This is a genomic window from Domibacillus epiphyticus, from assembly GCF_001975785.1.
GTDB classification, from domain to species: Bacteria; Bacillota; Bacilli; order Bacillales; family Domibacillaceae; genus Domibacillus; species Domibacillus epiphyticus.
In genome coordinates, this window is the sequence record NZ_MSFI01000019.1 from 56,605 (window position 1) to 114,275 (window position 57,671).

The 57,671-nt window shown below is 43.5% G+C and carries 54 protein-coding genes (2 of these 54 only partly in view); 48 read left to right on the forward strand and 6 right to left on the reverse strand.

Annotation, left to right across the window (positions count from 1 at the left end):
* The 19 genes from BTO28_RS11060 to spoIID all read left to right on the forward strand — a co-directional run.
* Positions 1 to 1,188 carry the 3' portion of a methyl-accepting chemotaxis protein gene (locus BTO28_RS11060; RefSeq protein ID WP_076766210.1) on the forward strand. It extends 102 nt beyond the left edge of the window, so only the last 1,188 of its 1,290 coding nucleotides appear in the window; its start codon lies off the left edge, out of view; its stop codon occupies positions 1,186 to 1,188.
* 52 nt (positions 1,189 to 1,240) lie between these two features.
* Positions 1,241 to 1,687: a ribose 5-phosphate isomerase B gene (gene rpiB, locus BTO28_RS11065; protein WP_076766214.1), complete on the forward strand. Its 447-nt coding sequence runs from the start codon at positions 1,241 to 1,243 to the stop codon at positions 1,685 to 1,687.
* A complete protein-coding gene (locus BTO28_RS11070) occupies positions 1,687 to 2,265 on the forward strand; it encodes a TIGR01440 family protein (RefSeq protein WP_076766216.1) in 579 nt (192 codons plus the stop codon). The genes rpiB and BTO28_RS11070 overlap by 1 nt, the downstream gene beginning before the upstream one ends.
* Before the next feature lie 168 nt (positions 2,266 to 2,433).
* Entirely contained in the window at positions 2,434 to 3,669 is a 1,236-nt protein-coding gene (gene glyA / locus BTO28_RS11075; protein ID WP_076766218.1) for a serine hydroxymethyltransferase, read from the forward strand.
* A 134-nt stretch (positions 3,670 to 3,803) separates the two neighbouring features.
* A complete protein-coding gene (gene upp / locus BTO28_RS11080; RefSeq protein WP_076766221.1) occupies positions 3,804 to 4,433 on the forward strand; it encodes a uracil phosphoribosyltransferase in 630 nt (209 codons plus the stop codon).
* 21 nt (positions 4,434 to 4,454) lie between these two features.
* Positions 4,455 to 5,597, forward strand: a complete 1,143-nt coding sequence (gene wecB / locus BTO28_RS11085; RefSeq protein WP_076766225.1) for a non-hydrolyzing UDP-N-acetylglucosamine 2-epimerase — start codon at positions 4,455 to 4,457, stop codon at positions 5,595 to 5,597.
* A gap of 316 nt (positions 5,598 to 5,913) precedes the next feature.
* On the forward strand, positions 5,914 to 6,138 hold the full coding sequence (locus tag BTO28_RS11090; RefSeq protein ID WP_076766227.1) for an AtpZ/AtpI family protein: 225 nt from the start codon (positions 5,914 to 5,916) through the stop codon (positions 6,136 to 6,138).
* Positions 6,139 to 6,144: 6 nt separating this feature from the next.
* Positions 6,145 to 6,534, forward strand: coding sequence for an ATP synthase subunit I (locus BTO28_RS11095; protein ID WP_076766229.1), 390 nt, complete (start codon positions 6,145 to 6,147; stop codon positions 6,532 to 6,534).
* A gap of 6 nt (positions 6,535 to 6,540) precedes the next feature.
* Positions 6,541 to 7,263, forward strand: a complete 723-nt coding sequence (gene atpB, locus BTO28_RS11100; protein ID WP_076766231.1) for a F0F1 ATP synthase subunit A — start codon at positions 6,541 to 6,543, stop codon at positions 7,261 to 7,263.
* 78 nt (positions 7,264 to 7,341) lie between these two features.
* Entirely contained in the window at positions 7,342 to 7,554 is a 213-nt protein-coding gene (gene atpE / locus BTO28_RS11105) for a F0F1 ATP synthase subunit C (protein WP_045852010.1), read from the forward strand.
* Positions 7,555 to 7,815: 261 nt separating this feature from the next.
* Complete coding sequence (gene atpF / locus BTO28_RS11110) at positions 7,816 to 8,340, forward strand: F0F1 ATP synthase subunit B (protein WP_198936763.1); 525 nt, start codon at positions 7,816 to 7,818, stop codon at positions 8,338 to 8,340.
* Complete coding sequence (locus BTO28_RS11115; RefSeq protein WP_076766233.1) at positions 8,337 to 8,876, forward strand: F0F1 ATP synthase subunit delta; 540 nt, start codon at positions 8,337 to 8,339, stop codon at positions 8,874 to 8,876. Before atpF ends, BTO28_RS11115 begins: the two co-directional genes overlap by 4 nt.
* Before the next feature lie 52 nt (positions 8,877 to 8,928).
* A complete protein-coding gene (atpA, locus tag BTO28_RS11120; protein ID WP_076766235.1) occupies positions 8,929 to 10,437 on the forward strand; it encodes a F0F1 ATP synthase subunit alpha in 1,509 nt (502 codons plus the stop codon).
* 80 nt (positions 10,438 to 10,517) lie between these two features.
* Positions 10,518 to 11,381 carry a F0F1 ATP synthase subunit gamma gene (locus BTO28_RS11125; RefSeq protein WP_076766237.1) on the forward strand — a complete coding sequence of 288 codons (864 nt, stop codon included), beginning with the start codon at positions 10,518 to 10,520 and terminating at the stop codon, positions 11,379 to 11,381.
* Positions 11,382 to 11,451: 70 nt separating this feature from the next.
* Positions 11,452 to 12,855, forward strand: coding sequence for a F0F1 ATP synthase subunit beta (atpD, locus tag BTO28_RS11130; RefSeq protein WP_076766239.1), 1,404 nt, complete (start codon positions 11,452 to 11,454; stop codon positions 12,853 to 12,855).
* A gap of 23 nt (positions 12,856 to 12,878) precedes the next feature.
* Entirely contained in the window at positions 12,879 to 13,289 is a 411-nt protein-coding gene (locus tag BTO28_RS11135; RefSeq protein ID WP_076766241.1) for a F0F1 ATP synthase subunit epsilon, read from the forward strand.
* Positions 13,290 to 13,386: 97 nt separating this feature from the next.
* Positions 13,387 to 13,623: a DUF1146 family protein gene (locus BTO28_RS11140; RefSeq protein WP_076766243.1), complete on the forward strand. Its 237-nt coding sequence runs from the start codon at positions 13,387 to 13,389 to the stop codon at positions 13,621 to 13,623.
* Positions 13,624 to 13,928: 305 nt separating this feature from the next.
* Positions 13,929 to 15,218: a UDP-N-acetylglucosamine 1-carboxyvinyltransferase gene (gene murA / locus BTO28_RS11145; protein WP_076766245.1), complete on the forward strand. Its 1,290-nt coding sequence runs from the start codon at positions 13,929 to 13,931 to the stop codon at positions 15,216 to 15,218.
* Positions 15,219 to 15,339: 121 nt separating this feature from the next.
* Entirely contained in the window at positions 15,340 to 16,269 is a 930-nt protein-coding gene (gene spoIID, locus BTO28_RS11150; RefSeq protein ID WP_076766248.1) for a stage II sporulation protein D, read from the forward strand.
* 17 nt (positions 16,270 to 16,286) lie between these two features.
* On the opposite strand, the gene BTO28_RS11155 is transcribed toward spoIID, so the two are convergent.
* A complete protein-coding gene (locus tag BTO28_RS11155; RefSeq protein WP_076766250.1) occupies positions 16,287 to 16,712 on the reverse strand; it encodes a VanZ family protein in 426 nt (141 codons plus the stop codon).
* Positions 16,713 to 16,930: 218 nt separating this feature from the next.
* On the opposite strand from BTO28_RS11155, the gene BTO28_RS11160 reads away from it, so the two are divergent.
* The 10 genes from BTO28_RS11160 (at position 16,931) to BTO28_RS17160 (ending at position 22,898) form a co-directional block, all read left to right on the forward strand.
* Entirely contained in the window at positions 16,931 to 17,554 is a 624-nt protein-coding gene (locus BTO28_RS11160) for a M23 family metallopeptidase (RefSeq protein ID WP_158068817.1), read from the forward strand.
* Positions 17,555 to 17,715: 161 nt separating this feature from the next.
* Positions 17,716 to 17,967, forward strand: coding sequence for a sporulation transcriptional regulator SpoIIID (gene spoIIID / locus BTO28_RS11165; RefSeq protein ID WP_076766491.1), 252 nt, complete (start codon positions 17,716 to 17,718; stop codon positions 17,965 to 17,967).
* A gap of 289 nt (positions 17,968 to 18,256) precedes the next feature.
* Complete coding sequence (mreB, locus tag BTO28_RS11170; protein ID WP_076766254.1) at positions 18,257 to 19,261, forward strand: rod shape-determining protein; 1,005 nt, start codon at positions 18,257 to 18,259, stop codon at positions 19,259 to 19,261.
* A 131-nt stretch (positions 19,262 to 19,392) separates the two neighbouring features.
* Entirely contained in the window at positions 19,393 to 20,193 is an 801-nt protein-coding gene (locus tag BTO28_RS11175; RefSeq protein ID WP_076766257.1) for a flagellar hook-basal body protein, read from the forward strand.
* Between the two features lie 13 nt (positions 20,194 to 20,206).
* On the forward strand, positions 20,207 to 20,995 hold the full coding sequence (locus BTO28_RS11180; protein ID WP_076766259.1) for a flagellar hook-basal body protein: 789 nt from the start codon (positions 20,207 to 20,209) through the stop codon (positions 20,993 to 20,995).
* 16 nt (positions 20,996 to 21,011) lie between these two features.
* Complete coding sequence (locus tag BTO28_RS11185) at positions 21,012 to 21,215, forward strand: DNA-directed RNA polymerase subunit beta (protein ID WP_076766261.1); 204 nt, start codon at positions 21,012 to 21,014, stop codon at positions 21,213 to 21,215.
* 20 nt (positions 21,216 to 21,235) lie between these two features.
* Positions 21,236 to 21,655: a 3-hydroxyacyl-ACP dehydratase FabZ gene (gene fabZ / locus BTO28_RS11190; protein WP_076766263.1), complete on the forward strand. Its 420-nt coding sequence runs from the start codon at positions 21,236 to 21,238 to the stop codon at positions 21,653 to 21,655.
* Positions 21,656 to 21,894: 239 nt separating this feature from the next.
* On the forward strand, positions 21,895 to 22,170 hold the full coding sequence (locus BTO28_RS11195; RefSeq protein ID WP_076766265.1) for a hypothetical protein: 276 nt from the start codon (positions 21,895 to 21,897) through the stop codon (positions 22,168 to 22,170).
* A gap of 156 nt (positions 22,171 to 22,326) precedes the next feature.
* Positions 22,327 to 22,725 carry a hypothetical protein gene (locus tag BTO28_RS11200; protein WP_076766493.1) on the forward strand — a complete coding sequence of 133 codons (399 nt, stop codon included), beginning with the start codon at positions 22,327 to 22,329 and terminating at the stop codon, positions 22,723 to 22,725.
* A gap of 26 nt (positions 22,726 to 22,751) precedes the next feature.
* Positions 22,752 to 22,898 carry a hypothetical protein gene (locus BTO28_RS17160; protein ID WP_158068818.1) on the forward strand — a complete coding sequence of 49 codons (147 nt, stop codon included), beginning with the start codon at positions 22,752 to 22,754 and terminating at the stop codon, positions 22,896 to 22,898.
* A gap of 47 nt (positions 22,899 to 22,945) precedes the next feature.
* On the opposite strand, the gene BTO28_RS11205 is transcribed toward BTO28_RS17160, so the two are convergent.
* The gene (locus BTO28_RS11205) at positions 22,946 to 23,272 is read right to left on the reverse strand and encodes a YwpF family protein (protein WP_076766267.1); all 327 of its coding nucleotides are present in this window, start codon (positions 23,270 to 23,272) and stop codon (positions 22,946 to 22,948) included.
* A gap of 245 nt (positions 23,273 to 23,517) precedes the next feature.
* Here BTO28_RS11205 and BTO28_RS11210 point away from each other — a divergent pair, with 245 nt between their 5' ends.
* A complete protein-coding gene (locus BTO28_RS11210; protein WP_076766495.1) occupies positions 23,518 to 23,889 on the forward strand; it encodes a single-stranded DNA-binding protein in 372 nt (123 codons plus the stop codon).
* Between the two features lie 221 nt (positions 23,890 to 24,110).
* Here the strand turns inward: BTO28_RS11210 and BTO28_RS11215 are convergent, their stop codons facing one another.
* Together BTO28_RS11215 and BTO28_RS11220 are read right to left on the reverse strand one after the other, a co-directional pair.
* On the reverse strand, positions 24,111 to 26,840 hold the full coding sequence (locus BTO28_RS11215; RefSeq protein WP_076766269.1) for a DEAD/DEAH box helicase: 2,730 nt from the start codon (positions 26,838 to 26,840) through the stop codon (positions 24,111 to 24,113).
* The gene (locus BTO28_RS11220; RefSeq protein ID WP_076766271.1) at positions 26,833 to 28,134 is read right to left on the reverse strand and encodes a hypothetical protein; all 1,302 of its coding nucleotides are present in this window, start codon (positions 28,132 to 28,134) and stop codon (positions 26,833 to 26,835) included. Before BTO28_RS11220 ends, BTO28_RS11215 begins: the two co-directional genes overlap by 8 nt.
* Positions 28,135 to 28,377: 243 nt before the next feature.
* On the opposite strand from BTO28_RS11220, the gene BTO28_RS11225 reads away from it, so the two are divergent.
* From BTO28_RS11225 to BTO28_RS11265, 8 genes are all read left to right on the forward strand, one after another.
* Complete coding sequence (locus BTO28_RS11225) at positions 28,378 to 29,793, forward strand: N-acetylmuramoyl-L-alanine amidase (protein WP_076766273.1); 1,416 nt, start codon at positions 28,378 to 28,380, stop codon at positions 29,791 to 29,793.
* Between the two features lie 97 nt (positions 29,794 to 29,890).
* Entirely contained in the window at positions 29,891 to 31,813 is a 1,923-nt protein-coding gene (locus BTO28_RS11230; RefSeq protein WP_076766275.1) for a S8 family serine peptidase, read from the forward strand.
* A gap of 293 nt (positions 31,814 to 32,106) precedes the next feature.
* Complete coding sequence (locus BTO28_RS11235) at positions 32,107 to 33,114, forward strand: C40 family peptidase (RefSeq protein ID WP_076766277.1); 1,008 nt, start codon at positions 32,107 to 32,109, stop codon at positions 33,112 to 33,114.
* Positions 33,115 to 33,215: 101 nt separating this feature from the next.
* Positions 33,216 to 35,177: an S-layer homology domain-containing protein gene (locus BTO28_RS11240; RefSeq protein WP_076766279.1), complete on the forward strand. Its 1,962-nt coding sequence runs from the start codon at positions 33,216 to 33,218 to the stop codon at positions 35,175 to 35,177.
* Between the two features lie 171 nt (positions 35,178 to 35,348).
* Positions 35,349 to 36,866, forward strand: a complete 1,518-nt coding sequence (murJ, locus tag BTO28_RS11245; RefSeq protein ID WP_076766281.1) for a murein biosynthesis integral membrane protein MurJ — start codon at positions 35,349 to 35,351, stop codon at positions 36,864 to 36,866.
* Positions 36,863 to 38,365, forward strand: coding sequence for a hypothetical protein (locus BTO28_RS11250; RefSeq protein ID WP_076766283.1), 1,503 nt, complete (start codon positions 36,863 to 36,865; stop codon positions 38,363 to 38,365). Before murJ ends, BTO28_RS11250 begins: the two co-directional genes overlap by 4 nt.
* A 52-nt stretch (positions 38,366 to 38,417) precedes the next feature.
* On the forward strand, positions 38,418 to 39,830 hold the full coding sequence (gndA, locus tag BTO28_RS11255; RefSeq protein ID WP_076766285.1) for an NADP-dependent phosphogluconate dehydrogenase: 1,413 nt from the start codon (positions 38,418 to 38,420) through the stop codon (positions 39,828 to 39,830).
* A 239-nt stretch (positions 39,831 to 40,069) separates the two neighbouring features.
* Complete coding sequence (locus BTO28_RS11265; RefSeq protein ID WP_076766289.1) at positions 40,070 to 40,999, forward strand: nuclease-related domain-containing protein; 930 nt, start codon at positions 40,070 to 40,072, stop codon at positions 40,997 to 40,999.
* Between the two features lie 181 nt (positions 41,000 to 41,180).
* On the opposite strand, the gene BTO28_RS11270 is transcribed toward BTO28_RS11265, so the two are convergent.
* Together BTO28_RS11270 and csaB are read right to left on the reverse strand one after the other, a co-directional pair.
* Positions 41,181 to 42,347 carry a glycosyltransferase family 4 protein gene (locus tag BTO28_RS11270; protein WP_076766291.1) on the reverse strand — a complete coding sequence of 389 codons (1,167 nt, stop codon included), beginning with the start codon at positions 42,345 to 42,347 and terminating at the stop codon, positions 41,181 to 41,183.
* Between the two features lie 12 nt (positions 42,348 to 42,359).
* Complete coding sequence (gene csaB / locus BTO28_RS11275; protein WP_076766293.1) at positions 42,360 to 43,466, reverse strand: polysaccharide pyruvyl transferase CsaB; 1,107 nt, start codon at positions 43,464 to 43,466, stop codon at positions 42,360 to 42,362.
* 124 nt (positions 43,467 to 43,590) lie between these two features.
* On the opposite strand from csaB, the gene BTO28_RS11280 reads away from it, so the two are divergent.
* The 10 genes from BTO28_RS11280 to BTO28_RS11340 all read left to right on the forward strand — a co-directional run.
* Positions 43,591 to 44,859 carry a nucleotide sugar dehydrogenase gene (locus BTO28_RS11280; protein WP_076766295.1) on the forward strand — a complete coding sequence of 423 codons (1,269 nt, stop codon included), beginning with the start codon at positions 43,591 to 43,593 and terminating at the stop codon, positions 44,857 to 44,859.
* A gap of 23 nt (positions 44,860 to 44,882) precedes the next feature.
* Complete coding sequence (locus BTO28_RS11285; RefSeq protein WP_076766297.1) at positions 44,883 to 45,611, forward strand: WecB/TagA/CpsF family glycosyltransferase; 729 nt, start codon at positions 44,883 to 44,885, stop codon at positions 45,609 to 45,611.
* Positions 45,608 to 46,678: a glycosyltransferase family 4 protein gene (locus tag BTO28_RS11290; protein ID WP_076766299.1), complete on the forward strand. Its 1,071-nt coding sequence runs from the start codon at positions 45,608 to 45,610 to the stop codon at positions 46,676 to 46,678. Before BTO28_RS11285 ends, BTO28_RS11290 begins: the two co-directional genes overlap by 4 nt.
* Positions 46,679 to 47,314: 636 nt before the next feature.
* Positions 47,315 to 49,858 (forward strand): S-layer homology domain-containing protein, encoded by a 2,544-nt coding sequence (locus tag BTO28_RS11310; RefSeq protein ID WP_083711508.1) that lies wholly within the window; start codon positions 47,315 to 47,317, stop codon positions 49,856 to 49,858.
* Between the two features lie 321 nt (positions 49,859 to 50,179).
* Complete coding sequence (locus BTO28_RS11315) at positions 50,180 to 50,674, forward strand: tetratricopeptide repeat protein (RefSeq protein ID WP_076766301.1); 495 nt, start codon at positions 50,180 to 50,182, stop codon at positions 50,672 to 50,674.
* Positions 50,675 to 50,690: 16 nt separating this feature from the next.
* Positions 50,691 to 52,259: an O-antigen ligase family protein gene (locus tag BTO28_RS11320; RefSeq protein ID WP_076766303.1), complete on the forward strand. Its 1,569-nt coding sequence runs from the start codon at positions 50,691 to 50,693 to the stop codon at positions 52,257 to 52,259.
* A complete protein-coding gene (locus tag BTO28_RS11325) occupies positions 52,243 to 53,196 on the forward strand; it encodes a Wzz/FepE/Etk N-terminal domain-containing protein (RefSeq protein ID WP_076766305.1) in 954 nt (317 codons plus the stop codon). Before BTO28_RS11320 ends, BTO28_RS11325 begins: the two co-directional genes overlap by 17 nt.
* A 343-nt stretch (positions 53,197 to 53,539) precedes the next feature.
* Positions 53,540 to 55,372 (forward strand): polysaccharide biosynthesis protein, encoded by a 1,833-nt coding sequence (locus BTO28_RS11330; protein WP_076766307.1) that lies wholly within the window; start codon positions 53,540 to 53,542, stop codon positions 55,370 to 55,372.
* 19 nt (positions 55,373 to 55,391) lie between these two features.
* The gene (locus BTO28_RS11335; RefSeq protein ID WP_076766309.1) at positions 55,392 to 56,420 is read left to right on the forward strand and encodes a Gfo/Idh/MocA family protein; all 1,029 of its coding nucleotides are present in this window, start codon (positions 55,392 to 55,394) and stop codon (positions 56,418 to 56,420) included.
* Between the two features lie 2 nt (positions 56,421 to 56,422).
* On the forward strand, positions 56,423 to 57,671 hold the 5' portion of the coding sequence (locus tag BTO28_RS11340; protein WP_076766499.1) for a nucleotide sugar dehydrogenase. The gene runs 71 nt beyond the window's last position; the window shows 1,249 of its 1,320 coding nt (coding positions 1-1,249); the start codon lies at positions 56,423 to 56,425; its stop codon lies beyond the right edge, outside the window.

Here is a 57,671-nt window from a genome sequence, read left to right on the forward strand (position 1 = left end):
TATTACTTGTATCCGCTCTATTTTTCACATATGAACGAAACATTGTTTACGTTTTTAACACTTGTGCTGGGTATTCTCTGGTCAGGAATTCTATCTTATTTTGCTGCGTCTTATTTTGTGAACCCGATTGTCCGGCTGGAAGCAGCGTCGAGGGAAGCGGCAAATGGTTATATTGACAAAGAAGTTGAATTGCCTAAAGGTGATGATGAAATTCGTGCTCTCGCACTTGCGTTTAACGAGATGCTTTCGAATTTGAGGACGATGGTCAGCAGTATCGAAAGCAATTTTACCGCGACAAATGAAAGTGTTGGCCACATTGCTGGCATAAGTGGACAAGCAGCCAAGAAAGCGGCTGAAATGACCCGGACGGCAGCTGATATTTCAACAGGCGCCGAAAGTTCTGCACTTGCGGTTCAGGCAGCGGTAGAAGCGATGGAAGAAGTAGCTGGTATTGCAGGGAACGTACAACGGAAAGCGAAAGACTCAGCCCGCCAGGCAGAAGGAATGGTACATGACCTTGATTTGAGCAGACAAGCATTCGAGTTATTAATTACTGGCATGGACACCCTTGCGGCAGATAATACGGAATCGCTTGAGGCCGTTCGTTCATTGGAAGAAAATGCACGAAAAGTCGGCAAAGTAATTGGACTTGTCGGTGATATCGCTGCACAGACGAATTTGCTGGCATTAAATGCATCAATTGAAGCGGCACGCGCTGGTGAACATGGCAAAGGGTTTGCTGTAGTAGCGGAAGAAGTAAGAAAGCTGGCTGATGAAAGTGCAGAAGCTGTTCAAAGTATCTCAGACCTTGTAAAACAAATTCAGCAGGAAGTGGACCATGTTGTACACAAAATTACCATTCAGGCAGAAGCGGCCAGTGAAGGTGTCGAAAAGGGAGCCTCTGCGAAGGAAGCTGTAGGACAAATGAGCAGTAAAATAACTGACATGGCCCAAGCCGTTGAAGAAATTTCTGGCCTCGTTGACAGGCAGATGGAAAAAATTGAGCAAACGACATTGCAGTCTCAAGAAGTAGCGGCGATTGCAGAAGAAACATCTGCCGGTGCGAATGAAGTGACACGGTCAGCGGCTGATCAGTCTGATGTCATCGGTGAAATTGGCGATGTCAGCAAGAATTTACAGGAGCAGGCGGCTGAATTGAAATCGGTTATTACGCGTTTTAAATTGTAATTATAAATGAGAATATGAGAAAATAATAAGGAAGTTGAAAGGAGCGGTACACATGAAAGTAGCAATTGCATCAGATCACGGCGGCGTGAATATCCGGGAAGAATTAAAAAACCTGCTCGAAGAAATTGGGATTGAATATGAAGACTTCGGCTGTGAATGCGGAGTTTCTGTCGATTATCCGGACTATGCTCTTCCGGTCGCAAAAAAAGTGGCAGCAGGTGAATTTGACCGCGGAATTCTTGTGTGCGGAACAGGAATTGGTATGTCGATTGCAGCAAATAAAGTAAACGGAATCCGATGTGCACTTGTCCATGATGTATTTAGTGCAAAAGCGACTCGCCAGCATAACGACAGTAATATGCTCGCGATGGGTGAACGTGTAATCGGGGCAGGTCTTGCCCGTGAAATTGCTAAAACGTGGCTGACGACTGAATATGAAGCGGGGCGTCATGCAAATCGGGTCGAAAAAATTACCGAGTATGAAAAGAGCGGGCAATAATGGAAGTGGCCGCTAAGTGGAAAGAGGAGCTTTTTGTCCTTTTGAACGAACTCCAAGAACAGGCGCAGTTTAAAGCGGGTCAACTGTTTGTCGTAGGCTGTTCAACATCAGAAGTGGCTGGCGGCCGGATTGGGACAGCGGGAACGGATGAAACGGCTGCAGCTCTATATGAAGCGGTGGATTCGTTTGCATGTGAGACAGGAGTTCACCTTGCATTTCAATGCTGCGAGCATTTAAACCGGGCCATTGTGATGGAGCGGAGAGTGGCGGAGCAATATGGATATGATGAAGTAGCGGCAGTACCAGTACGAACAGCAGGCGGTGCAATGGCATCTTACGCTTATAAGCAAAAAGATTGTGTGCTGGTCGAGTTTGTAAAAGCAGATGGCGGCATTGACATTGGGGACACGTTTATTGGAATGCATTTGAAGCACGTTGCCGTTCCGGTCCGTGCGTCAAGAAATTCGGTTGGATCGGCGCATGTCACAATGGCAAAAACGAGGCCGAAGCTGATTGGCGGTCCGCGTGCTGTTTATGAAAAAACGAATGTAAGCGATTCGGGTGATGATGAATGTTAAGGATTTGCTGTCTTTTTCGTGAAAGACAGCTATTTTTTATTAAAAAAAGACGTAAAAACCATAAAATCCAGTTGAAAGATTCGAAAAACATGTTAGAATGAAAGAGAATTTTTTAATGGGTATCGGTTAATACTATTTTGATTTAATAGATTGGAAAGGGGAACAACGATGAGTAAAATTCAAACGCAAGATCCGGCTGTATTTGCAGCGATTAAGGATGAATTGAAACGCCAGCAAACGAAAATTGAACTGATTGCTTCCGAAAACTTTGTATCTGAAGCAGTAATGGAAGCGCAAGGGTCTGTCCTAACGAATAAGTATGCAGAAGGCTACCCGGGCAAACGCTACTACGGCGGATGTGAGCACGTTGACGTCGTAGAAGACTTGGCGCGCGACCGCGCAAAAGAAATTTTCGGTGCAGAATATGTAAATGTTCAGCCGCATTCAGGTGCACAGGCGAACATGGCTGTTTACTTCACAATTTTGGAAACTGGCGATACGGTTCTTGGTATGAATTTATCTCATGGCGGTCACTTAACGCACGGAAGCCCGGTTAACTTTAGCGGTGTGCAGTACAACTTCATCGAATATGGGGTCACAAAAGATGAGCAAGTGATCGATTATGAAGATGTTCGCCAAAAAGCGCTTGAGCATAAACCTAAATTAATTGTTGCAGGAGCAAGTGCGTATCCTCGTGCAATTGACTTTGCCAAATTCCGTGAAATCGCGGACGAAGTAGGGGCTTATTTGATGGTTGATATGGCACACATTGCTGGTCTTGTGGCAGCAGGCCTTCACCAAAATCCAGTTCCTTACGCTCATTTCGTTACAACAACGACACATAAAACATTGCGCGGTCCACGCGGCGGTATGATCTTATCTAGCGAAGAGTTCGGTAAAAAGCTCGATAAATCTATCTTCCCTGGCATTCAGGGCGGTCCGCTTATGCACGTTATCGCGGCTAAAGCAGTCGCATTTGGAGAAGTTCTTCAGGAAGATTTCAAAACGTATGCACAAAACGTCATCGATAATGCAAGCAGATTAGCTGCCGGCCTTTCAAAAGAGGGGATTGATATCGTTTCTGGCGGAACAGACAACCATCTATTGTTGATCGATCTTCGTTCACTCAGCCTGACTGGTAAAGTAGCAGAAGCCGTTCTTGATGAAGTCGGTATTACAGTAAACAAAAATACGATTCCATTCGATCCGGAAAGCCCTTTTGTTACTAGCGGCATCCGTATCGGTACAGCGGCTGTTACATCACGCGGGTTCGATGGAGCGGCAATGGATGAAGTAGCTTCAATTATTGCAAAAACATTGAAAAACCATGAAGATACAGACGTATTAAAAGAATCAGCTGAGCGCGTAGCAGCATTGACTTCTAAATATGATCTTTATCAATAATCATAAATTAGAATAGGACTGCCGGCATTATGCCGGCAGTTTTTTGTGTATTGTTGCCCGCCCCACTCTTTTCAAGTAAAATAGGAAAGAACTTTGACAAGCTATTTGTGAATGTAACATTGAGGAGTGAAGTAATGGGAAAAGTATATGTGTTTGATCATCCGTTAATTCAGCATAAGCTGACGATGATCCGTGATAAAGAAACAGGAACGAAAGAGTTCCGTGAATTAACAGATGAAGTAGCGACATTGATGGCGTTTGAAATTACACGCGATCTGCCGCTTGAAGAAGTAACGGTTCAAACTCCTGTATGTGATGCAAAAGCGAAGGTGCTTGCCGGTAAAAAGCTTGGCATTGTGCCAATTTTACGTGCAGGCATTGGGATGGTTGACGGTGTATTAAAACTGATTCCCGCTGCGAAAGTGGGACATGTTGGTTTATATCGTGATCCGGAAACATTACAGCCGGTTGAATATTACGTAAAGCTGCCTACAGATGTAGAAGAACGCGATTTTATTGTTGTCGATCCAATGCTTGCAACGGGCGGATCTGCAGTTGAAGCAATCAACTCGCTAAAAAAACGCGGAGCAAAAAATATTAAATTCATGTGTTTAATTGCGGCACCTGAAGGCGTCGAGGCGATTAAGGAAGCTCATCCGGACGTGGATATTTACATTGCGGCTCTTGATGAAAAATTAAACGAAAAAGGCTACATCGTTCCAGGTCTTGGCGATGCTGGCGACCGTTTATTTGGAACAAAATAAAGAAAAGCAGGTGGAGAGATAATGGATCGCCCGATTAAAGTAATGACGATTTTCGGCACACGGCCGGAAGCGATTAAAATGGCCCCGCTCGTTCTGGAACTTAAAAGCCGTCCGGAATTTGAAGCCATTGTGACTGTAACTGCGCAGCACCGTCAAATGCTTGACCAGGTGCTCGACATTTTCAATATTACACCGGATTATGACTTGAACATTATGAAGGACCGCCAAACACTTATCGATGTAACAACACGCGGGTTAGAGGGGCTTGATGATATCATGAAAGAAGTAAAGCCGGATATCGTGCTTGTTCATGGTGACACAACGACAACCTTTGTTGCAGGTCTTGCCGCGTTTTATAACCAGATTGCAATCGGCCACGTAGAAGCGGGGCTTCGTACATGGAATAAATATTCTCCATTCCCAGAAGAGATGAACCGCCAGCTTACAGGTGTCATGGCGGACCTTCATTTTTCACCGACAGAACAATCTGAACAAAATTTACTTAATGAAAATAAAGACGAACGGTCAATTTTCGTAACCGGCAATACAGCAATCGATGCGCTAAAAACAACGGTGAAAGAAGACTACTCACATGATGTGCTGGAACGTCTTGGAACAGACCGCCTTGTACTTATGACGGCTCACCGCCGTGAAAATCTTGGCGAACCGATGAAAAATATGTTCCGTGCGATTAAACGTCTCGTTACCGATCACGATGATATACAAGTTGTTTATCCTGTGCATTTAAACCCGGCCGTTCGAGAAACAGCGGATTCCATTCTCGGGAATGACCCGCGCATTCATTTAATTGAACCGCTTGATGTAATCGACTTCCATAACTTTGCTGATCGTGCGCATCTTATCTTGACAGATTCCGGCGGCGTACAAGAAGAAGCACCATCACTTGGCGTGCCCGTTCTTGTTTTGCGTGATACAACTGAACGTCCAGAAGGAATTGAGGCAGGAACATTGAAACTTGCTGGTACGGAGGAAGAAACCATTTATTCGCTTGCTTCAGAATTATTAACAGATGCTGCGGCCTATGAGAAAATGGCGAAAGCGTCCAATCCGTATGGCGACGGTCAAGCATCGCGCAGAATTTGTGATGCGATCCGCTATTACTTTAAAGATGCGGTCGATGCACCGGAGCGTTTTAAAGGATAATAAAGCATGGTCGTCTGTTACTTACGGACGACCTTCTATAATATTGAAAAAATGTTCGGGAAAACAGAAGAAAATTTGAGCATTTTGTGAATAATTCTGTTGCCTCTTGAGGTTTTCTCGCACAACACATTGACATTAAAAAAGGGCTATTGTATGCTAACAAAGGGTAAGGCGAAGAGATTTTATACATAGTGTAACCGTTTTTTTCCACTGCTATTTATCATATTCAAGCATGCTGAAGGGTCTACAGGATGTAGGTCACAGAAGCGTTGCGGCAGGACGCCGTGATGAGCTTTTGCCTCTTGGGAGGTGTGTGATGAACCGGGATCAAGAAAACCGACCTTTTAGGGCCATGGCGCTATATAGCACTGTTTTAGCCCAGCTCGCCGGCTCCATGATCGCCGGTATTTTTGCAGGCCTGGCGCTTGACAAATGGTTGAATACAGTGCCCCTTTTTTTAATCATCGGACTGCTGGGAGGACTCTCGGCAGGAGTTTACGCAATGCTGCGTACAATTCAACATTTCAATTCAGGAGATTAGCACTCTATGCCCGAACTCCAGCATTCCATTAAACGACAGCGGAAATATTTGATTTATCTACTTGCCATCTTTGTACTCGGCTGGGGATTCACATCAGCACAATCCATTTATGCAGGTCTTATTCTAGGGACGACACTTAGTCTTTACAATCACTGGATCATTTCAAGACGAATTGAACGTTTCCGTAAAGCAGTCGAAGAAGGACGAAAGATACCTTCTCTTGGAACGATTTTGCGAATGGGGTCAGCAGCGCTTGCAGCGATGATCGCTCTCCAATACCCAGATCAATTCAATTTGGTCAGCACAGTTTGTGGATTAATGACTGCATATGTAGTCATTATGATAGATTTTGGAATCCAACATTTTATAAAACGTACGAACGGGAAAGAGAGGTGAAATAATTTGGGTCACGAGTCTCCGTTACGTCACGTTGATCTTTTCGGGGTCACACTGACGTTCAACCTGTCCAACATTTTAATGATTACCGTTGCAAGTTTAATTGTCTTTTTAATTGCGATAGCAGCAACACGTAATTTGGCAATGAAACCGACAGGTATGCAAAACTTATTTGAATGGGTCATGGACTTTGTTAAAGGAATTGTTAAAAGCAACATGGACTGGAAAACCGGTGGTCGCTTTCACATTCTTGGCATCACATTAATTATGTACATTTTCGTATCGAACATGCTGGGTCTTCCGTTCGCAGTTGTTTACGATAACGAACTATGGTGGAAATCACCAACAGCCGATCCGGTCATTACGTTGACGCTAGCAGTGATGGTTGTAGGATTGTCTCATTATTATGGCATCCGCATGAAAGGTTTTTCCGAATACGGAAAAGACTACTTCCGTCCAATGTGGTTTATGTTCCCGCTAAAGTTGATTGAGGAGTTTGCAAATACGCTGACACTCGGTCTGCGGCTTTACGGTAACATCTTCGCAGGTGAAATCCTGCTTACCCTCCTTGCTGGGTCACTGGCAACAGGAGTTGGCGGACATCTTGCAGCGATTATTCCAACGCTTGCATGGATGGGATTCTCAGTTTTTATTGGTGCCATTCAGGCATTCATTTTCACAATGTTAACGATGGTTTACATTGCCCACAAAGTGAGCAGCGACCATTAATATATTTACCTGTTCAGTCTCTGGACAAACATTTTTGTTAGTAAATCATGCTTTTCAAAATAAGGAGGAAAAATTAACATGGGTCTTTTAGCAGCAGCAATTGCAATTGGTTTAGCGGCCGTTGGTGCCGGTGTAGGTAACGGTTTGATCGTATCTAAAACTGTCGAAGGTATGGCTCGTCAGCCAGAAGCACGTGGTATGCTTCAAACAACAATGTTCATCGGGGTAGCACTAGTTGAGGCGATTCCTATCATCGCCGTAGTTATCGCGTTCATGGTACAAGGTCAATAAGAAAGAAAAGTGGAGGGCGTTCGTACAGAGGTGAAGTGCATAAGACGGACAGGCGGAATGGCGTTTTGTGCTATGCAGCCTGGCTGACTTATGACGCGAGCCTCTAACGCCCGGAACTAGACATAGAACCATTTTATGGCGAAGATCACATTCCAATGCGAACCTTCGCCATTCCTTTATGTTTAAACCGCAGAAATGCTTATTTATGAATGAATTTCTTTCCCTGCGGGGGAAGAGTGGGAACCTCTTGAAGGGAGTGAAATGATCGTGACGACAAACGCATACGTACTTGGAGCCGGTGCTGGTTTTAACGGCGGCGATATCTTGTTCCAGCTTGCTATGTTCATCATCTTGCTTGCATTGCTGAAGAAGTATGCCTGGGGTCCGCTTATGGGCATCATGCAACAGCGTGAAGAGCACATCGCATCAGAAATCGAAGCGGCAGAAAAAAGCCGTGTCGAAGCGAATCAATTATTGGAAGAAACGCGTGCCGAGCTAAAAGCAGCTCGTCTTGAAGCGCAAACGACAATTGAAAATGCCAAAAAACTTGGCGAAGAACAAAAAGCTGAGATTGTCGCGGCTGCCCGTGCTGAATCTGAGCGTTTGAAAGAATCTGCAAAACTTGAAATTGCGCAGGAAAAAGACCAGGCGATGGCTGCCTTGCGTGAGCAAGTTGCTGCATTGTCTGTAATGATTGCATCGAAAGTGATTGAAAAAGAACTTTCAGCTGCGGATCAAGAACAGTTAATTAATGAGTACATTAAAGAGGCAGGCGAAGAGCGATGAGTAAATCCGGAGCGGCAAAACGCTACGCGATCGCGCTTTTTGAACTGGCAAAAGAACAGAACAAACTCGCTGAGATAGAACAGGAACTGCGCGTTGTGAAACAAGTTTTCAGTGAAAATAAAGAACTGTTAACCATTCTTAAATCACCGAAGCTTTCAATTGCGAACAAACAGGCATTGATTCAAAACGCTTTTTCAACAGCTTCAGCTCCTGTTGTCAACACGCTTAAACTGCTTGTTCAGCGCCATCGTACAAATGAAGTTCAAGCTGTATGTGACGCATATATTGAACTGGCGAATGAAGATCGCAGTACAGCGGATGCACTTGTATATTCAGTACGTCCTTTGACACCGGCTGAAGAAACAGCAGTATCATCTGCGTTTTCCCGGAAAGTTGGAAAGCAGACACTTAACATCGAAAATATTGTGGATTCCCAATTGCTGGGCGGCTTAAAAGTCCGCATTGGAAACCGCATTTTTGACGGCAGTTTGCGCGGCAAGCTGAACCGTCTTGAAAAACAATTAACGACGAATTAATAAACTAGACAGGAGCTTTATTGCTTCTTGAAGAAACTGAGGGGTGACATGCATGAGCATCAAAGCTGAAGAAATCAGTGCGCTGATAAAAAAGCAAATTGAAAACTTCCAGTCCGATATTACAGTTAGCGACGTCGGTACTGTCATCCAGGTTGGGGACGGTATCGCACGTGCTCATGGCCTCGACAACGTCATGGCGGGAGAGCTTCTTGAGTTCTCAAACGGCGTCATGGGTATGGCTCAAAACCTGGAAGAAAACAACGTTGGTATTATCATTCTTGGTCCTTATAAGGATATCAAGGAAGGCGATGAAGTGCGCCGCACAGGCCGCATCATGGAAGTTCCGGTTGGCGAAGAGCTAATCGGCCGCGTTGTAAACTCTCTTGGTCAGCCAGTCGATGGTCTTGGTCCAATTAATACAACGAAAACACGTCCTATCGAAAGCCCTGCAACAGGTGTAATGGATCGTAAATCAGTTCATGAGCCATTGCAAACAGGGATTAAAGCGATTGACGCTCTTGTGCCAATCGGCCGCGGACAGCGTGAATTGATCATCGGTGACCGTCAGACAGGTAAAACAACTGTTGCGATCGATACAATCTTGAACCAGCGCGACCAAGATATGGTATGTATTTATGTTGCGATTGGTCAAAAAGAATCAACAGTACGTAACGCAGTTGAAACCCTTCGTAAACACGGTGCACTTGATTATACAATCGTTGTGACGGCTTCTGCATCACAACCGGCGCCAATGTTGTTCCTTGCACCATACACAGGCGTTTCAATGGCAGAAGACTTCATGTTTAACGGCAAGCATGTTCTCATCGTATATGATGATTTATCTAAACAAGCTGCCGCTTACCGTGAACTTTCCCTTCTTCTTCGCCGTCCTCCAGGTCGTGAAGCATACCCTGGTGACGTATTCTACTTGCATTCTCGTTTGTTAGAGCGTGCAGCGAAGTTGAACGATACACTTGGAGCGGGTTCAATTACAGCTCTTCCATTCGTTGAAACGCAAGCAGGCGATATCTCTGCTTACATTCCAACAAACGTTATTTCCATCACAGATGGACAGATCTTCCTTCAATCTGACTTGTTCTTCTCTGGCGTACGTCCGGCGATTAATGCGGGTCTTTCTGTATCACGTGTTGGTGGTTCAGCGCAAATTAAAGCGATGAAAAAAGTAGCAGGTACACTTCGTCTAGACCTTGCTGCCTACCGTGAGCTTGAGGCATTCGCGCAGTTCGGTTCGGATCTTGACGCGATCACGCAAGCAAAATTGAATCGTGGTGCACGTACAGTTGAAGTGTTGAAACAGGATTTGAATAAACCGCTTAAAGTTGAGCGCCAGGTTGTTATTCTTTATGCATTGACACGTGGCCACCTTGATGATATTCCGGTTTCTGATATTACTCGTTTCGAAGATGAACTGTTACACTGGCTCGATAAAAACCACACAAATGTGTACGATCATATTCGCACAACGAAAGAACTTCCGTCTGATGATGAATTGAAGTCAGCGATCAACGAGTTTAAAAAGTCGTTTGTGAAATCCGAATAATGGCAGATTAAGGGCGGTACCGTCTACCGGACGTCCGCCCATGTCTGCGTGATCTAACATAAAAAGGGTGGTGAGAGAAAGTGGCATCGTTACGCGACATACAAACACGTATTACATCGACAAAAAAGACGAGTCAGATTACAAAAGCTATGCAAATGGTATCTGCTTCTAAATTGAATCGTGCGGAAACAAATGCGAAAAGCTTTGTTCCATACATGGAGAAAATTCAAGAAGTGGTGGCGTCAATCGCACTCGGCAGCAAAGATGTAACACATCCGATGCTCGTCTCCCGCCCCGTTAAAAAAACCGGGTACCTTGTCATCACATCGGACCGCGGTTTGGCGGGAGCCTATAACAGCAGCATTTTGCGCTATGTATATAAGCAAATTCAAGAACGTCATAAGTCAAACGATGAGTATGTTGTCATCGCTGTCGGCCGTGTTGGACGGGATTTCTTCCGTATGCGCGGAATAGAGGCGATCGAAAGCATTACGGGTCTTCCTGATCAGCCATCTTTTGCAGACGTGAAAGAGATCGTTCGTAAAACGGTCGATCTATTTTCAGAAGGTACATATGATGAGCTTTATATGTACTACAGTCACTTCGTCAACGCTATTCAACAGGACGTGACGGAGAAGAAAGTATTGCCTTTGACTGATATTGAAACATCAGGCGGCCGTCTTTCATCATATGAGTTTGAACCATCCCCAGAAGAAATTCTCGAAGTTTTGCTTCCTCAGTATGCAGAAAGCTTAATTTACGGAGCACTTCTCGATGGAAAAGCAAGTGAGCATGCGGCGCGTATGACGGCAATGCAAAATGCAACCGACAACGCGAAAGAGCTCATTCGCACACTTACATTGCAATACAATCGTGCACGCCAGGCGGCAATTACCCAGGAAATTACGGAAATTGTCGGCGGAGCAGCCGCACTCGAATCGTAACAACCAGTGGGGGTTCTTTGTCCCGCTTTCATAATCGACTATGCAATTGACCAAAACAGGAGGGAAAAAGATGAACAAAGGACGCGTTCTTCAAGTTATGGGTCCGGTCGTTGACGTTAAGTTTGAAAACGGTCAGCTTCCTGCCATTTATAACGCTTTAAAAGTTCAGATCGGTACATCTGGCACTGAACTGACACTCGAAGTCGCTACACACCTTGGTGATGACTCTGTCCGCACCATTGCGATGGCATCTACAGACGGCCTTCAGCGTAACCAGGAAGTACTTGATACAGGAAAAGCGATTTCCGTTCCAGTCGGAGATGTAACGCTTGGCCGTGTATTCAACGTTCTTGGAGAGCCAATCGATGAAAAGCCAATCGAGGAAGGAGCACGCCGTGATGGGATTCACCGCGCTGCACCATCATTTGAACAGCTTTCAACAGAAGTTGAAATTTTGGAAACAGGCATTAAAGTAGTTGACCTTCTTGCTCCTTATATTAAAGGTGGTAAAATCGGTCTCTTCGGCGGTGCCGGTGTAGGTAAAACTGTACTTATCCAAGAATTGATCAACAACATCGCACAGGAGCACGGTGGTATTTCCGTATTCGCCGGTGTTGGTGAGCGTACTCGTGAAGGAAATGACCTTTTCCACGAAATGAGCGATTCTGGTGTTATTTCAAAAACAGCAATGGTATTCGGACAAATGAACGAGCCTCCTGGTGCGCGTATGCGCGTTGCCTTGACGGGTCTTACAATGGCTGAATATTTCCGTGATGATCAAGGACAGGACGTACTGTTCTTCATCGATAATATTTTCCGTTTCACGCAAGCAGGTTCGGAAGTATCTGCCCTACTTGGCCGTCTGCCATCTGCGGTAGGTTATCAGCCGACTCTTGCAACTGAAATGGGTCAGCTTCAAGAGCGTATCACATCTACTAACGTTGGTTCCGTTACATCTATCCAGGCTATTTATGTACCTGCCGATGACTACACGGATCCGGCTCCGGCGACAACATTCGCCCATTTGGATGCGACAACAAACCTTGAGCGTAAACTTTCTGAGATGGGTATTTATCCTGCGGTTGATCCGCTCGCATCTACATCTCGTGCCCTTTCACCGGAAATCGTAGGCGAAGAGCATTACAATGTTGCACGTTCGGTTCAGCAAACATTGCAGCGTTATAAAGAATTGCAGGATATTATCGCGATTCTTGGCATGGATGAGTTGTCAGAGGATGATAAATTGACAGTTGCGCGCGCCCGCCGCATTCAATTCTTCCTTTCTCAAAACTTCCACGTAGCCGAGCAGTTTACAGGCCAAAAAGGATCTTACGTGGCTGTTAAAGATACAGTTCGTGGATTCAAGGAAATTTTAGATGGCAAATACGATAATCTTCCTGAAGATGCGTTCCGTCTTGTGGGCGGCATTGAAGAAGTTGTGGCAAAAGCACAAGAGATGGGTGCACAAGTTTAATATAGGGATCAGGAGGTTTAGCTATGAAGACATTTAACGTCAATATCGTCACTCCTGACGGCCCGGTAGTGGATACGAACGTGGAACTCGTTAGTGCCAAAGCGCAAAGCGGCGAGCTCGGCATCATGGCCGGCCACGTGCCGATGGTCGCTCCCTTACAAATCGGTGCTGTCCGTCTTGTTTCGGACGGAAACAAATCCGAATTGGTCGCTATCAGCGGTGGCTTTCTCGAAGTTCGTCCTGATCAGGTAACGATATTAGCGCAAGCTGCTGAAAAAGCGGAAAACATCGACGTTGCCCGTGCAAAAGAAGCGCAAATGCGTGCAGAACGCCGTTTGCAGGATAATAAGCAGGATAACGTTGATTTCAAACGCGCCGAACTAGCATTGAAACGGGCTATTAACCGTGTCAGTGTGTACGAAGGCAAACTATAAGAAAAATAGAAAGCTGTCCATCGTTCTTAAACGATGGGACAGCTTTTTTCTAGTGAGCTTGAAAGAAGGTCACCATTTAAAATAAGGAGCATTCAATATGATTGAGTCATTCGGCCAAGAAGCGCTTGTCAGCATGCTGATGAGCTTACTATTCATTGGATTATCGTTCTGGGCGCTGCAGGCAATCCGTTTTGAAAAATTACTGCGGAAAAACCAAGTAGTAAGAGCACGTCTCCTATATGTTTTGCTATCAACCGCCATTGGTTCCGCCGTCAGCAATTTTTTTCTTGACTACATGCTATGGTCCAGACAGCTTCCAATGCTTTTGCCATAATAAAATCAGTGTGTTGACGTACTTGCCTTTTTTTGAAAAATAATATAAATTGGATAGGGATATCTTGTGAAAAAGTAATCATAATGTTTTTTTATTCATTTATATGGAAAAACAAAACTCCCTTTTTCCTGAGTAGTTTCACAAATTCTCTACAATATGTGCTTATTTTCACTTGTTAGAAACGGGAATATGATGGTAAACTTTAAGAAGTTTTGTCGAAGTATGAAATAGACATTGGAAAGGGCTGGCACGTCAGTCCACTGATTTGAATATGTATAATAGAAAAGGACGCGGAGGGGAACAGTTTGGACAAAATTATCGTCCGCGGCGGCCGTCAATTGAACGGTACCGTCAAAGTTGAAGGTGCAAAAAATTCGGTGCTGCCGGTACTTGCGGCAACGTTATTAGCTGGAGAAGGTAGATGTGTCATTCGTGACGTACCGACTTTATCCGATGTATATACGATTAATGAAGTACTGCGCCACTTAAATTGTGAAGTAACGTTTGAAAATAATATAGTAACGATTGATGCAACGAAACAACTTTTAATTGAAGCACCCTTTGAATATGTTCGCAAAATGCGTGCGTCTGTCCTCGTAATGGGTGCGCTGCTTGCGCGTAACGGAAAAGCACGTGTCGCTTTACCGGGTGGATGTGCCATTGGATCACGCCCCATTGACCAGCATTTAAAAGGGTTTGAAGCAATGGGTGCAAAAGTCCGAGTGGAAAACGGTTTTATCGAAGCGGAAACAGATGGCCGCCTAAAAGGGGCAAAAATTTATTTTGACTTCCCAAGCGTAGGTGCAACAGAGAACATTATGACAGCTGCTGCTCTTGCAGAAGGTACAACGATTCTTGAAAATGCGGCGAAAGAGCCGGAAATCGTTGACCTTGCCAACCTTATCAATAAAATGGGCGGCAAAGTAATTGGCGCTGGTACAGAGACGATTCGCATTGAGGGTGTTGATACACTTCAAGGAGCGGATCATGCCATTATTCCAGACCGGATTGAAGCAGGCACATTTATGACAGCTGCGGCTATCACAGGCGGAAACGTGCTGATTGAAGGGGCAGTTGCCGAGCACATGTCCTCCTTGATCGCAAAGATGCGCGAAATGGGCGTTGAGATTATAGAAGAAGATAATGGCATTCGGGTCATCGGTCCGGAAAAATTAACTTCTGTAGACATTAAAACAATGCCGCATCCCGGTTTTCCAACGGATATGCAATCTCAAATGATGGCCCTTATGCTAAAAGCAGAAGGAACTGGCGTTATTACAGAAACTGTTTTTGAGAATCGTTTTATGCATGTTGAAGAATTTCGCCGCATGAATGCGAACGCAAAAATTGAAGGGCGTTCGGTTATTATTGACGGTCCGTCTGATTTGCAGGGAGCAGAAGTTGCTGCGACAGATCTACGCGCCGCTGCTGCATTAATCGTTGCCGGACTTGTTGCGGACGGATACACACGCGTGACAGAATTGAAGCACCTTGACCGTGGCTATGTGAATTTCCATGGGAAACTTGCTGCACTGGGCGCTGATATCGAACGTGTTACAGAAACATCAGATAAGCCGATCACAGTCAAAAGCTGAATTTATTTGTTTATTATACTTTTGGAAAAACCGTCTGTTTACGCAGGCGGTTTTTTCGTCTTTTGTCATAATTAGTATAGTCGGGCATATCTCTTTTTATACAGCAGGGAGGGATTTTGTTTTGAAAAAACCGTTCTATCTTTTATTGTTCATTCTAATCGCCGCAATTGCCATTCCAGCTGTCGGGCTTATTTTAACAGAAAAAGAAGAAGAAGAAGTTATACCAAAAAAAGAAGAACCATCTGTGGATATTGTCCGATCAGACTCACAAAAAACTGAATCGGTTCCTCTTGAAGAGTACGTGACCGGTGTTGTTGCAGCTGAAATGCCGGCATCTTTTGAAAAAGAGGCATTAAAAGCGCAGGCTGTCGCCGCCAGAACGTTTATATTAACGCAGACACTTGCTGGAATGGAAGTGACCGATACGGTCGATGATCAAGTATTCAAGGATAAGGAAGAGTTAAAACAAACATGGGGCGATGCATACGAAAAAAATAAAGAAAAGATCGAGGATGCCGCGAAAGAAACGGAAGGAGAGGTCCTTGTTTATAATGGAGAACCGATTACAGCTGCTTTTTTTTCATCCGGTAACGGGAAAACAGAAAATGCCGAAGACTACTGGCAATCTCCGCTTCCCTACTTAATCAGCGTCGATAGTCCGTGGGATGAATCAGCACCAAATTTTGAACAGGAGATGGTCATTCCGCGTGCACAGGTAGAAGAAACACTAGATGTTACACTGCCGGATTCAGGCGAAGCAGGGACTGTAAAAGAACGGACATCTGGCGGACGGGTCGCTGAAATAGTAATCGATGGGAAAACATTCACCGGTCGTGAGATAAGAGAAAAATTGGGACTCCCATCTGCAGATTTTCATTTAAAATCAGCAGGAGGCGAAGTGATTATTACGACAAAAGGGTATGGACATGGTGTAGGGATGAGCCAGTATGGAGCGAACGGAATGGCAAAAGAAGGGAAAAAATACACAGAGATAACAGAACATTATTATCCCGGAGCATCGATAGAATCTGCCGGTGCCTTTTTAAAGTAAAAAAACACGTCCGCTTTTTATTGCGGGCGTGCCCATTCACTAAATGCAGCCATTATGCGGCCAATGTGTGATTTTTTTTCAAAATACATATATCTAACAATTGTAAAGGCAATAAAAACACCTGTAACGTCTTTAATTGCATCAATAAATGTAGCTGAACGGTACGGCACAAATGCCTGGTGAATTTCATCGACCAGCCCATAAAAAGAAGCGAATAAGGCTGCTGTAAGACTAATGAGCGGCGTTAGTTTTCCATTCAATAAAAATGCATTTACAATCAATCCATATAATATGGCAAACTCAACAAGATGCAGCGATTCTTTTAAAAATCGGTCAATTGAATTGTTAGGTAAATCCACAATCGTGTCGTGCGGAAGACTAGACATGATCCAAATGGCAATCATGTAAACAACGGGCGCTGCAATCGACAAGAAACGAATCATCTTTTTCACTTCCACACCTCACTCACGACATCTTATATTGATTTTACCACCTTTAAGCCTTATCGTTGCGGCTGTTTGTGGCGTTTTTTTAACTATTCTAGGAATATTATTCCACACATGTATAAAAAGTCCTTCTTCTGTTCAGAATGCCTGATGAGGTGATGAACATGAATGAGGGCGGTAAAAAATCACTCCCCCCAAAACTGAAGGATTTTTTTATGAAAAAAAGAGCACTGCCGGCAATCTATCTCGCTTGCGCCATCTTACTTATTTCCAGTCTCATGATGTATCAAGTGATGGATCGTGATGAAGACAAAACAGCCGTATCTGATCCAGCGCCTGCATCGAACGAATTTGACGATTCTACGATCAGTGTGAATGCGAATCCAGAACAAATGAGCAAGCCGGCTGAAGCAGAAGTCATCGTGAAAACATCATTTTATGATGAAAAAGCAGCCACAGCCGAGCAGCAAAAAGCGCTTGTCGTCTATAATGACACTTATTATGAAAGCGCAGGCGTCGACTACGTATTAGAAAGTGGGAAAACGTTTAGTATTACTGCACCTTTGTCAGGAACTGTGATTGATGTCCGTGAAGATGCATTTTTAGGAAATCATATTGAAATTGATCATGGAAACAACGTTGTAACAACATTCCAATCTGTAGCGGACATACAAGTGAAAAAGGGCGATAAAGTAAGCCAGGGTGAAAAAATCGGGGAAGCTGGCCGGAGTTTGATGAATGAGTCAGCTGGCGTACACGTTCACTTTGAAGTGGAGAAAGACGGTAAAATGCTAGATCCAAATTCATTGTATGGAAAAACGGTATCAGAATGGAAATAGACAATCATATTTCCTGGGAAATGATCATATGGTAGTAAAAAGGAGAGGGGCTCCTGGAATGAGACTGCCCCGAAACAATGAATAACGATGCGCACTTGCTGGAAATAACAGAAGAAAAGTCTCATTTCGCCCGTCCCGGTTCCGGTGAAGGAGGCGTGCACGTGCGCGATTACATCAAAGAAAGAGCGCTTAAAATCGGAGAGTATATCGTTGAAACAAACAAAACGGTGCGGGATATTGCAAAAGAATTTGGGATTTCAAAAAGCACCGTTCATAAAGACTTAACAGAGCGGCTGCCGGGTCTGAGTCCGGAGCTTTCAGCACGCGTCGAACATATTTTACACTACCACAAATCAATCCGGCACCTTCGAGGTGGAGAAGCAACAAAGGAAAAATGGAAATCAGCCAACTAACGATCGTGAAATGCGCCATTGAGTAAAATGGCGCATTTTTGTGACCTTTTTACTAAATATAAAGTATAGACTTTTGGTAGAGAAGAACGGTAAACATTCAATTTACACCCTAAAGGGTTGTGTTAATTAGTAAAAAATAGTGTTCTTTCGTGAAAAATCCGCATTTTCCCGAATAATCATGGTACATTTTGTCGATTCTTCCGTATATTTATGGTAATATAGGTATTTGAAGCATAAATTCTAAAATATATGAACATAGATAGACAAACGCGTAGGGGGAAATATGAAAATGTTATCTAAAGATATCGGGATTGACCTCGGGACAGCCAACGTGCTCATTCATGTAAAAGGACAGGGTATCGTCTTGAATGAGCCGTCTGTCGTCGCAATGGATCGCAATACAAATAAAGTACTTGCTGTCGGGGAAGAAGCGTATAAGATGGTAGGCCGGACGCCGGGTAACATTGTGGCCATTCGTCCGCTTCGTGATGGTGTTATTGCTGACTTTGATGTAACAGAATCGATGTTGAAGCATTTTATTAACAAGTTGAATGTGAAAGGCTTTTTATCAAAGCCCCGCATTTTAATTTGCTGCCCGACACAAATTACAGCAGTTGAGCAGAAAGCAATCCGTACAGCTGCTGAAAAAAGTGGCGGTAAAACAGTCTATCTTGAAGAAGAGCCTAAAGTTGCGGCAGTTGGAGCTGGCATGGATATTTATGAACCAAGCGGCAATATGGTGATTGATATCGGCGGTGGAACGACGGATATCGCAGTTTTATCACTCGGTGCTATTGTCACAGCTGATTCGATTAAAGTAGCCGGTGATACGTTTGATGCAGAAATTATGAATTACGTCAAAAAAGAGTATAAGCTTTTGATCGGTGAAAGAACGGCTGAAGCCATTAAAATCCATGTTGGAACAGTCTATCCGGATGCCCGAAATGAAGAAATGGAAATTCGTGGTCGTGACATTATGACTGGACTTCCCAGCATTTTAGTCATTAAATCATCTGAAATTGAAGTCGCATTACGGGAATCTGTACTGCAAATTGTCCAGGCTTCGAAAAAGGTACTTGAACAAACTCCGCCGGAACTCTCAGCAGACATCATTGATCGTGGCATCATGCTAACAGGAGGCGGTGCATTGCTGCATGGAATGGATCAGCTTTTGACAAATGAATTGAAAGTGCCTGTGTTTGTTGCAGAAAATCCGATGAACTGTGTTGCAGTAGGAACAGGTCTTATGATGGACAATATGGACCGTCTTTTCCCAAAAATAAAAAGAAGATGATGAAACGGAACGGGATCGTCAATGAGGCGGTCTCTTTTAATTTGTCTCATTCTGTATTATTTTCTGTTAATTACCGCTTTTTCTTTGTATAATGTAAACAGCGTTTACTGCTTAAAAATGAGGTGAATAATTTGTTTAGAGGTTTTTACACAGCTGCTTCAGGCATGATTGCACAACAGCGGCGTACTGAAATTTTAACCAATAACATGTCAAACGTGAATACACCAGGCTACAAAGCAGACCAGACTAGCATGAGGGCTTTTCCAGAAATGCTGTTAAGACGGATTGATGAAACGTCGATCCCGGTTGAAAATAAATTAAATTTACCATTCGAGCCATTTGTTGGATCATTAAATACCGGCGTATATTTACAGGAAACCATGCCAAACTTTCGTCAGGGCGACCTTCGTGAAACCGGTTTGTCCACGGACCTTGCATTACAAGGAGAATCCGTCTTTTTTACCGTTCAAAACGAAGCCGGGGAAACGCGCTACACGCGGAATGGAAACTTTACAATTGATCTCGAAGGCTATTTAACAACAGCATCCGGTCTTTATGTTCAAGATACAGAAGGAGAGCGCATCCAGCTTACTTCTGACCAGTTCACAGTAGACAGCCAGGGACGTGTTACTGAAAATGGTGCAGAGGTGGCCCAAATTGGCGTTGCCTATGCAGAAGATCCGAATGCACTCATAAAAGAAGGGGACGGTCTGTATCGTATAGAGGGTGCAGCACTTCCACAAGCGTTCGGTGCGGAAGGTGCAGCTTTTGCCATCCATCAATCATTTCTTGAAGGTTCAACAACAGATGCAGCACGCACAATGACCGATATGTTAACGGCCTATCGGGCATTTGAAGCAAACCAGAAAGTGCTGACAGCTTATGATAGAAGTATGGAAAAAGCCGCGAACGAAATCGGAAGAGTGACATAAAGGAGCGCATAGCATGAACAGAACAATGATCAATTCCGTTAACACATTATCACAGCTTCAGAAAAAAATGGACGTCACAAGCAACAACGTGGCGAATATAAATACAATCGGGTATAAACGAAGCGATGCTACATTCGCGGATCTCGTTCATCAGCAGACAACAAATATGTACCGTCAAAATGAAGATATAGGACGGTTAACCCCATCAGGAATTCGTCTCGGCGTCGGAGCGATGATGGCACAGGCACAGATGGTGGGTGCACAGGGAGCACTCCAACAAACGGGAAGAGCGCTCGATTTTGCTTTAACGAAGCCAAATCAATTTTTCAAAGTGCTTGTTCAAAATGAAGACGGAACAGGACGTGTCCATTATACGCGTGACGGCTCATTTTCCATCACACCGGCTGGCGGAGATAACGTTATGCTTGTAACGTCTGAAGGGAATCCTGTTTTGGATGAGGCAAATAATCCGATCGTCATGACGCCGGAAGAAATGGCGGAGCAGGCTGGCGGATTAGTAGGCGTTGTACAAGTGGATAAACCGCAGTTCTTAGAGAGAGCTTCAAATAATCTGCTTGTGCTTCCAGAAGATCCAGCGGTGGCAGAAGGGCAGATTTTGCGTGAACTCAACGCAACAGAAAGGGAACAAGCAGGTATCCAAAGAGGTTCTCTTGAACAATCTAACGTTGATTTCGCAAAAGAAATGAGTGACCTTATGATCACACAGCGCTCGTATCAATTTCAATCAAAAGCGATTTCAATAGCGGACCAGATGCTTGGCTTAATTAACGGGGTAAGATAGAGGGGAAGGATGACTAGTGACTGAACAACGGAAGCGGAGAAAAGAAACCCGCCTCACCCCCCTCGGCAGATTCATGTTAACATGGTTTTTTATCGTCATTACAGCACTAACGGGTGCGCTGATTGGTTACAGCCTTATTGGCACCGGCAACCCGATCGACGTATTTTTGCCGGATACATGGATTCATTTATTTGATGTAGTAGTGAAAAGTCTCTTTTAAAGCAAAAGGTGGGTGTTTCAATGGATATTCGTGAAATAAAAGAAACAATTCCACATCGCTATCCATTTCTTCTTGTAGACCGTATTGTCGAAGTAGAAGAAGGAAAGAAAGCGGTTGGGATAAAAAATGTAACAGCGAACGAAGAATTTTTTAACGGACACTTTCCGGACTATCCAGTGATGCCTGGTGTGTTAATCGTTGAAGCGCTCGCACAGGTCGGGGCTGTCGCAATGTTGAAAAAGGAAGAAAACAAGGGACGTCTCGCATTTTTCGCAGGTATTGACAACTGCCGCTTTAAGCGCCAGGTCGTTCCGGGTGACCAAATGCGTCTTGAAGTCGAAATGACACGTCTGCGCGGCTCAATCGGCAAAGCAAGAGCTTCTGCAACGGTAGATGGCGAGCTTGTCTGCGAAGCGGATTTAATGTTTGCCCTAGAATAGAGTATGAACTGCCTCCAAAAGGGGGCAGTTTTTTTCATGTTTTTATACATCAAGCAATCGACATGAAATGATTAAGTTTGTAAATCTAAAGATTAATTTACATCAATTACAACTATATCCATAAAATTTATAGCAACTTAACAATCTTTTTACAAAATTTACGATTATTTTTTCCAGAACCGGGAAAGAATACAACGGTAGCAATAAAATTGTAATAGTAGAAAGGGGACTAGTACAAAATGAACTCAAAATTACTGAAATTGGCAGGCGGTTCTGTCGTTGCAGCTATGCTGCTTGCAGGCTGTGGCGCAGGAAACGAGGAACCAGCGGATGAGGATCCGGCAGTTGAAGAAGATGGACAGACTGAAGATGATGCCGTAACGGATGAAAACGAAGAAACAGAAGATACAAACACTGGTGATGACATGGATCCAGCGACGGATGAAAACACACCGGAAGAAGATGTAATGGAAGATCAAAACGATATGCAAGACAATGACAATCAAGACAGCTAATATCAAAAGCATCGCGCCGGAAATGAATCGGCAGGTGCTTTTTTAAAATCCGAAAAAATTTTGTCACCGGTTCAAAAGTATGATAAAGTATAAGAGTTATTATTTTCGAGGAGTCAATGAGGATATTTCCAGGAGGTACCTATATTGGCAATGTCAATGTTAAACAGCTTATCACACGGTGTGAAAATCAGCATTACCAGGTCGATCACAACTGCTTTTGAACAATATATGGCCAAAATTATGTGGGATGAAGAAAGTTATCACCCACAGGACTTTATGAAAGAGTGGCAATACTATATTCAGCATAACGCTTCTTGGTACAGCCAAGTTCCAGACGAAATGAAAATAGATCCCCGTTTTCATGAAGAACTGGCTCAAAAAATCAATGAAGTTGTCGAAAAAATCTTTTCTGAAGAACCGACGGAAGATCAGATCAAGACGATCAATTCCCTTCAAAAAGAGCTCGGCACTGATTATGATTTTTCCTGTAAAGCAGAAGCCCGTTTTTATATCGACTTTTTAAAAGATGCTTTAAAAAAAAAGCCGAACAGCTAAGCCCTGCTGATGAACGGGAGCTTGCATTGGCTTCACTGCTGTACTATCAGGTATATGATGCGGACTTGCCCCCTCAGCCGTACACGAAGCAGGACATTCACTATATTATTCAATTGTTGCAGCACGCAATCCAAACCGGTCATGACGGTTTGCAGTCAAGTGTGGTTCATTAATGTAAAAAGACGGCGCTATCCTTCTTAAACAGGGGAAGTGCTTCTTTTTATTTTTTTGCATACTCATTTCGGATCTGGTCCAGCTTTGCATCAAAAAGTACGCTGATTCCGTGATCCAGCTTTTGAATCGTGCTCACGGAGACGGAAAAAATCGCTGGATCATTATCGCGATGGGTAATCGCCACATGAGCGGTTATTTCCGTTTCATATTTAAAGCTTTGAATGAGCCTTTCATCTTTTACATCTAAAAATAATTCAATCAGCCATGTTCCTTTTTCATCTTCTCGATTGATAATCAGACCGTCCTTTAAAGGAATTTTTATTACATTCTTATCCTTCTTTAAAAAAACTTCAGCGACCTTGAATGTTTTCATTTCAATGGTTCTCCCTTCATGGAAGCGCTTTTATACAGTTAGTGTAACATAAAAATGCAATTTATCATTTTTTTTACAATGACGAGGAGTATTTTCGACAGATACCTACAATAAATACTAAAATTCATTTGATTTCGACTAAGAGAATCTCCTAATCAGTGGGAAGAAATTAAAAAACAGCTGTTTGTCATTTTTACCATATTTTTTTTATGATAAAAGCACCAAAAACGAAAGGGGGGATCAAGCTGATTAATCAAGTGACACTCGTTGGCAGACTGACAAAAAATCCTGAATTAAAGCATACAGCCGATGGACGTCCGCTCGTTCAAACGACCATTGCAGTCAGCAGACCGTACCGAAATGCCAAGGGTGAAACAGATACGGACTTTATTTACTGTACAATTTGGAACCGAACCGCGGAAAACACAGCGAAATATTGTGAGAAAGGCTCACTGATCGCCGTGCTTGGTACGATTCAGACGAGAAATTACAAAGATAACAGTGAGAAAACGGTATACGTGACAGAAGTGCTCGTTCATACAGTTCGTTTTCTCGGGAAAAAGCAGCCGGAAACGCATGAACATGCAGAGATGATCCAGACTGTTCCGCTTATTTAAGTGAATTGAAGGCATGATGAGCGGACCGATTGTGTCTTGATCAGCTTGATAAACGGCGAACCACTTTTAGCTGCATGATCACTTGAAAAGGTGAGAAAGGCAAAGCAGCCACAGTAACCGGTCGGGCAGCCGGTTACTGATTCAAGACCCCCATGCCCAGCGAAATGGCGCCAGCCCCAGCTCCGTCTATGCCCCCCTGGCAGGTAGACGGGGCTTTTTTATCAATCAAGTTTAAACAGCTCATGAAGTGCATGATCGTCAAGATTGGCAATAAACGCCCCGCTTTGAATAATTTCGCTGCTTGCCGCCTGTTTGGATTCAATCATCGCATCAATTTTTTCCTCAATCGTCCCGGTCGTAATCATTTTATGAACATGAACAAACCGGCTCTGCCCAATCCGGTATGCCCGGTCGGTGGCCTGGTTTTCCACTGCGGGATTCCACCAGCGGTCGTAATGAATGACGTGATTGGCTGCTGTTAAGTTCAACCCGGTGCCACCAGCTTTAAGGGATAACAAAAAGAATGGAAATTCGCCGTTTTGAAAACGCACAACTAGATTGTCGCGTTCTTGCTTGGATGTTGAACCATTTAAAAATGGAACATCAATCCCGTATTCATCGGCAATTTCGCGCTGTATCATTTCACCCATGCCGATATATTGGGTGAAAATCAAACAGGCCTCTCCCTGTTCATAAATATTGGCCGTAAGTTCCATTAATTTTTCCATTTTTGCTGAACGTGCGCGTACATTATCTGGTGTATCTTCTTTTAAGAAAAGAGCAGGATGGCTGCACAATTGTTTTAGTTCATTTAAAAGCCGCAGAATCATGCCGCGCCGCTCGAAGGCAGAAAGCTGTCCGATCTGTTCCATCGTGTCCCGTACAGTCCGCTCATACAGCACCGCCTGTTCTTTCGAGAGCGGGCAATATTCTTTTTGTTCGACTTTGTCAGGAAGACCGAGCGCTGCTTCTGGATCAGTTTTCGTGCGGCGCAATAAAAATGGCCGGATTTTTGATTGCAATGCGGCAACACGGTCTGAGTCATGATCTTTTTCGATAGGCACCATATACGATTTTTGAAATTGAGCAAGGGATCCAAGCCAGCCGCGATTTGTGAAATCAAAAATCGTCCATAGTTCGGACAGCCGGTTTTCCATTGGCGTTCCTGTCAAAGCAATTGAATGCCTGCCGTTTAATTTTCGGACAGCACGTGACTGTTTCGTTCCGGCATTTTTAATGTTTTGAGCTTCATCAAGTGCCGTTGTACTCCACTCCACTTTTTCAAGCGTCTCAAAATCGGAGTGGACAAGGCCGTATGTCGTCAAAACAACATCGGCATCAGAAATTTCTTTTAAAAATGCTTCGCTGCGCGGCCGGTCTTTGCCATAATAAAGCATGACGGACAACTCTGGGGCAAATGACGCCAGTTCCCGCTGCCAGTTCCCAAGCACAGACGTCGGGCAGATAATTAGTGCCGGTGTTTCGGGCCGTTCTTTTTTTTCGACATGAAGCAAATAAGAAATGAGCTGCACCGTTTTCCCAAGCCCCATATCATCCGCAAGACAAGCCCCGAAACCGCATTCTCTTAAAAAGTACAGCCAGCTCATGCCGATTTGCTGATACGGACGCAGCTCACCGTGAAGTGCAGCAGGTGCCGGAAGAAGCGGAATGTCTGATTCATTTTTCAATCGGTCAATGATGGATTGAAGGGATCGATTTAATCGTATGTGAATCCGGGCAGCATCCTCCGTATCGGAAAATTCCTGGTTCAGCACATCGATTACCGTAACACCTTCTTGTTTTGCCTTTTCCATTAACGCTTTAATTTTACCTATCACAGCTGGATCGAGATGGACCCAGCGGCCATTTGATTTAATGAGACGACGCTCACCGCTCGCAAGCTGCATAAATTCTTCTTCGCTCATTTCCACGCCGCCGAGTGCAACTTTAAAGTCAAACTCTAAAATGGCATTCATCCCGACAAACGACTGCTTATTGGATTCGCGCACATCTGCTGCAACCGATATCGCTGCAGACCGTACAGATTCCCACCACGGTGGGAGCAGCACCGGGATGCCGAGTGCGGTTAACTTTTCTCCGCTTCCAGTTAAAAAGCCTATGGCTTCCGCTTCAGATAACGACTCCTTCAATGCACCGTTTTCATTAAGATCAGGAAAAAGGCGCAGCCACCGCTCCAATTCATTAAGAGCTTCTCCTTCAAAAGGCTCTGCTGATTTCGGCAGCTTTTTTTTAATAGAATATACCTTTTCTGACGGTTTATTCCGAATTAAAACGGCTTCCAGTTTCCATAATGCATCATCAGCTTGCGGTTCAGATAAGCGCAGTCCCGGTTCATACGCAGCGGGTTCGCCATCTGAAAGAAAAGAACGGAGCCGATCAGGATCAAAATAACGATTCAGCTCATCAGCAGTAAGCTGATCTCCAAATGATTCCGCAAGTGCCGTCATGCCTGGGTGGGCGGACGCTGCAATCATTGGGAAAACGCGGCCAATAAATGTACGCCGGTTTTCATCGAAAATCGGTTCTTCCCAGAATGAGTTGGCAAACTCATCGTGAACTTCTTCCGGTACAGGCCAGGCAATCCCTTCTTCTGTAAACTCAGGCATCGCGTCAAAGACGGCTTCAAATATGACGGGGGCACATGCTAAGCTAAAATGACCCGCTTCATCCCATTCAAAACGAGTGAACCGGTTAAAATGCTCCGCTTTAAACAAAGACACCCATTCAAATGGCGTCAACTTAACAGCTTTTTCTCCGTCGATCTTTCCGTACGTGAGTTTTGTACCGTAAAAGCTTTCAAGGTGTCCGCCAAATAAAAGACGGGTCCAGGATTCAGGCGGCAGAGATTTGCCGCCTGAATCCAATGCCCGCAAATAAAAGGATTCATTTTCATATTGTGTTTTTAAATAGATCGTACCAAGTCTAATCATGTAAAAGTCCGCCTTTTTTGCATTCTTCCTGAAACGCCCTGAGCCGCTTCGTATCATTTGCAACCCAGTCCAGCCATCGTTCAAATTCATCGTTTCGCTTCAATTTTTTATAGATAGTCCGCATGCGCTTGCTGAACTTCACTGCCTGTCGATATGAATTCCTGTTTCGCTGGGCGATAAGCGCAGCGATGCCTTGATGGAGCAGGGGCAGAGTCACTCCCGGTGCTTCTTTTATCGCGGTCTTTAAACCGGCACGGTCAAGGTCAGGAAGATCGGCGTTCATGAGAAGCTGTAAATCAACCCACTCGGCATAATCGCCCCGTCCAATTAAGAAATAGCTGAGTGACACGTAACTAAATGGCAAAAGGGCTGTATACAGCTCCTTCACGACCAAAGGTGCACGTACAGACAAATCGTCTTCATCAAGAAGGCGAATGAGCTGGCGTACGAACAAACGGCGGCTGTATTCGTCTTGAATGAATAAAATGCCGTCACCTGCCAGTGCTGCCGCCGCTCGCAGTACGGGAATAAAACGATCGGACCGTTTCGCATCCTGAAGCCAGTGGAGGAAATGCAAAAACACATCTGCAGGCGCTGCTGCCGCCGTTTCGGTGAATTTGTCCATCTCCCCTAGCAAATATAGCTGGTGCATATGTGCCGCGGTCTGTATCGTACTGCTGCCGCTGCCAGGAAGTGTTCTTTGCAGCTCTTCCCGCCGCCAGTCTGTTTTCGTAAATAAGGAATCCCAAAGAAGGCGGTACAGGTCAAGTCGTGCATTGGGAAAGTGTTCGAATGGAAAAGAGAGAAGCCGTCCAGTATCGTCTTTTAAAAGATCAATGTAGGGTTCAAAGGCAAATGGCATCACACCACCCGTCATTTTGATGGCATCAAATGTTTCATCAGCCAGATAAAAGAGTACATCATATCCGGCCCGCTCTGCAGTTTCAGCTGCCAAATTCGCTTCGTCTAGACGCTCTGAAAGGGAAGAAAACGTATAAAAAGCCGCGAACATGCGAAATAAGACCGCCCATTCTCGATCAGACGGTGCTTTTTTAAGTAATTGTTGATAAACATCTTTTGCGGCGTATTCCGTATTGTACGGATGTTCTTCAATCTGTTGGATGGGAAGCTTGTTGTAAACCGCGGCTGTAATGGTTTCCTTCCATTGTTCAGGTGAATGTCCGATTCCTTGGACACGGCGCAAATCAGATGCACGCATAACACCTGGAATGGAAAAAAGATCCGCCCGAGTAAGAGATGATTGATCTGGAAGAAACGTTTTCGCCTTCGTCAAAGTTAATGGCACCCTTTCGATCTGTAAGATTCCTTCATTATAGCATGAAATAGACCTGCATACGCAACAAAAAAGAACGCCTGTTCTTTGTTTCGTTGAAGTGACATTTGTTACAAGGTCATTACATTTTTAGGGAGAAACTAGCAAAATAGCTGTTTTTTCGCTAAATATTAAAAAAGAGCGGTGTTGAGATTCATCGTTCTGTGCTAGACTTAGGTGGTAAATTTTAAGAAAGGAGGCAGAATGGTGAAAAGAAGTTTTTTCTATGTCGTAATGGCGTGTTTCTTGATGGTTCCTCTACTTGGTTATGGGCAGAATGCAGAAGCTGCAGGCTTTGTCGATGTACCTAAACGTGCAGAGAAAGAAGTCAACTATCTGGCGGAAGGAGGAATAGCAAAAGGATCATCTGCGACATATTTTGGTGCGCAAAAAACAGTCAGCCGCATGGAAGCCGCCGCATTTATCGGCCGTGCGCTCCAGCTTGACGGAACAAAACGCGCGACAAACTTCAAAGACGTTGGATCAGGCAACTTCGCATCCGGGTACATTCAATCAGCAGTTAGTATAGGGATTCTCTCTGGATATGGCGGAGGCCGTTTTTTACCATATAAAGAAGTAACACGCGGTGAATTGGCGGTTATGATTTCGAAAGCATTTGGCTACAGCTACGGCGGAACACTTTCCGGAGCGGCGAATGCATTGAAATCGCGAGGTATTGCAGATGGGCTTTCAAACGGATCATTTGGCGCTGATCAAATTGTAAAGCGAGCGGATTTCGCCGTTTTCCTTGCCCGGGCAATTAATCCAGAATTTCGGACGAAAGGTTTTTCGAGCTTTTCAAAAACATTATGGACAAATACAGGAGATTTAAATATCCGTACAGGTCCGTCGACAAAATACTCATCTAAAGGGAAACTTGCAGAGGATGTTAAAGTAACAGGTTCATTTACCATTGCAGGATGGACCTATGTAAAATCTGGCAGCACTGCTGGTTTTGTGAGTGCAGGCTACTTGAGAGACACAGAAGCAAAAAGTGCGACCAAACCGCCGGTAACAGGAGCTGACCCGCGCCTTTCCAATCAGACGATCATTCTTGATCCCGGGCATGGCGGCAGCGATCCGGGTGCTAGTGCATTTGGCTTAAGAGAAAAGGATGTTGTGTTAAAAACAGGGCTTAAAGTAAACAACTTGTTTAAAAAGACGCCTTTTAAGGTGAAAATGACACGTTCTACCGACACTTTTATCTCTCTTAACAATCGTGCCGCTTTTGCGAAAAAGAACAATGGAAATATTTTCGTCAGTATTCATGCCAATGCGGCTTCAGCCAGTGCCACAGGAACAGAATCATTCTATTATTCTGCAGCAAATCCGCATGTAGCAGACAGCAAATTGCTCGCTTCAAAAATTCAGGACCGCATGATTGCAGCCTGGGGCCTGAGAGACCGCGGCGTGAAACGCGGAAACTATGCTGTTCTTCGACAAAACACGGTGCCTGCAACATTACTTGAGCTTGGTTTTATTACAAACAAAGGCGACAACAATAAGCTTAAGTCTGATTACTGGCTAAATTCTATGTCGAAAGCAATCTATCTCGGTATTTTGGACTATTATAAAGCGAAAGGATACGACGTAAATTCCCTTTATAATGTTGCAAAATAGGTAAATATATAAATAGAATCTATTGCATATAAACGTTACAATATAGAGGGGCACCTGCCTCTCTTTATTTTTTTATCAGAAGAAAGAGGTGATCGACATGAGTACTACCAAACACCTCCTTGCGCTGCTTTTCGCCATTCTTTTCTTCTTCAATATACCTGCAGTGTTTGAAGCAGGCGCGATTGACAGCAAACAGGCGGTAATTATGTTTGACGAGAAAGTGGACAATGAGCTGCTTGAGCAATATTCGGAATCGGTCGACTACATATTCCAAGAAATTCCGGCGGCATCCATCAGCATTACCGATGTGCAAAAAAGAGCACTTGAAATGGCGCCTGGTGTCGAATCTATTGCGTATGACATGCCGGTAAAATCAATGGCACAGACAGTACCATATGGATACAAGATGGTAGGTGCGCCAAACCAGGTTCCTTCCACATTAACGGGAGCTGGTGTGAAAATTGGTGTCCTGGATTCGGGCATTCAGTCAAATCACCCTGATTTACAAAAGCGGATTGCCGGCGGGGCCTGCATGATGACCATTGTGGATAAAGACGGCTGTCCGGACTCTTATAATGACAACTCAGGACATGGGACGCACGTGGCAGGCATTATTGCTGCGAACAACAATACCTTTGGGACGGTTGGTGTGGCGCCTTCCGCCACTCTATATGCGATAAAAGTGCTGGATGAATATGGATTTGGTACAACAAGCACAATGATTGCCGGTGTCGAATGGGCAATGAAACAAAAAGTCGATATTTTAAATGTTAGTATTACGACACCTGTTCATGAAACTGCGATGCAGGAAATTATGCAAAAAGCCTACAATTCAGGCATGTTAATAGTCGGAGCAGCGGGCAATACGGGACCTCCTGTCAGCGGATCGACATCATCTGTCGAATATCCGGCGAAATTTGAAAGTGTCATTGCGGTATCATCTATAGATCAATATAAAAAGATTGACCCGCTTTCATCGCTTGGAAAAGAAGTAGAATTGACAGCCCCGGGTGTGAAAATTTACAGTACATACCCTGGTTCAACCTATGACTATTTAAGCGGAACCTCGATGGCAGCACCATACGTATCAGGACTTGCTGCTCTTTATATGGAAAAATACCCTGAAATGACAAACGTCCAAATCCGTTCACTTTTGCAAAAAAATGCTGTTGATTTAGGAGCAGCCGGCCGCGATGCGTATTTTGGGTATGGTCTTGCGCAAGTGGATAAAAACCCAATTAACCACGGCATTAAATTGCCTTATACAACGGATGGGAAAGGGAAAGTAGTGATTGATACATCAGGCCTTGCCGCACGTTTTGGTTCATTTAATGTATACCGCGGCGAAAAAAAGGTTGGCGTGAATGAAACCGGAAACGAATGGATTGACTATGTGTCCAACGGTACGGTTACGTATTATTTTCATCCCGTTGTAAACGGAAAAGAAGATGAAGTCTCTTTCACTTCGTTAAAGTTAACGATGTCTGAACTTGCATTTCCGGATTTAAAGGCTTCTCAATGGTATGATCGTTATGTTACTTACTTGCATCATGAAGGTGTGTTCGCTGGATTTAAAGATGGTACGGCGCGTCCGACATCACTGATTACGCGCGGGGAAGCGGCTATTTTAATCGGGCGGTCGCTGGGCTATGACGGTACAATGCGCAGCACGTCCTTTAAAGATGTAACGTCAAAATCTGTCTCATCTGGCTATGTGCAAAGTTTGTATGAGGCAGGTGTGATTACAGGACTTCCAGACGGCACATTCCAGCCTGCAAGAAAGATAACACGTGCTGAAATGGCGATTATAATTTCACGTGCATATCAGCTCGCCCCTGTCGAACAAAGCACCGTAAAAGATATAACGAATAAAATTACAGGCTATCAATATATTAACGGCTTGATGGCTGCTGGTATAGCGGAAGGTTATTCGGACAATACATTTAGACCATATACGTATCTGGATCGTGCTGCTTTTGCTGCATTCCTTTCCAGAGCAATAAGTGATCAGATGCGCTAATAGACAAGAATCGACTCGTGAAATTGAACGAGTCGATTCTTTTTTTATTTTAATTTTCAGTTTTATTTCAACAATGTTTCAATGTTACAGGAATGTGCATAATCATGTCGAAATAATCATTTTATACCAAAAAATATAGTATTTTTAATAGAATAAAAGGTGAAAACATTGTCAAATCAACGTAATAAAAAGATATTTTAATGTAATAGAAACGTAAAACTATTTAATGTTTAATTTTGCTACAATTACATCAGTGAGAAAAATAGAGAACGAAAGAAGAAACTGGGAGGTTTATGGTGATCAGTTGGAAGAAAGCAGTTACCGCTTTACTTGCCGCAATCATGCTTTTTACTCTGTCCCCGCTGACAACTTTTAAAACAGAAGCAGCGTCTGTCGGAGAATCGATCGTGGCCTATGGTAAAAAATTCATGGGTGTCCCTTATGTCTTTGGTGGAACAACGCCAAGAGGATTTGATTGTTCCGGATTTACACAATATATATATAGAAATGCTGCAGATATTTCATTGCCGCGTACAGCAGAACAGCAGTACAAAGTTGGAACGTCTGTTTCGAAAAGTAATTTACAGCCAGGCGACCTTATTTTCTACGCAAATACGTATAAGCCGGGCATTTCACACGTCGGTGTGTACGCCGGAGGAAATATGGTGTTGAATGCGACATCGAGCAAGGGTATAGCGCTTGTCTCCATGAACGACTCCTACTGGGGACCGAAATACGCGGGCGCGAAACGCATCGTAAATGAGCCGGATTGGTTTACAGATCTACCTAAATCGGGTTCGACAGTTTCTGCTATTAAAACGTTAACGGATAAGGAAATCATTACAGGTTATGGCGACTACACATTCCGCCCGGAAGTAAAGGTAACACGCGGACAGGCAGCGGCCATCATTAACCGTGTTCTTGGCTTAAAACCAAGTGTAATGAGCCACTTCAAAGATGTACCAAAATCAAACCGCTTCGCTTATGATATTGCGGCAATGCGTGAAGCAAACATCATGAACGGATACGAAGGCAAGCTTTTTAAACCAGAAGCGGAAATGACACGTAACGAAATGGCGGCGCTCATTCAACGTGCATTTGATCTTAAAGTTTCTCAAACGGCTGCAGCAAGTGTAGCATTTGACGATGTAAACTCAAGCCACTGGGCTTATGAAGGTATTGTATCAATCGCATCACTTGACAAAACAGGTCTTTTTAAGACAGATCGTTTTTACGGTGGACATAAAGCAACACGCGAACAGTTCGCGGTAGCAATTTATAATGCTATGAATGCAAAATAGTAAATTTAAAACAGTCCCGGACCTTACACCGAGGCTGTTTTTTTCATATAATAAGAGAAGTGCGAATAGATTTTTAATATGAAAGGAGATAGACTTTACCAATGAAAAAAGCAATCTCATTTTTGATGGCATTTGTTTTGTTTTTCCCTCTTCTGCCCGTCTCAGACACGAAAGTCCAGGCCGATGATGTAGCCGGCATTAAATTAGAGGCAGAACTTCGGGCGATGATTAAAGCCGGTGTGATGGGCGGCTATGAAGACGGTACATTCCGACCGGGCAATTCAGTAACCCGCGAGGAATTTGCGACTTTTCTAGCGCGTGCACTTGAACTGCCAGCAGGTCCGCCGGTATTTAAGGATGTATCTCCATCCAGCAAACTGGGGGCGTACGTTAATGCAGCGGCAGCAGCCGGTATTGTAAACGGCGGATCAGATGGACGATTTAATCCGAAATCAACCATTTTACGAAAAGACATGGCGCTCATGATAAGCAATGCGCTCAACCATTTAAACAAAACGGCAAGCTACACGGCGCCTGCTTTTACGGACCTTGACGGCTTAAGTTCAACGCATAAAATTGCGATAGGGAAAAGTGTGAATTTAGGAATTATTTCCGGTTATACGGATAATACATTCCGTCCGGATGCAAATGCCCAGCGTGATCAGGCAGCAGCGTTTATTTACCGGCTGCTCGACGGCAAATTGCCAGAAGTTCCGGTAAAAGACTATCAAACGGCCAATATTGATTCTTCGGGCAACATTACCCGGTCATCTGTTTCCTATGAGTCATTTAATCTTGCGAAACAGGCGATGACATCAAGCGGCGCTGAATTGATTACGAAAGACGGCAAAGTTATCCACATGAAAGACAATGCGGGGATGGTATTTGCAAAGCCGCCGAGTGGAGCGACGATCAATTTATACACAGATGCAGCATTAAAGAATGCAAAAACGTATGTAACGGCAAACCCGCAAAGTGCGACAAAATTTCCGTACACAACGACAGAAATGAAATACGTAACATCAACCGATCAATACGTTGAAGTATACATTGGTGGGGAAAACTATTTTATCAAGCCATCTGATGCACTTCTCGTTCCATTTGAAGGAGCAAAAGGCCGAAGCTACTATCAAAATGTAAACGGCTCACTCGTTCACTACATCTATTCTATTGAAAATAACAATTACGCTTCATATAATGCAGGGGTTGCGCCTTCATTTATGCAAGCCGGACAAAAATATTACAGCTGGGATAACTTCAGCTTCTATAATGCAGCGGGTCATGCAGCGGGACGCCAGTATCAATACTTCCAATTTTTATCTGCCCGTACGGCGACTAGCTATACTGCAGCACAACTAGATGATTATATTAAAAAAGCCGTAGCGGACCGCGAGAAAACAGGACAAGCAAGATATAAAGATGCATCAACAAAGAGCAAGATTCTTGGTCTTGGCACAGCGTTGAAAAAAGTAGAGGAAGAAAAAAAGGTTAATGCTCTGCTTGTACTTGCGATGGCGATCCATGAAAGTGATTATGGGACAAGCCCTCATGCCTACAACAATAACAATCTATTTGGCATTCAAGTGTATGATAACAATCCGGAAAAAGGAAAGAGTTTCGCGACGCCTGAAGAAGGGCTTAACCATCTTGCTGATGAATATTTCGCTGGTGCGGATGGCGACTGGCGCGGCGGATACCTGACACCTGGCGACTGGCGCGCGTTCGGAGGGGCACCGGGTACAAAATCAAATGGAATCAATGTGAAATACGCTTCTGATCCATTCTGGGGTGCTAAAGTGGCCGGCCATATGAGAAGGATTGACCAAGCGCTTGGTTCAAAAGACTTTGGCAAATATACATTAGGCTTCACGAGTGCGGCCGACTTAAATGTTCGTGTAAGTGCGAATGGAAGTTTACTATTTACCTATCCATTAAATAGAATGCCGGTAACCGTGCTTGGACAAAGCGGTACTTGGACAAGAGTCATATCGGATATCCCGGCTCGTCCAGATGGCTATATTCATAGCGACTATATTAATCTTTTACCGGTAGCAGGTAAATAATGACTTGATCCCGCCAGGCTTTGTGCTGTGGCGGGATTTTATTTTTTGCCCATGGATAGCATGAACACCACTTTTGTATTAACATGCGCCATTTCATCCGTCCCTCGCTTGATGAATTGAAATAAGGTAAAATAAATAGGAATTTTATAGATATCGGGGTGTACATCAACTATGTCATTGAAAAAAACAGCGCTTTGGCTTGGGCTCCTGGCACTTGTGGTCAAATTATCGGGCTTTGTGCGCGAAAGTATTATTGCCTATGAATTTGGCGTCAGCAGTGACACAGATGCCTACTTGCTTGCGTTTTCATTTATTACACTAGTCATCGCCATGATCGCAGGCGGTTTCAACAATGTGTTTTTACCTATGTACGTAAAAAAACGAAAAGAAAGTCCAGAGCAGACAGACCGCAGTGCGAATGGCATCATGAATATGACATTCCTTTTGTTTATCGGGATTTCGATTATTGGCTATTTTCTCGCACCGTTGTTCGTGCCGATTATTTATGGAAGTATGACGCAGGCGACAGAAGAAACGGCTGTGTCGATCACCCGGTTTTTCTTCGCTTTTATGTCATTCATCGCGTTGACTAGCATTTTGGATTCTTATTTACAGGGAAGACGCATTTTTGTCCCATCCCAAATTGCCAAATTGCTTCAAACGATCGTCGGTGTCTCATTTGCTCTTCTATTTTCGGAGCAGTGGGGTATTGCCAGTCTCGCCTATGGTTTCATCGCTGGAACGATTCTCGGCATACTCGTTCAATTTTTTTACTTGTTTAAAAAAAATTACCGGTGGCAGCCGGTTCTGTCGGTCGATAAAGAGTTTCAGCAGTCGTTTATCACACTGCTGGCCCCGGCATTGCTCAGCTCAGTCGTCGGGCAGATTAATGTATTCGTCAATAAAGCCTTTGCATCAGGAATAGGAGAAGGTCCGGTATCGTATTTAAATTATGCGCAGCTCCTGTCATCCATTCCGCATACGATATATGCGACGACCATTGCAGTTATTATTTTTACGCTTTTGTCGGAACAAGTCGATGATCGAAAAAGATTTCAAAATACATTTTTCAGCGGCATGCAAATTTCATTATTGACGCTAGCCCCGATTGCGGCCGGTCTTTACGTTGTTGGGGAGCAGGCGCTCTCGTTTATTTACGAGCGGGGAAAATTCACATCAGAAGATACACATAACACATATATTGCGCTCGTTTTTTACTTGCCGATCATTGTGACGCAGGGGATGCAGTATATCGTTGCAAAAGCGATGTATGCCCAGGGAAAAACGAAAATTGTCTTCCGGGTCAGTGTGTTTACGATTGCCCTCAATGCCCTGCTAAACTGGCTTTTCGTCGGTCCGCTCGGCTACCCGGGTCTCGCTCTTACCAGCTCACTCGTATCGCTGTACTATTTAACAGCGTGCACCATATTCGTCTATAAAGATTTTGATAAATCCGAGCCGGCCCGTTTGATTGGCCTCCTCATACGCACGGCCATTGTAACGGCCTTTATGGCAATTCCGCTTTATTTTATTCGTCCATTTTTCGAAGACTTGTATTCCTTGTGGCAGCTCGCTATTTTAGTGCCAATCGGTGTTCTTCTATACATCGCCGGCTTGTTTTTCTTCTATAAAGAGGGATTCCGTAAATTACTCAGCATCGTGAAGCGAAACCGGAGCAGCCTGTCGTGAAAAAAATGTTTATCCTCATGGTGCTGATTCTTGCCGGATGCGGAATGAATGAGGAAGCGGAGCCGGTCAGCGAATCACATGAAATCAAAATCGGAGACCGGTCTCTTGTTCTAGAGTCAGAAACGCTGCACGCTAAAAAAGAATCGAACCCAGAGGGACTAGATGCGATGTATCAAGATACGGACTATCATTACAAAACCGGCGGGAATGCAAAAGTAACAGTGAAAGTCCGTGACATTAAAAATGGCGACCAATTTGTCATGCTGCAGCTGAAAGGCAAAGGCACTTTAACAGGCACACTAGAAATTCCATCTGCTAATGATTATTATTTCGTCGATTGGACGAAAAATATTCCAAAACGAGAACACGACGACGTCATCGGCGCCGATAAAACAAAGCCGCCTGCTGGGTTGTTCCGCTATACAAACGACCATGAATTTGTGAATGAAGTGGTCATGAGCCACACATTCACATCGCGTGAACGAAATAAATTATACGGAAGCGGCAGGGAAAGCATGCTGCGCGAACTGGTGTCGGAAAAAAATACACTCCGTCATTCAAAAAAAGGCATTGAATTTACGATGACAGCCGAACGTGATGAAATAACAGAGCAATGGTTTTTACTCGCCAGGGAACCTTTATTTCATGATACGGATCACTTAAACGAATGGATTACCTTTCAGCAGACGAACTATAAAGAAGTCAACAACTGGTTTACAGTCGATGGCTCGTTAAAAAAACTCCCATGGTCGATTGAACCTTTTACGAAAGACGGGTATGGCCGCTTGCTGGGCATTATGATGGAAAAAGAGGCGCTAGACCGGTATTTTAAATATAAAGACCGGTACTTTTATAATTTGACGGTGCAAACTGCCGCGAACTTATGGGCATACCGTGAGGCTAAATCAGATACGGTCTGGAAAACGGAATATACGAGCAACTGGCTTAAACAAAAGTATGACATTACGGCACCGTACGTTGACACGCGTTATAATGAATTAATTGTGCTGAATTTAAATAGGCTGGGCAGAGAGTTCGGTGTGTCACAATTGGAAGCCACACTGCCTGAATACAGCGACTATTTGTTGAATTTAATCAGTATTGAAAACGTGATCCATGCAGATAAAGGCTATTTGCCAGCTGATTATTATTCCCCGCAGCAAGGGCGGCAGTACATTCATGCGTCATTGAACCACGCGCTCGGTGAAGCGAATATGTTCATAGATGTGTACAATCAAACGAAAGAGAAAAAATATTTACACGCTGCAACGGATATACGTGCCGGAATAGAATCAATCGGAACGGACTGGATCAGACCAAACGGAGATCTCTGGTATCAGATTAACCGTGACGGTACATTTGATGGGAATGACTATGAACGGCTAACGCTTAATGATTTAAAAGCTCACGAAAAGAAATGGAAATCAATAGGCGGAAAACCGAGTCCTATTCTTCAAAAATTAATTGAAAGTAAAGAACAGTATTTAAAATCAAAATAAGTTCCGATATAATGCTTTATTAAGGGGAACAAAGAAAGGAAGGAACATCTATATGTCAACTCAACAAATTGGCGTTGTCGGTCTTGCCGTAATGGGCAAAAACCTTGCGCTTAACATCGAAAGCAGAGGCTATTCCGTTTCTGTATACAACCGTTCGGCCGATAAAACGACTTCATTTTTGCAGGAAGAAGCAAAAGGGAAAAATTTCAAAGGCACGTACAGTGTAGAAGAATTCGTAAACTCACTTGAAAAACCGCGCAAAATTTTGCTAATGGTCAAAGCGGGTGCTGCGACAGATGCAACAATCGATGCATTAAAGCCACATCTTGATAAAGGCGACATTTTAATCGACGGAGGAAACACATTCTTCGAGGATACGGTTCGCCGCAATAAGGAACTTGCCGGTCTTGGCCTTCATTTCGTCGGTACGGGTGTATCCGGCGGGGAAGAAGGGGCATTGAAAGGGCCTTCCATTATGCCAGGCGGCCAGCGCGAAGCATTTGAACTAGTCCGCCCGATTTTTGAAGCGATCGCTGCTAAAGTGGACGGTGAAGCATGCACAACGTACATCGGTCCAGATGGTGCCGGCCATTACGTAAAAATGGTGCACAACGGCATCGAGTACGGCGACATGCAGTTAATTTCAGAAGCATACTTCATCATGAAGCATATGCTCGGATTGTCTACTGACGAGCTTCATGAAGTATTTGCAGAATGGAATAAAGGCGAACTCGACAGCTACTTAATCGAAATTACGGCCGATATTTTCAAAAAGCAAGATGATGAAACAGGCAAGCCTTTGGTCGACGTGATCTTGGATGCTGCCGGCCAAAAAGGAACAGGCAAATGGACGAGCCAAAATGCGCTTGACCTTGGTGTGCCGCTTTCCATCATTACGGAATCTGTATTTGCCCGCTTCATTTCCGCATTGAAAGACGAGCGTGTACAAGCAAGCAAGCAATTGACAGGTCCTGAAGTGAAGCCGTTTGAAGGCGACAAAAAAGAAATGATTGAAGCGGTCCGCCAGGCGCTTTACATGAGCAAAATCTGTTCATACGCACAAGGATTCGCACAAATGAAAGCTGCATCTGAAGAATACGGATGGGATCTCCGCTACGGCGACATCGCGATGATTTTCCGCGGCGGCTGCATTATCCGTGCGCAGTTCCTTCAAAAAATTAAAGAGGCATTCGACCGCGATCCGAAATTGGCGAACCTGCTTCTTGACGAGTATTTCCAAGGCATCGTGCAAAACTATCAATCGGCTCTCCGCCGTGTTGTAACAATGGCTGTAGAACGTGGTATTCCGGTGCCATCATTCTCAAGCGCGATTGTATACTTCGACAGCTACCGAACAGAAACACTGCCTGCGAACTTGATTCAAGCACAGCGCGACTACTTCGGTGCACATACGTACAAACGCATTGATAAAGAAGGTACATTCCATACTGAATGGATGAAATAATTCGCTAAAACCCCCCGCCGCATGCGGGGGGTTTTGTTTAGGTTATGGCCGGATTCGATGTCCTGTAGGCCGGATTTTTGAGGTGAAGGCCGGAAAAATGTGACTCAGGGCCGGAAAAAATTTTTTTCGGCCAATTAGCTGTGGAATCCGGCCCAAAATGAAATATTCCGGCCGGTTTATTTCATTTTCAAGGAATTTTTTGTATAATTCAGTTGATCCTGAAGAAAGGAGAAAATGAATTGAAAAAATCCATTTTATTCGCCAAATTGGAGTCATTGGACCGCCGCTTGAAAAAGCCTTCCAGAGAAGTGAAAGAGGAAATAGCCCGCTGTGCAGCTGGATTTGAGGGAGAAAGGAAGCTTTTATATTATTTATCAGAAATCAATGGCCCGGTCCGTATTCTCCATGATATCCGCCTTCCGTTTCCAAATGGCTTCGCCCACTTTCAGATCGATACGATAGTCATTACCCGTTCCCTGCTAATCGTTATTGATGCGAAACATTTTACCGGCCATCTCATTTTTGACCGAAATACGAGACAGCTGATCCGCGGACAGAAAATGTTTGAAGATCCAATTACGCAAGTGCATCGGCACAAAAGAGGGCTTGAACATTGGCTGGATAAGCCGGTTCCCATCATTCCTCTTGTCGCCCTTACCCATTCAAATGTCCGCATGGAAATGATTCCTCCAGATTCCCCTGACCAATCCATCATTATGTATGTTCAAGAAATTCCTGCAAAAGTGGACGAGCTCCATCATCAAAAAACGCCAATCCTAACCGAAAAAGAAGTCCATTTGCTAGCTAATAAATTCCAATCTTATCACAGACCATATGATCCCGATGTGACAACCTTATTTCAAATTCGTCCAGATCAGCTTAAGCATGGTATTCAATGTCCTCAATGCAAAATGTGGTCCGTTAAACGAGTGAAAAGAAAATGGATTTGCTCCGAATGCAGGGCTGTGTTAAAAGATCCCCACTTGCCTGCATTAAAAGACTACGTCCGATTGTTTGGCGTACGAGCGGTCAATCGGCAAATAAGAGAATTCACCGGAATCGAATCGGCATCCACTGTGAAAAAATTGCTCAGAAAGTGGGCGGTGGATAAAGCAGGAGAGACAAAAGGGAGAGTATACATTCTTCCGGAAGAGTGGAAATGGGAATGAGCCGGAAAATAAAAAAGTGGGCCGAAAACGCAGTCTTGCCGGCCGGATTTTAAAAAAATAGGCCGGAAAAATGTTCACCAGGGCCGGAAAAAGTTTTTTCCGGCCATCACACGGCAGAAACCGGCCCAAACGGAAATAATCCGGCCCAACGCTAAATATTCCGGCCAAAAAAAAAGCTCCCTTAAAGGGAAGCTTTATAAATAGACTCATACTTTTCAGCTGCTGCTAAATGGGAGTACTCGTCTTCAATTTTCTTCCGGGCAGCGGCTGCAAACTGAGCGCCTTTTTCTGGATTGTCCAATAAATCGATCATTGCTTCAGATAATTGCTCGACATTTTTCTCTTCCACGAGCAATCCATCAACACCGTGTTCCACGATTTCTTTTAATCCACCAACCGCGCAGGCGATTAATGGAGAGCCTGATCCCATTGCTTCTAAAGCGGAAATCGAAGTTGCTTCTTCTACGCCTTCAGAATATACACTAGGCACTAACACAACATCCGCCAGAGCATAATATTCTTTAATGACGTTATGCGGAATCGCGCCCAACAACTCTACATTTTCCGCAATGCCGCGTTCTGCTATCAATTTTTTCATTTCATCCATCGCTTCGCCAGTTCCAGCATAAATCAATTTGGCGTTCGGATATTTTTCAAGAACCGCCGGCAGGGACAAAATCGGGTAAATGACGCCGTTTTTCTTTGTCAAACGGCGGGGTACAAAGAAGACGGGTGCATCAGCTGGAACACCGTGCTTTTCACGATATGCCGCTTTATTTTCTGCATCTGGTTTAAAATCATCTACATTAATAAAATTACGAATCGCTGTGCCATCAATGCCGGCTTCTTTTTTCACGTAGTTTTTAATGCGCGTATCAACCGTAATAATCGCACGTGTTTTCCGGTATGCTTCAATTTCCTGCTGCAGCAGGAATTGCTCTTCCGCACTGCCTTTTAAAATATTCCCGGCTGACAATGCTTCATACGTCAAGTAGCCGTGAACCGTAGACACGACAGGCAGCCCCGCATCAAGCGCTGCAAATGTCGCATACACTTCCTGCGCGTTTACAATATCGTAATTCTTTTCTTTTTGCGCTTCCATCAGCTTCTGAAGCATTTTTTTCCGCTGCTTCAAGCCGAACACAAATCCTTTTCCTTTTGACACTTTATTCATTAAAAAGCCCGGTCCGCGCACCGCCGCTTTTTGTTGGAATTCGGGAATGTCGGTAAACGACAAAATATCCACTTCATGTCCGCGCGCTTCAAGTCCGGCTTTCAGTGTCGCCACGTGCACAGACAGACCGCCCGTATGCGGATAATGGTACACCGTTGCAAGCAAAATTTTCATTCCGACAACCTCCTACATGAAATGCTTTTTCAGCAATTCAATATTTTCAAGCGCGTCTTTACGCATAACCGCCGCGTTTTCAGCAACTTTCTCACTTAACGCATCCCGGTTCATCAACACATCCCGCGTATGTTGAACCAGCTTGTCCCGGTCGAGCTCTTCCAGACGGAACGAATACTCCCACATCCCGCTCCGCTTCAACAAACTTTCGACCTTTTTATCGTAGCTGATCCCGATATGCGGCACTCCTGTCAGCGCAGAGAAAATTAACGAGTGCAAACGAAGACCGACTGTCACGTCACACGCTCCGATAAAATTCAAATACTGATTCGGCGTAAAATCGCCTGCCAGCAAATGACAAGCTTCCGCATTTTCCATCTTCGCGAGAACACGTTTTGACGCGTCCACGTCGTGATGGCCTTCCATTGGAACAAATACAGGCGTGACGTCATCTTTCTCAATCAGCTCATCAAGAGCGGATGCCAGTTTATCTTCATAATCATTGTGCTCAAACCAAGGGCGGACGGACACAGCAAGAAGCTTTTCTCCGCCGGTCAAATTTAAACTTTGCATACACGCATCATCATGTTTTTTCTGAAAAGCAAACACGATATCAGCCGTCACAACCGTTTCAGGGCGAGTCACCTTGAGATTTTCCAAATAGTCCTTCGAATATTGGTCACGAACGGTAATGAAATCCGCCTTGTTCGCGAAACGTCTCATTAAAAATTTGCCCCATGTAGAGGTGACCGGACCAATGCCTTGCGAGAAGAACATGACGCGGGCGCCGCACACTTTGGCGAGCATGGAGATAATTAAATAGTAGGGAAGCGGACCGAATAAAAATTTTGTCGGATATGTATCCTGAAGCAGACCGCCGCCGCCGGAGATTAACACATCCGCATTCCGGAGCGCTTTAATTTTTTCTTTGTTTTCACGCCGCCATGCGCGGTACACTGTTTTCACATTGTGTTCGCGAGCCGTCTGTTCAGGCGACAGGGAAAACACAGTTATATCAATATTTGGAACTTCTGACCGTAAATTATCGACAATCGACTCAAGGATGGCTTCATCCCCGGTATTGCCAAGTCCATAAAAACCTGAAATTACTACTTTCAAGCGGGTTATCCTCCTAGCTTGTATTTCAAAACTAACCCTCATTTTATCATCGAAACGTGGCGTATTCAAATCGAATTTGTTATACTATGGAAAGCTATCGAAAGAAAAGAGAGGGTCCTTAGAGATGCAAAAAATTTGTATTATTGGATTAGGATATATCGGACTGCCAACTGCGGCCGTTTTTGCACGCGCCGGCTATGATGTAGTCGGAGTGGATGTAAACAAAAAAGTAATCGAGCTGTTAAATAAAGGTGAAATCATAATAGAAGAAAACGGACTGCCGGAAGTCGTAAAAGAAGCGGTGGAATCCGGCAAATTGCGCGCCTCGCTGGAGCCGGAAGCAGCGGATGCATTTATCGTTGCGGTTCCGACACCGGTACACGCGGACCATACAGCAAACGTGGATTACGTCGTGAGCGCTGTTGAAAAAATTGTGCCGCACGTGAAAAAAGGCGATGTAGTCATTGTTGAATCGACCATCCCGCCGCGCACAATTGATGATGTCGTCGCACCGATTTTCAAAGAAGCAGGCTTCGATCCGGAAAAAGATATTCATCTTGCCCACTGCCCGGAACGCGTACTGCCAGGGCGAATTTTGATTGAGCTTGTCGAAAATGCCCGTATCGTCGGCGGATTGACCCCTGAAGCGGCTGAAAAAGCAGCGGATGTTTACCGCCGAGTTGTAACAGGAGATATTTTAGTGACGGAAGCGGTGACGGCCGAAATGTCGAAGCTGATGGAAAATACATTCCGCGACGTGAACATCGCGCTTGCAAACGAATTGTCGAAAATTTGCGGTGTACTTGGCGTCGACGCGCATAAAGTCATTGAACTGGCGAACCGCCATCCACGCGTGAACCTGCATCAGCCAGGACCTGGTGTTGGCGGACACTGCCTCGCGGTTGATCCTTATTTTATCGTAGAAAAAGCACCGGCAGAAGCGCAGATCATTAAAATGTCACGTGACATCAATAACTCGATGCCGGATTACGTCGTTGATCAAATCGTCCGCATGACAGGCGACATTGAAAGACCCACTGTGGCGCTGTTCGGTTTAACGTATAAAGGAAACATCGACGACGTCCGTGAAAGCCCGGCGATTGAAATCGTTGAAAAAATGATCGAGAACCCGCGCTTTAATGTGCGCGTTCATGACCCGCACGTCCGTGACGAACAAGTGTCTTTCCCGCTGTCTTCTTTTGAAGAAGCGGTCGCAGACGCACATTTAATTGTCATACTTGCGGACCATAACGAATTTAAACAGCTCGATCAACATACACTCGTGTCGAAAATGGCGCGTCCAGTCGTATTTGATACGAAAAACTGCACAGGACTGCAAAACACAAACGGCCTGACTGTGCACAAAATCGGCGACCTCCGCGGATTATCTTAAAGAGAACAAAGGTGAGAGCAACGGTGAAAAAAGAACAATATTTAGGTGTGTCGGTATCGCCGCTCACGTATGATCAAATCATCAATGACATGAAAACGCGCATCCAGGCAGGGGAGCAGTCTACGGTCATTGCCGTGAACCCGGAAAAAGTGATGACGGCACAGCGCGATCCGCTTGTAAAAGAGTTAATTAACAACTCAACCTACCAGATTGCGGACGGTGTCGGCATGATTATCGCCTCCAAGCTAAAAAAAGGCGAGCTGACGGAACGTGTAACCGGCGTTGATATGATGGGGCGCATTTTGGAGATGGCAGCAGCCGAAAACCTCGGCGTATTCTTCTATGGTGCGAAAGAAGAAACGGTGAAAAAAGCAAAAGAAAACTTAGAAGCCAAAATCACAGGACTTCACGTAGCCGGATACGAAAATGGCTACGTAAAGGATCAGGACGTACTGCTCGACAAAATTCGCCAGTCCGGCGCGAAAATCATTTTTGTTGCGCTCGGCAGCCCCCGCCAGGAGCTGTGGATCCGTGAAAACATGCCGAAACTGCCTGACGTGAAAGTATTCCAGGGAGTCGGAGGCAGCTTTGATGTCTATTCCGGAAACGTACAGCGTGCCCCGGAAATGTATCGGAAAGCAGGACTGGAATGGCTGTATAGGCTCATGAAAGAACCGAAGCGCATTAAACGCCAGATGGCTTTGCCGAAATTTCTCGTTGCCGTCATGACATCACGGGGGGACCGTAAATGAAGGTGCTTCACGTTATCAGCGGCGGAGAAACAGGCGGCTCGCGCAAGCACGTCATCACGCTGCTTGAACAATTTGAGCCATCAGAAGTAACGCTCGCTGTGTTCCAGGAAGGCGCCCTCGCCGAAGAGGCGCGCGCAGCCGGCATCCGCACCGAGCTGTTCGCCCAAACATCACGCTATGATCTGTCCGTCTTGAAGAGACTTGCTGCTTTCATTCAAGCGGAACAGTTTGATATTTTGCATACACATGGCCCCCGCGCCAACCTGTTCGGTATATATATGAAGAAAAAAACCGGCATCCGCTGGGTGACGACCGTTCATAGCGACCCGGCGCTCGATTTCGTAAAAGGCGGGGTAAAAGGAACGATTTTCACGAAATTGAGCTTGTACGCGATCCGGCAAATGGATCATTATTTCGCTGTATCCGACCGCTTTAAGCAAAATTTAGTATCACTTGGCATACGCCCAGAGAAGGTGCAGACGGTGTACAACGGCGTCCACTTCACGGAAGAACCGGCTGCGGCCGTTCCGCTCCCGGTTCCCGAACAAGCCTTTGTCATTGCCATGGTGGCCCGGCTTCATCCGATTAAAGGACATGAAATCGTATTTGAAGCGCTCCGTCAAAGTGAAGTCAAACCTCATGTGCTATTAATCGGAGACGGTCCAATTGAAGATGAACTCCGTGAAAAAGCGAAGGACTTAAGTGAGTACGTTCACTTTTTAGGCTTCCGGAAAGATGTTGCCGGCATTTACGCCGCATCCGATGTTGCACTCCTCGCCTCATACAGCGAAAGCTTTCCGCTCGCGCTGCTTGAAGCAGCAAACGAACGCATCCCGCTCATCTCAACCGATGTCGGCGGGGTAGGGGAGCTTATCACGCCGGAAGAGACGGGCTGGATCATCCCGGCCGGCGATGCATCTGCGCTTGCCGCTGCAATTAAGGAAGCGATGCAGGCCGATGTAAAAGGAATGGGGGAAAAACTGTACGAACACGCATCTAGCAACTTTTCATTAGACCAGCTTCACCAGACAACGAAAGAAGTGTACAAAAAAATCGCGTCCCGATAACCGGGACGCGATTTTTTGTTATTATTTGGCTGAAATTAATCGAAGTGCGGTTGCTCTGTTTAGTTTTTACCACTTGATACAAAAAGTGTTAATCATTTACGAATAGATTGATGCTCACTGAATAAACTGGTTAAAGTCTAAGCGAAGTAGCGTATATAAAAAAATTTCACAAAAGCACTAAACATTGTAACAAAGACACCGATATATTAATAGATTCAAAATATCATTGCTGTCATAAGGAACAGAAAGTAATCTTAAAAATTTTGTTTATAAACAAATATGACAAATTTTATTAGGAAAAACCTTTAATTATAGCTAGCATATGGTATATAATGAATTAGCTATGGAACAAAGGCTTCATTTGCTCAACGTAATTTAAATATATTATCATTTTTATTACAAACATTACGTTTTTAATAATTTGTGGAAATATATAAATAATGGTTGAAAAAAAGCCCTTGTTTGATAGAATATTACTTGAGTCATTCTGTAAAATTCTCACTGTCTTACATAATGCTTCATTCGTGGGAAAAAACAGGCCGAGACTCGAACATTATATTGTAAGGAACGGGCAGCTCCGCTGACCGATTTCATAAATATTTTCAAGACACTTTACAAAACGGGAGGAACTACTACATGGCTTACCAACCAAAGTCTTATCGTAAATTCGTTGCTACAGCAGCAACAGCTACACTTGTAGCATCTGCAGTTACACCTGCATTGGCAGCACCTACTAAAGGAGCAGCAACATTCTCGGATGTACCGCCACAATACAAAACAGCTGTTGACTACCTTGTAAACGAAGGTATTGCAAAAGGTAAAACAGAAACAACATTCGGCACTTATGAGACAATTACTCGTGTTGATGCAGCGGTTATGATCGCTCAAGCATTGAATATCGAAATTGCAGGTGCTCCTGATTCAGGTTTCACTGACGTTCCAGAACGTGCAAAATTATACGTTGATGCGCTTAAAGCAGCAGGCATCCTAAACGGTAAAACAGAAACATCTTTTGGTGCTTACCAAAACATTACTCGTGGTGAAATGGCAATCATCGTTCAGCGCGCATACAAACTTACTGGTGATGTGAATAACCTTAAATTCACTGACGTGTCTAGTCGTTACGCATCAGCTGTTGCTGCACTTGTAGACAACAAAATCACATCTGGTAAGACACCTTCATCTTTTGGTACAAATGAAGCGATCACTCGCGGTGATTTCTCGATCTTCTTACACCGTGTTGAAACAAACACTCCTGCAACTCCAGCAGTTGTAAAAGTTAGTGGAATTAGCGCTACACAAGTTGAAGTTAAATTCAACGTAGCAGTTAACCCAGCTTCATTGTTTACTAATGAAAAAGATGGTGCATTCAAAGCAAACACTGTATCTCTTTCTTCAATAGATGGGCAGCCAGCAGGAACATTGACTGGTAAACTTAGCGCGGACGGCAAAACTTTAACAGTAACTTCACAAAACGTACTTTCAAAACGTTATGATGTTGTTGTTGACGGCGTAAAAACTACAGATGCTAAAGATGTTGCTAAATATGAAGAAATGATTACTATTGCTGCTGATAAAACTGCTCCAACAATCTTGGGTACGGAAAGAATCTCTGCAGCTCAAGTGAAAGTTAAGTTCTCTGAACCGATGAAAGCTTTCTCTTCAGTTACGTTTAAATATGCTGATGGTACTACTGTAAGTGGAGTTACTGGCGGCATTGCTAACTCTGGTGATAGTGAAGCAGTGTTTACAATGGACCCGGCTTCAGTAACTGCTAATAAAGAAATCGTTGCAACATTTATTGGAGCTCAAGATCAAGCTGGAAACTTATTAACACCAAATCCAGCAAATGTATCTTTCGTTAGAGGTGCTGCTGATGGAGTTGCTCCTACAGTATCATCTATCACTCAAGTAGGCGCTACTAAATTTGCTGTTAAGTTTTCTGAGCAAATTCTAGCTAAACCTGTTGTGAAAGTAAATGGTACAACAGTTGATGCTGCTAGTGTTGTACAAGATACAAATGACACAACACAATACATTGTTACTGCGCCAGCAGTTCTTGATGGTGCAACAACTGTAGCAATTGAATCTTTCACTGATTTAAGTGGTGAAGCTGGAACAAATACTAGCCGCGTTGTTAAATTTGTTAAAGATACTGCGGCACCAAAAATTGTTGGAAGTCAAGTAGTAGTTGACGATACAAATAGAAAAGAATATCTTGAAGTAACTTTTGATAAAGACGTTGTTCTTGGATCAACTCCAACTCCAACTGTTGACGGTGTGGGTTCATATGTAAAAGATTTCGTAACGACTGCTATTGGAACTGCTGATCTAAATGCAACACCTGTTACCTTCAAATCAGCTACTAACAAAAAGGTAATTCGTGTCGAATTAGATACATTCCTAGGAACTACGTTTGATGTGAAAGACGCTGCTTACACATTAGACTTGGCATTTGACAACGTAAAAAGTGAAGCTGGTGTAGCTGTTGAAGGCACTAAAGCAACATTTACACGTGGTGAAGATGGAACTCCTGCCAGCACTGCAGTAGTAGCTGTTTCAAATGTTGCTCAAGGTACTGACAACAATAAAGTTGCTGTTACTTTTGACCAAGAGGTAGATGGAGCTTCTGCTACTAACGTTGCTAACTACAAAGTCGATGGAGCAGTTGTTGAATCAGTATCATTACTACCAGCAACTACTACAACAGGTTCAACTACTCAAGTTGCAATTCTTAACTTGAAAGCTAATTCAAACACTTTTACTGGTACTCGCAACATCGAAATCACTAACGTAAAAGCTAAGGGTTCTACTAAAGTGATGGCACCATACACAAGTACTGTATCACTTGCTGAGAATGTTGTTCCTACTATAACTGCAGCTAAATTAACAGCTACAAATAAAGTTACTCTTACTTTCTCAGAAGATGTAACAAATGCTGATGCTAATGCTAATGACTTTGAACTTCTTATCGGTGGTGTGAAAGTTGAAGCAAATGATTCAACTGTAGTTGCTACACAACTAACTGGAGCTAACACACTCGTTGTAACATTGGAAGCTAATGTAACTGCTGCAGACCTTGAGAAAGGTTTGTCACTTAAAGCTCTTGATACAATCGACGTTAAAGATGCTGCTTCTAATACAGTAAGTAAAGGTATTACTGTAACGGTTCAACAATAATTATATAGATTTTAATCTTTAGATTTTTTAAAAAGACAGAGAGTATATTGCTCTCTGTCTTTTCTTTTTTCTTTCATTTATTTTTATCAACGTAATATGGGTTTGACTACTTTTTAAGTATTTAATTATAGGTGTAAGAGAAGTTGAAAGGATGAACTTCCTGGTCTTTTTCTACCACAGTTATTGTTGTAAATTTTACTGCTTTTTTATATAAATTTTATTATTTATTCTATTAATTAAAACATCTCATGACTTTTACTATTCCTACAATTATAATGTAAATAAGTATTTTAAAAATGGTCAGGAAGGTAGATTACATCTATGAAATTAACGGATACTGCTATGCGCTACATTGTGGCTGTTCTAATTTTAACTGTAGTTATTGGCTTCATTTATGTAAATATTGCAGGAAAGAAAGAAGAAGAAAAATACGTGCAAGAATTTAATACATATCAAAATGCAATATCGTTGATGCAGCAAGGGGATTTTAAACAAGCAGTTCCGCTACTGAAACAAGTAGAGGCTGAACAACAAGACTCGGTACCTATTAAGCAATATCTGGGAATGGCTCTCGTAAATACTGGAGAAGTAGAAGAGGCGGTTACGAAATATCAAGAAGTAGTCGATCTAAATCCATATAAAATAGAAGATGCAGAATTTATGCTGCAGTTTGGAGAAGTACTTTCTATTACGGGTAAACACAAAGAAGCAAAAATCGTATTGGAGCAATGCCAGAAGCTTGCTGCACCTTCTGGGATTCCTGACTATCAAGAAAAAGTAAATTTACTTCTTGCTGAAGTATCGAAAAGTTCATAAGGAGAGATATCGTTAAATGAAGGATTCATTTTATCAAAAAGAACAAATATACCGTGATCCAGAAGAAGATCTTGCCGCAAGAAAAAGAATTGATAATCGAATTTTTTATCTCCTCCTGGCAGCTATAGCTTTCGTACCGCTGATTGTAGGCGGCCATGTGTCGGAAGTGGTCAGTCCACTGATTGCCGCTCAAGATTTGTTTTCGACTGGGATGAAGGGGGAACTTTTCACTTTTTATAAGTTTGTAATGTTAATGATTTTAACAGTGTCTGCTGTTGTTTTATTTTTATACAAACTTTTCTTTTTAAATTATAGTTTGCCAAAACGCCCGATCTTATGGTTCTTTTTGATTTTTGTTATGGCGATTATATTATCGACAATTTTCGCGCCATATAAAACAATTGCCATGCTAGGTCAGTATAATCGTACTGATGGGGCCCTTTCGTATATGTGTTACATTACACTTATGTTTATTGCGATGAACATTGATTACCCGAAAAAAGCAGTACAGTATATTTTATATGCTTTTTATCCTTTTGTCATAATCAACCTTGTGTTAATAACCATGAGTTTCACAGGAAACGATGCATTGACATATGGCCCAGTTGAGAAAATAATGACTATCTTTTTACCAGAAGGTGCATCACTTAGTGAAGGGTCTGTTTTACTTGGAACGTTAAACCAATGGAACTATATGAGTGGAATGTTTGCGGTCATGACGGTTCTTTTTCTAGCTGCGGCTATTGTAGAATCAAGTAAGAGTATAAAAGCAGCTCATTTTATTGCTGCACTGTTATCGACGGCTATTATGCTTATGTCAATTTCAACAAGTGGATTTTTGACCGTTCTTTTGATTACACCGTTACTAGTCACGCTGGCATGGAAATCAAAAAATAAAAAAATGGCTCTTATCATGCTGGCCGCCTTTTATCTTTTGTCTGCACCGATTTTGCATATGATTGCTTCAAAAAACGAAAGAGTTTGGACTGAGTCAATCGGCTTTTTTATTTCGACAAATCCATACATTAACCTGCAACCGGTTGCTAATAATGAAACAAGCCCAAATTTGAATATATTCGACAATCGTGTATATGCAGAAGATAAGGCGTTTTCATTGCCTGAACTACCAGAATCAGGAGTTTCATCAGGCTCAGGTCGTTCATATATTTGGGGGAAAACCCTTGAAATAGTAAAAGACCGGCCGATTTTAGGGTATGGTCTTGATACGTTACTGTATCATTTTCCGCATAATAATATTGATTCGAGAGCAGGTTTAGGAAGCGAAACTGTTATTGTGGATAAGCCGCATAGCATGTATATGGGAGTTTTATTTGGAATGGGAATTATCGGTATCATTGGCCTGCTAGGAATTGCTGCGATCACTGTATGGAAATCATTACAATCGGTTCTTCATTTTAACCGAACACGGAGCTTGACAGTGGCACTTGGCATCGCTTGGATTGCCTTTTTAATTCAAGCAATGTTTAACGACACGTTGCCAGGTACTGCGGCGCCGCTGTTTACGATTGCTGGCGTAATGTTGTCATTACTTTATAAGGAGAACGTGAATGGAAGAGACAATTGAGTTGCGAGAATTAATAACAATTGTGTTAAAAGGAAAATGGTTAATTGCGGCCATCACGGCAACGGCTGTTTTTATAGCCGCAATCGCTAGCTTTCTAATTATCGATCCGGTTTATTCATCAACGGCTACAGTATCAGTCAACAATGGCCTTGTTCCAGGGAAAGCTCCAGCCGAAACGGATGCGTACTATAATGAGGTAATTACACCTTTAGCGTACACTGAACGAGTGAAATCTCCACAAGTTATTGAACAAGCGATTGGAAAAAGTGGATTGAAGCATTATACAGTCGATGGCGTTCAAAGCAATCTTACCGTAGAAAATACAGCGAATACGAACCTCGTTTCGTTAACCTTTAAAGGGAAAACAGCTGCTGAATCAAAAAAAATGCTCGATGCAATCTTAATTACGATGCAAGACTCGCTGTTAACGGAAATTCAAGGTCGTATAAATGAAGACATTGAACATTATGCTACTCAAGCGGAAGCAGAAAAGCAGAACCTTGAAACACTTCTGAAACAGTATCGTCAGCAGGCAGAAACTCTTAATCTGCCAAATTCTCTCTTACTGGATGCTGTTATTTCCTATAATAATCAATACATGATTAATTTGGATCAGGAAAGTTTAAGAGGAATGAGTGATATTTCGGAAGAAAGTTTGATTTCTCTGAATGAATTGAGCAACGAAGTGAAAACAACAGCAGGTGTGTACCGCAATTATACGAATTTGGAACGCCAGCTGAGCGCATTTTCAGAAATCTTTCGTGTAGACAATAAAGTATTAACGATTTCGGCACCGATTGAAAATGATTATTCGATTTCTCCAAAGCCAATTCTTAACATGGCAATTGCATTGGTAGTAGGATTGATGCTTGGCATAGGTCTTGTGTTCTTACGCCACTACTGGAAAAATTCAAAACCATTATCATCAACATCATAATAAAAGAAGTGAGTCAAAAATGGCTCGCTTTTTTTATTACAAAAAATTGTTAGATTATTTGTAAAACTGTTGTATTAGCGTTTATTTCTATAACATAAATGATATAATTGTAGAGAAATGTCGAAATGTCGAAAGATCGGTAAAGTCTCCTCATACTATGGAGGCATTCGGCTACACGGTGGATGATGTAGATCTTAGACGCCTGTCGTCAATCCTGCGGTGTGAGGGTGGGGTAGATGCTAGATGCTCCAGTATAAAAAAACATCAAAGCGTACTGTGCACAGCACGTTTTGATGTTTTTTTATACGGTTTATCTCTAAATTCAGAAAGAGGTGACAACGATATGACGTATCAACGAAGAATTTCTTTTTTAATCGGCCTTGATTCGGCAATCGTTTTATTTTCAATTTACATCGGTTATTTTATTTTGCACCCATATATGAACATATACGCGCCGAGCACATTGCTTCTTAGTTCAGTGGCTCTTTTAGCAAGCCACCACATCTTTGCGGCGATTTATAAGCTGTACCATAAAGCGTGGGAATACGCGAGTGTACGAGAATTGATTGCCATTGCTAAAGCAGTCACATTTTCAGTGGGAGCAACATCAATCGTCCAGCTGTTAACGTTTGATGATATTTATATGCGTGTATTGCTCATTACATGGATGCTTCATATTTTAATGATTGGCGGCTCGCGCTTTTCCTGGAGAATGTACAAAGAACGCTACTTATTAAAAAAACACAGTGGACTGAAGCGCACCTTAATTGTCGGTGCAGGACAAGGGGGATCAGTTGTTGCTAAACAGCTGCTGTCGAGGGAAACGGGTCTCGAACCAATTGTATTCGTTGATGATGATCCGAGAAAACTTCGCCTGCAAATTCATGGTTTAAATGTCGAAGGAAAAACAGCGGACATTCCAGCTCTAGTTGAAAAGCATGACATTGAAAATATCATTATCGCCATTCCATCTTTAAAACAGCATCAGATAAAACATATATATGAACAATGTGCCAAAACAGAATCAAAAGTGCAGATTATGCCACTTATTGAAGACATCATGACAGGGAAGCTGGCTGTCAGTCAGCTGAGGGACGTTGCTGTAGAAGATTTGCTAGGACGTGAACCAATTGATCTTGATCTTGATTCCATCTCTGAAACAATCACAGGACGTACTGTACTAGTTACAGGAGCAGGTGGATCGATTGGTTCCGAGATTTGCCGACAGATCAGTGCATTTCAGCCAAAAACAATAATTCTTGTTGGACATGGTGAAAACAGTATTTATCAGATTGATATGGAAATGCGAAACCGGCATCAAGGTTTAATTGAGATTATTCCCGTTATTGCAGACGTTCAAGACCGGGCAAGGATGTTTTCCATAATGGATAAACACCGCCCGGACGTTGTCTATCATGCTGCGGCCCATAAACATGTTCCATTAATGGAATACAACCCGAAAGAAGCAGTCAAAAATAATATTTTCGGTACAAAAAACACCGCTGAAGCTTCAGCAGCCTCTGGTGTAAAACGGTTTGTACTTGTATCGACTGATAAAGCGGTCAACCCAACCAATATTATGGGAGCCACAAAGCGCGTTGCTGAAATGGTCATCCAGCAGCTGGATCGTGAATCGAATACAACCTTCACAGCGGTACGATTCGGCAACGTACTTGGCTCACGCGGCTCGGTTATCCCGCTTTTCAAAAAGCAGATTGAAGCAGGCGGTCCAGTTACGGTAACTCACAAAGACATGACGCGATACTTTATGACGATTCCGGAAGCATCCCGGCTTGTAATCCAGTCCAGCACACTGGCAAGAGGCGGTGAGATCTTTGTCTTAGACATGGGCGAACCGGTTAAAATTGTAGATCTCGCTCGAAACTTGATTCATCTCTCCGGTTACACCGAAGATGAAATCGAAATCAAATTTTCCGGATTGCGCCCCGGTGAGAAAATGTATGAAGAGCTTTTAAACAAAAATGAAATACATCCAGAACAAATATTTCCAAAAATTCACATCGGAAAAGCGGGTGTCGTTGAGGGGGAAATTCTTTGGAAATTTGTGGATAGTCTTTTGGAAAAGGAAATACCGGTAATGAAAGGGCAATTGATTGAAATCGCCAATACAAAAGAAAATCTAAAAGCAGTTATGAAGCAGTCGATCAGTTCTTAAAGAAAGAAGGAAAATAAAAATGAATTTTGCCATCGTAGGCTGTGGGTTTATAGCGAAGAAGCATGCAACAGCGATTGAAAATATTGAAGGTGCAAAACTTGCCGCTGTGTGCGATAAAATAGAAGCAGCTATGGCACCATATGTAGATGAATATGGTGCCATAGCTTACACAGAACTTACAGACTTGTTACAAGATGATTCAATTGATATTGTCTGCATTTGCACACCGAGCGGACTGCATGCAGCTATTGCTGAACAGGTAGCAGCGGCCAACAAACATATTGTACTGGAAAAACCAATTGCGATGACAATAGAAGAAACAAACCGAATTATTACAGCGGCAGAAACGAATAGCGTGAAGCTGGCTGTTGTTCATCCCAACCGTTTCCGTCCGGTCGTTCAAGAGCTTCGTAATATACTGGATAGTGGGGCACTCGGGAAAATTAGTCACGCAAACTGCATTGTTAACTGGAACCGCGGTCAGGAATATTACGATCAGGCACCGTGGCGTGGTACGAAACAGCACGATGGCGGTGTGTTAATGAATCAAGCGATCCATAACCTTGATCTTCTCCTTTTGTTTATGGGAGACGCGCAAGAAGTGTTCAGTATGGAAGCAACCAGATTACGAGACATCGAAGCAGAAGATGTGTCTACTGGCGTCATACGCTTTGAATCAGGTGCACTTGCAAACGTTCAGGCATCCACGACTGTTTACCCGAAAAACTATGAAGAATCGATTACGATTTTTGGTGAAAAAGGAACGGTAAAAATCGGTGGCTCAAATGCACTTTTCTTCGAGCATTTGCAGATAGAAGGAATGAGCGAAGAAGAAACCGTTATATTAAAAGAAAAAGTAATAGCAGATCCTTGGGGAACACCGGGGCATCAACAAATCATTCGAGACATGATCGAAGCGATTAAGCTAAATAGAAAACCGGCTGTAACAGGATACGATGGAAAAAAATCTCTCGAGCTAGTTCTCGCATTCTATGAATCTGCAGAACAAAATAAATCGATTCGTTTAGATAAAGGAGCAACAGTATGACAATGGAAGTGAAATTAAACAGTCTTGCTGAAGAACTCATTCAAAAACTTGAAAAGAAAACAGCGACAATTGGTGTTGTCGGTCTCGGCTATGTAGGCCTTCCGCTTGCTGTAGAAAAAGCAAAAGCCGGTTACAACGTTATTGGATTTGATGTTCAGGAAGAGAAAGTAAATAAAGTGAACAACGGTGAAAACTACATTGGAGATGTCATTCCGGCTGATCTAGAAGAACTCGTTCAAAGCGGCAAGCTAAAAGCCACTTCTGATTATTCATTCATTAAAGAAGTAGATGCACTGGCGATCTGTGTGCCAACACCACTTGACATTTACAAGCAGCCGAACATGAAGTATGTGGAAAGCTCTGCGAAAGCCATCGCTGAAAACTTTACTAAAGGCACTCTTGTTGTATTAGAAAGTACAACATATCCTGGCACAACAGAAGAACTTATAAAGCCAATTCTTGAAGAAGCAGGACTTACCTGCGGGAAAGATTTCTTTCTTGCGTATTCACCAGAGCGGGTTGATCCAGGAAACAAAGACTTCAATACGAAGAATACACCAAAGGTTGTCGGCGGTATGACATCTGCCTGTACCAAAGTTGCGGCAACAATGTACCGCTCTGTATTAGAAGGAGACGTTCATGAAGTATCCAGCCCGGCTGTCGCCGAAATGGAAAAACTGCTTGAAAACACATTCCGCAATATCAACATCGCCCTTGCCAATGAAATGGCGATTCTATGCAACAAAATGGGGATCGACGTCTGGGAAGTGATCGACGCAGCAGCAACAAAGCCATACGGATTCATGCCGTTTTATCCTGGTCCAGGACTCGGCGGCCACTGCATTCCGATTGATCCGTGGTATCTCACATGGAAAGCACGTGAATACAACTACCATACAAAACTGATCGAAACAGCCGGTGAAATTAACGACAGTATGCCGGACTTTGTCGTGCAGCGATGTATGGAGATTTTGAACGAGCAAGGGAAAGCATTAAAAGGTGCGAAGATTCTTGTGCTTGGTGTGGCATATAAAAAAGACATCGATGACTATCGTGAATCGCCTGTACTGCCTATCTTAAATAAACTTACAGAATTTGGTGCCGACTGGATTGCTGTTGATCCACATGTGAAAGAATTTAGATTAGATAATTCATTTTATGCAACGAAAGAGTTAACTGAACAGTTACTTGAAAACGCTGATTTGACTGTTATTGCAACGAATCATAGTGGATTTAATTATGAAATGATTT

Excerpts from the sequence above, each read along its gene's own strand:
- wecB (WP_076766225.1), top strand. The coding sequence starts at position 4,455 with ATGGATCGCCCGATTAAAGTAATGACGATTTTCGGCACACGGCCGGAA.
- BTO28_RS11070 (WP_076766216.1), top strand. The coding sequence starts at position 1,687 with ATGGAAGTGGCCGCTAAGTGGAAAGAGGAGCTTTTTGTCCTTTTGAAC.
- BTO28_RS11315 (WP_076766301.1), top strand. The coding sequence starts at position 50,180 with ATGAAATTAACGGATACTGCTATGCGCTACATTGTGGCTGTTCTAATT.
- BTO28_RS11335 (WP_076766309.1), top strand. The coding sequence starts at position 55,392 with ATGAATTTTGCCATCGTAGGCTGTGGGTTTATAGCGAAGAAGCATGCA.
- rpiB (WP_076766214.1), top strand. The coding sequence starts at position 1,241 with ATGAAAGTAGCAATTGCATCAGATCACGGCGGCGTGAATATCCGGGAA.
- BTO28_RS11205 (WP_076766267.1), bottom strand. The coding sequence starts at position 23,272 with ATGAAAACATTCAAGGTCGCTGAAGTTTTTTTAAAGAAGGATAAGAAT.
- atpA (WP_076766235.1), top strand. The coding sequence starts at position 8,929 with ATGAGCATCAAAGCTGAAGAAATCAGTGCGCTGATAAAAAAGCAAATT.
- BTO28_RS11235 (WP_076766277.1), top strand. The coding sequence starts at position 32,107 with ATGGTGATCAGTTGGAAGAAAGCAGTTACCGCTTTACTTGCCGCAATC.
- BTO28_RS11320 (WP_076766303.1), top strand. The coding sequence starts at position 50,691 with ATGAAGGATTCATTTTATCAAAAAGAACAAATATACCGTGATCCAGAA.
- BTO28_RS11240 (WP_076766279.1), top strand. The coding sequence starts at position 33,216 with ATGAAAAAAGCAATCTCATTTTTGATGGCATTTGTTTTGTTTTTCCCT.
- BTO28_RS11225 (WP_076766273.1), top strand. The coding sequence starts at position 28,378 with ATGGTGAAAAGAAGTTTTTTCTATGTCGTAATGGCGTGTTTCTTGATG.
- mreB (WP_076766254.1), top strand. The coding sequence starts at position 18,257 with ATGTTATCTAAAGATATCGGGATTGACCTCGGGACAGCCAACGTGCTC.
- BTO28_RS11270 (WP_076766291.1), bottom strand. The coding sequence starts at position 42,347 with ATGAAAATTTTGCTTGCAACGGTGTACCATTATCCGCATACGGGCGGT.
- atpD (WP_076766239.1), top strand. The coding sequence starts at position 11,452 with ATGAACAAAGGACGCGTTCTTCAAGTTATGGGTCCGGTCGTTGACGTT.
- BTO28_RS11180 (WP_076766259.1), top strand. The coding sequence starts at position 20,207 with ATGAACAGAACAATGATCAATTCCGTTAACACATTATCACAGCTTCAG.
- BTO28_RS11140 (WP_076766243.1), top strand. The coding sequence starts at position 13,387 with ATGATTGAGTCATTCGGCCAAGAAGCGCTTGTCAGCATGCTGATGAGC.
- BTO28_RS11310 (WP_083711508.1), top strand. The coding sequence starts at position 47,315 with ATGGCTTACCAACCAAAGTCTTATCGTAAATTCGTTGCTACAGCAGCA.
- murJ (WP_076766281.1), top strand. The coding sequence starts at position 35,349 with ATGTCATTGAAAAAAACAGCGCTTTGGCTTGGGCTCCTGGCACTTGTG.
- BTO28_RS11330 (WP_076766307.1), top strand. The coding sequence starts at position 53,540 with ATGACGTATCAACGAAGAATTTCTTTTTTAATCGGCCTTGATTCGGCA.
- BTO28_RS11090 (WP_076766227.1), top strand. The coding sequence starts at position 5,914 with ATGAACCGGGATCAAGAAAACCGACCTTTTAGGGCCATGGCGCTATAT.
- upp (WP_076766221.1), top strand. The coding sequence starts at position 3,804 with ATGGGAAAAGTATATGTGTTTGATCATCCGTTAATTCAGCATAAGCTG.
- BTO28_RS11135 (WP_076766241.1), top strand. The coding sequence starts at position 12,879 with ATGAAGACATTTAACGTCAATATCGTCACTCCTGACGGCCCGGTAGTG.
- fabZ (WP_076766263.1), top strand. The coding sequence starts at position 21,236 with ATGGATATTCGTGAAATAAAAGAAACAATTCCACATCGCTATCCATTT.
- BTO28_RS11160 (WP_158068817.1), top strand. The coding sequence starts at position 16,931 with ATGAAAAAAAGAGCACTGCCGGCAATCTATCTCGCTTGCGCCATCTTA.
- BTO28_RS11115 (WP_076766233.1), top strand. The coding sequence starts at position 8,337 with ATGAGTAAATCCGGAGCGGCAAAACGCTACGCGATCGCGCTTTTTGAA.
- BTO28_RS11195 (WP_076766265.1), top strand. The coding sequence starts at position 21,895 with ATGAACTCAAAATTACTGAAATTGGCAGGCGGTTCTGTCGTTGCAGCT.
- BTO28_RS11325 (WP_076766305.1), top strand. The coding sequence starts at position 52,243 with ATGGAAGAGACAATTGAGTTGCGAGAATTAATAACAATTGTGTTAAAA.
- BTO28_RS11155 (WP_076766250.1), bottom strand. The coding sequence starts at position 16,712 with ATGATTCGTTTCTTGTCGATTGCAGCGCCCGTTGTTTACATGATTGCC.
- BTO28_RS11095 (WP_076766229.1), top strand. The coding sequence starts at position 6,145 with ATGCCCGAACTCCAGCATTCCATTAAACGACAGCGGAAATATTTGATT.
- BTO28_RS11230 (WP_076766275.1), top strand. The coding sequence starts at position 29,891 with ATGAGTACTACCAAACACCTCCTTGCGCTGCTTTTCGCCATTCTTTTC.
- BTO28_RS11290 (WP_076766299.1), top strand. The coding sequence starts at position 45,608 with ATGAAGGTGCTTCACGTTATCAGCGGCGGAGAAACAGGCGGCTCGCGC.
- gndA (WP_076766285.1), top strand. The coding sequence starts at position 38,418 with ATGTCAACTCAACAAATTGGCGTTGTCGGTCTTGCCGTAATGGGCAAA.
- atpF (WP_198936763.1), top strand. The coding sequence starts at position 7,816 with ATGATCGTGACGACAAACGCATACGTACTTGGAGCCGGTGCTGGTTTT.
- atpE (WP_045852010.1), top strand. The coding sequence starts at position 7,342 with ATGGGTCTTTTAGCAGCAGCAATTGCAATTGGTTTAGCGGCCGTTGGT.
- BTO28_RS11200 (WP_076766493.1), top strand. The coding sequence starts at position 22,327 with ATGTTAAACAGCTTATCACACGGTGTGAAAATCAGCATTACCAGGTCG.
- BTO28_RS11215 (WP_076766269.1), bottom strand. The coding sequence starts at position 26,840 with ATGATTAGACTTGGTACGATCTATTTAAAAACACAATATGAAAATGAA.
- glyA (WP_076766218.1), top strand. The coding sequence starts at position 2,434 with ATGAGTAAAATTCAAACGCAAGATCCGGCTGTATTTGCAGCGATTAAG.
- BTO28_RS11280 (WP_076766295.1), top strand. The coding sequence starts at position 43,591 with ATGCAAAAAATTTGTATTATTGGATTAGGATATATCGGACTGCCAACT.